The organism is Luteibacter sp. P1_D3 (assembly GCF_056406135.1).
This window is the reverse complement of sequence record NZ_JBFUAT010000020.1, coordinates 1-55,293: the sequence shown is the minus strand read 5'-3', so window position 1 is coordinate 55,293 and position 55,293 is coordinate 1. Positions and strand designations below refer to the sequence as shown.

At 65.2% G+C, this 55,293-nt stretch carries 56 protein-coding genes; 33 read left to right on the top strand and 23 right to left on the bottom strand.

All coding sequences use genetic code 11. The features are described from left to right. Window positions 1–53 precede the first annotated feature (53 nt). Window positions 54–830 carry a ferredoxin--NADP reductase gene (locus tag AC1DYM_RS13810; RefSeq protein WP_477339211.1) on the top strand — a complete coding sequence of 259 codons (777 nt, stop codon included), beginning with the start codon at window positions 54–56 and terminating at the stop codon, window positions 828–830. Between the two features lie 45 nt (window positions 831–875). On the opposite strand, the gene AC1DYM_RS13805 is transcribed toward AC1DYM_RS13810, so the two are convergent. Continuing rightward, on the bottom strand, window positions 876–1,538 hold the full coding sequence (locus AC1DYM_RS13805) for an RIO1 family regulatory kinase/ATPase domain-containing protein (protein ID WP_477339209.1): 663 nt from the start codon (window positions 1,536–1,538) through the stop codon (window positions 876–878). 83 nt (window positions 1,539–1,621) lie between these two features. On the opposite strand from AC1DYM_RS13805, the gene AC1DYM_RS13800 reads away from it, so the two are divergent. The 3 genes from AC1DYM_RS13800 (at window position 1,622) to AC1DYM_RS13790 (ending at window position 4,719) form a co-directional block, all read left to right on the top strand. After that, window positions 1,622–2,392: an RsiV family protein gene (locus AC1DYM_RS13800; protein WP_477339207.1), complete on the top strand. Its 771-nt coding sequence runs from the start codon at window positions 1,622–1,624 to the stop codon at window positions 2,390–2,392. Next, window positions 2,392–2,874, top strand: coding sequence for a DUF456 domain-containing protein (locus tag AC1DYM_RS13795; RefSeq protein WP_477339205.1), 483 nt, complete (start codon window positions 2,392–2,394; stop codon window positions 2,872–2,874). Before AC1DYM_RS13800 ends, AC1DYM_RS13795 begins: the two co-directional genes overlap by 1 nt. A gap of 72 nt (window positions 2,875–2,946) precedes the next feature. Continuing rightward, window positions 2,947–4,719: a DUF885 domain-containing protein gene (locus tag AC1DYM_RS13790; protein ID WP_477339203.1), complete on the top strand. Its 1,773-nt coding sequence runs from the start codon at window positions 2,947–2,949 to the stop codon at window positions 4,717–4,719. A 131-nt stretch (window positions 4,720–4,850) separates the two neighbouring features. On the opposite strand, the gene trhA is transcribed toward AC1DYM_RS13790, so the two are convergent. Then, complete coding sequence (gene trhA / locus AC1DYM_RS13785; RefSeq protein ID WP_477339201.1) at window positions 4,851–5,525, bottom strand: PAQR family membrane homeostasis protein TrhA; 675 nt, start codon at window positions 5,523–5,525, stop codon at window positions 4,851–4,853. Between the two features lie 123 nt (window positions 5,526–5,648). Here trhA and AC1DYM_RS13780 point away from each other — a divergent pair, with 123 nt between their 5' ends. Both AC1DYM_RS13780 and AC1DYM_RS13775 read left to right on the top strand, forming a co-directional pair. Further along, window positions 5,649–6,476, top strand: coding sequence for a universal stress protein (locus AC1DYM_RS13780; protein WP_477339199.1), 828 nt, complete (start codon window positions 5,649–5,651; stop codon window positions 6,474–6,476). Window positions 6,477–6,643: 167 nt separating this feature from the next. After that, window positions 6,644–7,303, top strand: a complete 660-nt coding sequence (locus AC1DYM_RS13775; protein WP_477339198.1) for an energy transducer TonB — start codon at window positions 6,644–6,646, stop codon at window positions 7,301–7,303. A 53-nt stretch (window positions 7,304–7,356) separates the two neighbouring features. On the opposite strand, the gene AC1DYM_RS13770 is transcribed toward AC1DYM_RS13775, so the two are convergent. Next, entirely contained in the window at window positions 7,357–7,650 is a 294-nt protein-coding gene (locus AC1DYM_RS13770) for a hypothetical protein (RefSeq protein ID WP_477339196.1), read from the bottom strand. Between the two features lie 166 nt (window positions 7,651–7,816). Between AC1DYM_RS13770 and AC1DYM_RS13765 the strand changes: the two genes are divergently transcribed. After that, window positions 7,817–8,395, top strand: a complete 579-nt coding sequence (locus AC1DYM_RS13765; protein WP_046967301.1) for a cysteine dioxygenase — start codon at window positions 7,817–7,819, stop codon at window positions 8,393–8,395. Window positions 8,396–8,441: 46 nt separating this feature from the next. Further along, window positions 8,442–9,836 (top strand): FAD/NAD(P)-binding protein, encoded by a 1,395-nt coding sequence (locus tag AC1DYM_RS13760; protein ID WP_477339194.1) that lies wholly within the window; start codon window positions 8,442–8,444, stop codon window positions 9,834–9,836. A 24-nt stretch (window positions 9,837–9,860) separates the two neighbouring features. On the opposite strand, the gene AC1DYM_RS13755 is transcribed toward AC1DYM_RS13760, so the two are convergent. Both AC1DYM_RS13755 and AC1DYM_RS13750 read right to left on the bottom strand, forming a co-directional pair. Further along, window positions 9,861–10,877 (bottom strand): zinc-binding alcohol dehydrogenase family protein, encoded by a 1,017-nt coding sequence (locus AC1DYM_RS13755; protein WP_477339192.1) that lies wholly within the window; start codon window positions 10,875–10,877, stop codon window positions 9,861–9,863. Between the two features lie 16 nt (window positions 10,878–10,893). Beyond that, window positions 10,894–12,081, bottom strand: coding sequence for an MFS transporter (locus AC1DYM_RS13750; RefSeq protein ID WP_477339190.1), 1,188 nt, complete (start codon window positions 12,079–12,081; stop codon window positions 10,894–10,896). 128 nt (window positions 12,082–12,209) lie between these two features. Between AC1DYM_RS13750 and cls the strand changes: the two genes are divergently transcribed. Then, window positions 12,210–13,619 (top strand): cardiolipin synthase, encoded by a 1,410-nt coding sequence (gene cls / locus AC1DYM_RS13745; RefSeq protein ID WP_477339188.1) that lies wholly within the window; start codon window positions 12,210–12,212, stop codon window positions 13,617–13,619. A 176-nt stretch (window positions 13,620–13,795) separates the two neighbouring features. Continuing rightward, window positions 13,796–14,563, top strand: a complete 768-nt coding sequence (locus AC1DYM_RS13740) for a carboxylesterase family protein (RefSeq protein WP_477339186.1) — start codon at window positions 13,796–13,798, stop codon at window positions 14,561–14,563. Window positions 14,564–14,617: 54 nt separating this feature from the next. Here the strand turns inward: AC1DYM_RS13740 and AC1DYM_RS13735 are convergent, their stop codons facing one another. The 5 genes from AC1DYM_RS13735 to AC1DYM_RS13715 form a co-directional block, all read right to left on the bottom strand. Next, window positions 14,618–15,013, bottom strand: a complete 396-nt coding sequence (locus AC1DYM_RS13735) for a hypothetical protein (RefSeq protein ID WP_071924933.1) — start codon at window positions 15,011–15,013, stop codon at window positions 14,618–14,620. 30 nt (window positions 15,014–15,043) lie between these two features. After that, window positions 15,044–16,276: an MFS transporter gene (locus AC1DYM_RS13730; protein WP_477339184.1), complete on the bottom strand. Its 1,233-nt coding sequence runs from the start codon at window positions 16,274–16,276 to the stop codon at window positions 15,044–15,046. A 210-nt stretch (window positions 16,277–16,486) separates the two neighbouring features. Beyond that, entirely contained in the window at window positions 16,487–17,503 is a 1,017-nt protein-coding gene (locus AC1DYM_RS13725) for a Gfo/Idh/MocA family oxidoreductase (RefSeq protein WP_477339182.1), read from the bottom strand. Between the two features lie 15 nt (window positions 17,504–17,518). Then, a complete protein-coding gene (gene iolG, locus AC1DYM_RS13720; protein ID WP_477339180.1) occupies window positions 17,519–18,511 on the bottom strand; it encodes an inositol 2-dehydrogenase in 993 nt (330 codons plus the stop codon). Further along, entirely contained in the window at window positions 18,504–19,370 is an 867-nt protein-coding gene (locus tag AC1DYM_RS13715; RefSeq protein WP_477339178.1) for a MurR/RpiR family transcriptional regulator, read from the bottom strand. The genes iolG and AC1DYM_RS13715 overlap by 8 nt, the downstream gene beginning before the upstream one ends. 199 nt (window positions 19,371–19,569) lie before the next feature. Here AC1DYM_RS13715 and AC1DYM_RS13710 point away from each other — a divergent pair, with 199 nt between their 5' ends. The 9 genes from AC1DYM_RS13710 to AC1DYM_RS13670 all read left to right on the top strand — a co-directional run bounded on the left by AC1DYM_RS13710 (window position 19,570) and on the right by AC1DYM_RS13670 (window position 31,137). Beyond that, window positions 19,570–20,613 carry a sugar ABC transporter substrate-binding protein gene (locus tag AC1DYM_RS13710; RefSeq protein WP_046968645.1) on the top strand — a complete coding sequence of 348 codons (1,044 nt, stop codon included), beginning with the start codon at window positions 19,570–19,572 and terminating at the stop codon, window positions 20,611–20,613. A gap of 23 nt (window positions 20,614–20,636) precedes the next feature. After that, window positions 20,637–21,770, top strand: coding sequence for an ABC transporter permease (locus tag AC1DYM_RS13705; RefSeq protein WP_477339176.1), 1,134 nt, complete (start codon window positions 20,637–20,639; stop codon window positions 21,768–21,770). 10 nt (window positions 21,771–21,780) lie between these two features. Beyond that, window positions 21,781–22,572 carry an ATP-binding cassette domain-containing protein gene (locus tag AC1DYM_RS13700; RefSeq protein ID WP_046968643.1) on the top strand — a complete coding sequence of 264 codons (792 nt, stop codon included), beginning with the start codon at window positions 21,781–21,783 and terminating at the stop codon, window positions 22,570–22,572. A gap of 13 nt (window positions 22,573–22,585) precedes the next feature. Then, on the top strand, window positions 22,586–24,556 hold the full coding sequence (locus tag AC1DYM_RS13695; protein ID WP_477339173.1) for a bifunctional 5-dehydro-2-deoxygluconokinase/5-dehydro-2-deoxyphosphogluconate aldolase: 1,971 nt from the start codon (window positions 22,586–22,588) through the stop codon (window positions 24,554–24,556). After that, window positions 24,553–26,436 (top strand): 3D-(3,5/4)-trihydroxycyclohexane-1,2-dione acylhydrolase (decyclizing), encoded by a 1,884-nt coding sequence (iolD, locus tag AC1DYM_RS13690; protein WP_477339172.1) that lies wholly within the window; start codon window positions 24,553–24,555, stop codon window positions 26,434–26,436. The genes AC1DYM_RS13695 and iolD overlap by 4 nt, the downstream gene beginning before the upstream one ends. Beyond that, entirely contained in the window at window positions 26,433–27,341 is a 909-nt protein-coding gene (gene iolE / locus AC1DYM_RS13685) for a myo-inosose-2 dehydratase (protein WP_477339170.1), read from the top strand. The genes iolD and iolE overlap by 4 nt, the downstream gene beginning before the upstream one ends. Continuing rightward, window positions 27,338–28,135, top strand: a complete 798-nt coding sequence (gene iolB / locus AC1DYM_RS13680; protein ID WP_477339168.1) for a 5-deoxy-glucuronate isomerase — start codon at window positions 27,338–27,340, stop codon at window positions 28,133–28,135. The genes iolE and iolB overlap by 4 nt, the downstream gene beginning before the upstream one ends. 26 nt (window positions 28,136–28,161) lie before the next feature. After that, window positions 28,162–29,685, top strand: coding sequence for a CoA-acylating methylmalonate-semialdehyde dehydrogenase (locus AC1DYM_RS13675; RefSeq protein ID WP_477339166.1), 1,524 nt, complete (start codon window positions 28,162–28,164; stop codon window positions 29,683–29,685). Window positions 29,686–29,802: 117 nt separating this feature from the next. Continuing rightward, window positions 29,803–31,137 (top strand): carbohydrate porin, encoded by a 1,335-nt coding sequence (locus AC1DYM_RS13670; RefSeq protein ID WP_046980652.1) that lies wholly within the window; start codon window positions 29,803–29,805, stop codon window positions 31,135–31,137. A gap of 124 nt (window positions 31,138–31,261) precedes the next feature. Here AC1DYM_RS13670 and AC1DYM_RS13665 read toward each other — a convergent pair whose 3' ends face one another. Next, window positions 31,262–31,459 carry a CPXCG motif-containing cysteine-rich protein gene (locus AC1DYM_RS13665; RefSeq protein ID WP_046980651.1) on the bottom strand — a complete coding sequence of 66 codons (198 nt, stop codon included), beginning with the start codon at window positions 31,457–31,459 and terminating at the stop codon, window positions 31,262–31,264. 89 nt (window positions 31,460–31,548) lie between these two features. Between AC1DYM_RS13665 and AC1DYM_RS13660 the strand changes: the two genes are divergently transcribed. The 4 genes from AC1DYM_RS13660 (at window position 31,549) to msrB (ending at window position 34,452) form a co-directional block, all read left to right on the top strand. Further along, window positions 31,549–32,268, top strand: coding sequence for an HAD family hydrolase (locus AC1DYM_RS13660; protein ID WP_477339163.1), 720 nt, complete (start codon window positions 31,549–31,551; stop codon window positions 32,266–32,268). Between the two features lie 198 nt (window positions 32,269–32,466). Continuing rightward, complete coding sequence (locus AC1DYM_RS13655) at window positions 32,467–33,414, top strand: YihY/virulence factor BrkB family protein (protein WP_477339161.1); 948 nt, start codon at window positions 32,467–32,469, stop codon at window positions 33,412–33,414. Further along, a complete protein-coding gene (locus AC1DYM_RS13650; RefSeq protein WP_046969718.1) occupies window positions 33,411–33,758 on the top strand; it encodes a glycine zipper 2TM domain-containing protein in 348 nt (115 codons plus the stop codon). Before AC1DYM_RS13655 ends, AC1DYM_RS13650 begins: the two co-directional genes overlap by 4 nt. Before the next feature lie 97 nt (window positions 33,759–33,855). Then, a complete protein-coding gene (gene msrB, locus AC1DYM_RS13645) occupies window positions 33,856–34,452 on the top strand; it encodes a peptide-methionine (R)-S-oxide reductase MsrB (protein WP_477339159.1) in 597 nt (198 codons plus the stop codon). Window positions 34,453–34,556: 104 nt separating this feature from the next. On the opposite strand, the gene AC1DYM_RS13640 is transcribed toward msrB, so the two are convergent. Continuing rightward, window positions 34,557–36,896, bottom strand: a complete 2,340-nt coding sequence (locus tag AC1DYM_RS13640; protein ID WP_477339157.1) for a S9 family peptidase — start codon at window positions 36,894–36,896, stop codon at window positions 34,557–34,559. Between the two features lie 120 nt (window positions 36,897–37,016). Further along, a complete protein-coding gene (locus tag AC1DYM_RS13635) occupies window positions 37,017–37,832 on the bottom strand; it encodes an SDR family NAD(P)-dependent oxidoreductase (protein WP_477339155.1) in 816 nt (271 codons plus the stop codon). Between the two features lie 170 nt (window positions 37,833–38,002). Here AC1DYM_RS13635 and AC1DYM_RS13630 point away from each other — a divergent pair, with 170 nt between their 5' ends. Further along, window positions 38,003–38,461, top strand: a complete 459-nt coding sequence (locus tag AC1DYM_RS13630) for a PA2169 family four-helix-bundle protein (RefSeq protein ID WP_046980384.1) — start codon at window positions 38,003–38,005, stop codon at window positions 38,459–38,461. A gap of 96 nt (window positions 38,462–38,557) precedes the next feature. Here AC1DYM_RS13630 and AC1DYM_RS13625 read toward each other — a convergent pair whose 3' ends face one another. From AC1DYM_RS13625 to AC1DYM_RS13605, 5 genes are all read right to left on the bottom strand, one after another. Further along, window positions 38,558–39,091: a hypothetical protein gene (locus AC1DYM_RS13625; RefSeq protein WP_477339153.1), complete on the bottom strand. Its 534-nt coding sequence runs from the start codon at window positions 39,089–39,091 to the stop codon at window positions 38,558–38,560. Between the two features lie 60 nt (window positions 39,092–39,151). Further along, complete coding sequence (locus AC1DYM_RS13620) at window positions 39,152–39,925, bottom strand: YdcF family protein (protein WP_477339151.1); 774 nt, start codon at window positions 39,923–39,925, stop codon at window positions 39,152–39,154. A gap of 134 nt (window positions 39,926–40,059) precedes the next feature. Further along, window positions 40,060–40,458, bottom strand: a complete 399-nt coding sequence (locus AC1DYM_RS13615; RefSeq protein WP_477339149.1) for a response regulator transcription factor — start codon at window positions 40,456–40,458, stop codon at window positions 40,060–40,062. 78 nt (window positions 40,459–40,536) lie between these two features. After that, window positions 40,537–41,157: a response regulator transcription factor gene (locus AC1DYM_RS13610; protein ID WP_477339147.1), complete on the bottom strand. Its 621-nt coding sequence runs from the start codon at window positions 41,155–41,157 to the stop codon at window positions 40,537–40,539. A gap of 17 nt (window positions 41,158–41,174) precedes the next feature. After that, window positions 41,175–43,118 (bottom strand): PAS domain-containing sensor histidine kinase, encoded by a 1,944-nt coding sequence (locus AC1DYM_RS13605; protein ID WP_477339146.1) that lies wholly within the window; start codon window positions 43,116–43,118, stop codon window positions 41,175–41,177. A gap of 254 nt (window positions 43,119–43,372) precedes the next feature. Between AC1DYM_RS13605 and AC1DYM_RS13600 the strand changes: the two genes are divergently transcribed. Further along, window positions 43,373–43,969: a helix-turn-helix transcriptional regulator gene (locus tag AC1DYM_RS13600; RefSeq protein ID WP_477339144.1), complete on the top strand. Its 597-nt coding sequence runs from the start codon at window positions 43,373–43,375 to the stop codon at window positions 43,967–43,969. 3 nt (window positions 43,970–43,972) lie between these two features. Here the strand turns inward: AC1DYM_RS13600 and wrbA are convergent, their stop codons facing one another. Next, window positions 43,973–44,572, bottom strand: a complete 600-nt coding sequence (wrbA, locus tag AC1DYM_RS13595; protein ID WP_477339142.1) for an NAD(P)H:quinone oxidoreductase — start codon at window positions 44,570–44,572, stop codon at window positions 43,973–43,975. Window positions 44,573–44,675: 103 nt separating this feature from the next. On the opposite strand from wrbA, the gene AC1DYM_RS13590 reads away from it, so the two are divergent. From AC1DYM_RS13590 to AC1DYM_RS13580, 3 genes are all read left to right on the top strand, one after another. After that, window positions 44,676–44,948, top strand: a complete 273-nt coding sequence (locus tag AC1DYM_RS13590) for a hypothetical protein (RefSeq protein WP_477339140.1) — start codon at window positions 44,676–44,678, stop codon at window positions 44,946–44,948. A gap of 138 nt (window positions 44,949–45,086) precedes the next feature. Further along, window positions 45,087–46,112: a hypothetical protein gene (locus tag AC1DYM_RS13585; protein ID WP_477339138.1), complete on the top strand. Its 1,026-nt coding sequence runs from the start codon at window positions 45,087–45,089 to the stop codon at window positions 46,110–46,112. Window positions 46,113–46,155: 43 nt separating this feature from the next. After that, window positions 46,156–46,329, top strand: a complete 174-nt coding sequence (locus AC1DYM_RS13580) for a hypothetical protein (RefSeq protein ID WP_477339136.1) — start codon at window positions 46,156–46,158, stop codon at window positions 46,327–46,329. Here the strand turns inward: AC1DYM_RS13580 and AC1DYM_RS13575 are convergent, their stop codons facing one another. Further along, entirely contained in the window at window positions 46,330–47,895 is a 1,566-nt protein-coding gene (locus AC1DYM_RS13575) for an alpha-amylase family glycosyl hydrolase (RefSeq protein ID WP_477339134.1), read from the bottom strand. Between the two features lie 117 nt (window positions 47,896–48,012). On the opposite strand from AC1DYM_RS13575, the gene AC1DYM_RS13570 reads away from it, so the two are divergent. From AC1DYM_RS13570 to AC1DYM_RS13560, 3 genes are all read left to right on the top strand, one after another. After that, the gene (locus AC1DYM_RS13570; protein ID WP_477339132.1) at window positions 48,013–49,668 is read left to right on the top strand and encodes an alpha-amylase family protein; all 1,656 of its coding nucleotides are present in this window, start codon (window positions 48,013–48,015) and stop codon (window positions 49,666–49,668) included. Window positions 49,669–49,760: 92 nt separating this feature from the next. Further along, window positions 49,761–50,528 (top strand): helix-turn-helix transcriptional regulator, encoded by a 768-nt coding sequence (locus AC1DYM_RS13565; protein WP_477339131.1) that lies wholly within the window; start codon window positions 49,761–49,763, stop codon window positions 50,526–50,528. A gap of 132 nt (window positions 50,529–50,660) precedes the next feature. Next, window positions 50,661–51,113 carry a MarR family winged helix-turn-helix transcriptional regulator gene (locus tag AC1DYM_RS13560; RefSeq protein ID WP_477339129.1) on the top strand — a complete coding sequence of 151 codons (453 nt, stop codon included), beginning with the start codon at window positions 50,661–50,663 and terminating at the stop codon, window positions 51,111–51,113. On the opposite strand, the gene rhtC is transcribed toward AC1DYM_RS13560, so the two are convergent. After that, window positions 51,110–51,739 carry a threonine export protein RhtC gene (gene rhtC, locus AC1DYM_RS13555; protein ID WP_477339127.1) on the bottom strand — a complete coding sequence of 210 codons (630 nt, stop codon included), beginning with the start codon at window positions 51,737–51,739 and terminating at the stop codon, window positions 51,110–51,112. The two genes, AC1DYM_RS13560 and rhtC, sit on opposite strands and share 4 nt — an antisense overlap. A gap of 147 nt (window positions 51,740–51,886) precedes the next feature. Between rhtC and AC1DYM_RS13550 the strand changes: the two genes are divergently transcribed. Together AC1DYM_RS13550 and AC1DYM_RS13545 are read left to right on the top strand one after the other, a co-directional pair. Next, window positions 51,887–53,191: a NupC/NupG family nucleoside CNT transporter gene (locus AC1DYM_RS13550; protein ID WP_477339125.1), complete on the top strand. Its 1,305-nt coding sequence runs from the start codon at window positions 51,887–51,889 to the stop codon at window positions 53,189–53,191. Between the two features lie 3 nt (window positions 53,192–53,194). Next, window positions 53,195–54,043, top strand: coding sequence for a PfkB family carbohydrate kinase (locus AC1DYM_RS13545; protein ID WP_477339123.1), 849 nt, complete (start codon window positions 53,195–53,197; stop codon window positions 54,041–54,043). A 1-nt stretch (window position 54,044) separates the two neighbouring features. Here AC1DYM_RS13545 and AC1DYM_RS13540 read toward each other — a convergent pair whose 3' ends face one another. Together AC1DYM_RS13540 and AC1DYM_RS13535 are read right to left on the bottom strand one after the other, a co-directional pair. After that, on the bottom strand, window positions 54,045–54,824 hold the full coding sequence (locus tag AC1DYM_RS13540; protein ID WP_477339121.1) for a glutaminyl-peptide cyclotransferase: 780 nt from the start codon (window positions 54,822–54,824) through the stop codon (window positions 54,045–54,047). Window positions 54,825–55,053: 229 nt separating this feature from the next. Continuing rightward, on the bottom strand, window positions 55,054–55,293 hold a 240-nt coding region (locus AC1DYM_RS13535; protein WP_477339119.1), incomplete at its 5' end, for a hypothetical protein.

Below are 55,293 nucleotides of genomic sequence, written 5' to 3'. Positions count from 1 at the left end.
TCCCCGCATGGCGCGGTAGCTCCGTCACTACGACTTCGAGGTTCGAACAGACCATGGTGGCATTGGCGACCGAGCACGTCATCGACGTGCACCACTGGAACGACACGCTTTTCAGTTTCCGCACCACGCGCGATCCCGGTTTCCGCTTTGAAAGCGGGCACTTCGTGATGATCGGCCTGGAAGTGGAAGGCCGCCCGCTGATGCGGGCGTATTCGATCGCCAGCGCTCACTACGAGGAACACCTGGAGTTCTTCAGCATCAAGGTGCAGGACGGCCCGTTGACCTCGCGCCTGCAACACCTGAAGCCCGGCGACCCGATCATCGTCAGCCGCAAGCCCACCGGCACCCTGGTACTGAACGACCTCAAGCCGGGCAAGCGCCTGTACCTGCTCGGCACGGGCACCGGACTGGCACCGTTCCTGTCGATCATCCGCGACCCGGAAACCTACGAGCGTTTCGACACCATCGTCCTCGCACACGGCGTTCGCCACGTAAACGACCTGGCTTACTCCGAGTACATCGAGAACGTGCTGCCCGAGCACGAGTACCTGGGCGACCTGGTGCGGGAAAAGCTGCGCTACTACCCCACGGTCACGCGCGAAGAGTTCCGCAACCGCGGCCGCATCACGGACGCCATCGCCGATGGCGAGATGGCCCGCACGCTCGGCCTGCCGCAGATCAACCCGGCGGAAGACCGGGTGATGCTGTGCGGCAGCCCGTCGATGCTGGACGATATCTGCGTGCTGCTGGATGGCGAAGGGTTTCAGGCATCGCCGCGCACGCGCGAGCCCGGGGATTACGTGATCGAGCGGGCGTTTGTGGAGAAGTAGGTTCCGAAGAGCATCGCCGATGAATCGGCTCCTACAAGGAGCGATTCAACGGCGGATGCGGCCCTGGCCTTCGTTGTCCCAGTAGCCGAAGACTCGCCGCGCGATGAGCTTGTAGAGGCGTTTTCCGGTAGCACGCCACAGCCGCGAATGCGGCGCTGGCGCTGACAGGATGGCTCGCTGCCGAGCCGACAGCCGGTCCGGCGCATACGTGCGCTTGTGCTTGAGCAGGTGGCGAAGGTCTTCACGGGCCAGCAGGCGGAACAGGTTGCCGCGGCGTCCGCGGGTCCACGCGATCTGAAAGTCCACCAGACCCGGCGAGCCATCTTCACGCACCAGCCAGTTCGGCTCCTTGGCCAGGTCGTTATGCACGATGCCACGTCGGTGCAGCCTGGCAAGCAGACGCAGCGCCTCACGGTAGTACGCGGGATCCAGCGGCCGGCCGACCTGCATCGGCTCGCCCGCCATGTAGCTGCGTTCGAGCACGCGACCGTTCCACGCCAGCAGGCGCGGTACGCCGTCGATGCCCTCCAGGCGACCAAGCGCACGCGCTTCGCGAGCGGCCGCGCGGCGGGCAAAGGCGCGCGCCCACCAGCGTGCCGCCGCGATATCGCGACGAATCAGCAGCTGGCCTCCGCGCTCGACACGCTCGATGCGACCGAGCTCGTCGGCTTTGAGGAGGGTGACGGTTTCCGTCGTCGCGTCGTGCACGCTATTCCTTCGGTTCGTTGACGCTCCCTGCGCCATGGAAAGGCTACGCTAAGATGCGAGCCTTGCAGGGAGGAATTGCCGACATGCTGGTGCGACACATCCTGTCGCTGGTCTTTGCCACGGCCGGCCTTGCAGCTTGCCGCGGCGGAACAGACCGGACGAACGGCGGGGACTCGCCGCCGCCCGCACGGGCGAGCGTCGACAAGGATACCGAATCCGGCCAGGCGGGCCTGTATACGATGGAATTGTCCCTGCCCGACCTGCCGGCGAGGGCCGAGCCGTTGCGCGCGACCATCGAGCGCTACGTCGATCGACAGAAGCGTGCCTTCATGGACAGCCTGGACGCGCCCGGCGCGCGTGAACGCGCCCGGGAGCTGCCTTGGGACCTCAACCTGGATATCGCGGTCGCCTCGCGGACCGACCGCTTCATCAACGTGCAGGTCGACGGCTCCGCCTTCACCGGTGCCACCCATCCGGCGCCCATCGTCGACAGCTTCACCTACGATCTCGAAACCCATCGCGTCATCGGTATTCGCGAGCTGTTCGCCGATCCGCGTGCCGCGGAAAGGGCCTTCGCCGCCGAGGCACGGCGCCAACTCCTCACGGCGCTGGACGATCAGGACGAACCCCTCGCCTCGGACAGCGAGCAGATTGCCGCCGGCACCGAGCCAGGCAAGGACCACTTCCATGTGTTCAGCCTGCTCACGGGCCCGGACAACAAGGTCCATGGCCTGACCTTCATCTTTCCGCCCTACCAGGTGGCTTCGTACGCCGCCGGTCCACAGGCGGTGGATGTGCCTAGCGACGCTTTCTCTCCGTACCTGAAGCCGGAGTATCGCGGGGCCTTTCGTTGATGGACCTGTTTCTCTACGTTCTCGCCGCCGCCCTGATCATCGGTGGGGTCGCGGGCGCCATCCTGCCGGTGCTGCCCGGCGTCCCGATGATATTCGGCGGGATCTGGCTGGCTGCCGCCGTGGACGAGTATCGGCACCTCGGCTGGGGCTGGCTGGTGGTGATCGGTGCCATCGCGGTGCTTGGCGTGGCCGTGGATTTCATCGCCGGATCGCTTGGTGCGAAAAAGATCGGTGCCAGTCCGCGGGCGCTGTGGGGAGCCGGCATCGGCACCACCATCGGCATGTTCTTCGGCCTTCCGGGCCTGCTGATCGGTCCCTTCGCGGGCGCCGTGGTCGGCGAGTTGTGGTCCGGCAAAAGCATTCTGCGCTCCGCCCATGTCGGTGTGAGCACGTGGTTCGGCATGCTGCTCGGTGTCGTGGCCAAGGTGGTGCTGTCGTTCCTCATGATCGGCCTGGCGGGGCTCGCCCTCCTCTTCAGCTGACCGGCCATCCGGCACATTGGCGGGCCACGGCCCCAGCGGCTAGTCTCCACGGACCATCACGGGGAGACACCCATGTTTCGACGACTGACCCTCGCCGCCGCGGTCACACTGACCATCGGCGCTGTGCATGCGCAGGACATCAAGCCTGCCGACTGGATCGCCCGCAGCAATGCCGATGCCCAGCCGCTGCTCGATATCACCGCGCGCTTCAGCCCCGAATCGGCAACCGATATCGGCGTGAAGGGCTACGACGAAAAAACCGCCGACCTCGGCCCTGACGTGGACAAGCGTCAGCGCGAAGCGCTCGTGACCTTGCGCGCGAAGTACGTGCAGCGCCTGGCCGAGGAGAAGGATCCGAACGTCCACCAGGACCTGCAGATCCTCATCAAACAGATCGACGGCAACATCAAGGGCATCGACCTCAACGACAAATACCTGCTGCCCTGGTACGACGCCGGGCAAATCGTCTTCAGCGGCGAATTCTCCCTGCTCAACGAACAGAGCACCCCCGAGCAGAACCAGGCCGCCTTGGGTCGCCTGAAGTGCTACGTCGGCATCACGCCGGGCTGCACGGCGCTGGTCGACCAGGCGCGTGCCCGCACCAACGAAAAGCTCGGCGACAAGGCCCTGCTCGGTCCGGTCAAGGCCGACGTGGAACAGAAGCTCGGCAACACACAGCGTTACGTGGATGGCATCCGCAAACTGTTCGTCGAGAAGAAAGTCGCCGGCAGCGACGATGCCATGGCGAAGCTCGACAAGCAGCTGAAGGATTACAACGCCTGGGTAAAGAAGACGGTGCTACCGCGCTCGCGAACCGACTTCCGCCTTCCCGAGCCGCTGTACGCTTACAACCTGGAGCAAGTCGGACTCGACATCACGCCGCGTGACCTGATCGGCCGCGCCGAGCTCGAATTCGCGGAGACGACCTATGCGTTGCAGGCGCTCGCGCCCGTCGTCGCGAAAGCCGAGGGCCTGCCCGACGGCGACTACCGCGACGTTCTCAAGGCACTGAAGAAGAAGCAACTGGCCAAGGACAAGGTCGAACCCACCTACCACGACGTACTGCTGAAGATCGAAGACACCATCCGCAAGCAGCGCATCGTCGAACTGCCGAAGCGGCAGATGGCCATGCGCCTCGCCTCCGAAGCGGAGAACGCACGCACGCCCGCGCCCCACATGGATCCGCCCCCCTTCGTTGGCAACACGGGGCAGCGCGGCACGTTCGTGCTCACCACGGGCAACCCGCCATCGAGCGGTCAGGCGACGCAGGCGTACGACGACTTCACCTTTGAAGCGGCGGCGTGGACGCTGACCGCGCATGAGGGCCGGCCAGGCCATGAATTGCAGTTCGCGGCGATGGTCGAGCAGGGCGTGTCGCTCACGCGCAGCCTGTTCGCCTTCAACAGCGTCAACGTGGAAGGCTGGGCGCTCTATTCCGAAATGGAAATGATGCCGTACGAGCCACCGGCGGGTCAGTTCATCGCACTGCAGTTCCGCCTGCTGCGTGCCGCGCGCGCCTTCCTCGATCCGATGCTCAACCTCGGCCTGATCGATCGCGACCGCGCCCACGACATCCTCGTCAACGACGTCGGCCTCTCTGAGGCGATGGCGCGCCAGGAACTGGACCGCTACACACTCAACAGCCCTGGTCAGGCCACGGCCTATTTCTACGGCTACACGCGCATCCTGCAACTACGGGCGGAAACGCAGGTACGCCTGGGCAAGACGTTCGACCGCAAGGCATTCAACGATTTCCTGATCGCCCAGGGCCTCCTGCCACCCGACCTGCTGGCCGAAGCCGTGCGCACACGCTTTGTTCCAGAGCAGGAAAAAAAGAAAGGCTAGGTAGATAAATGTAGGAGCCGATTCATCGGCGAACAGGCAAATGTAGGAGCCGATTCATCGGCGAAAAGCCAACGGAGCGGGATAGCCGCCAAGCCCATCGCCGACAAATCGGCTCCTACCAAAGCCGGCGTTTATCCGTGCCCCGGCGCGTCCGGGATCACATAAAGCAACACCGCCAGGAAGTGCAGCACGCTGCCCGCGAGCACGAACACGTGCCAGATCGCGTGGTGATAAGGCAGCTTGCGCGCCAGGTAGAAAGGCACCCCGAGCATGTAAGCCATGCCGCCGCCGAAAAGCAGCACCAGGCCTCCCGTCTCCACGTGCTCTCGCAACGGTTCGATCGCGATCACCGCGACCCAGCCCATCAACACGTACATCAGCACGGCCGCTTTGCGGTAGCGCTTGAGAATGCCGAGTTCGGCGAGGCTGCCGATGATCGCAAGGCTCCAGATCGTCGTGAACAAGCCCCAGCCCCACGCGCCTGGCAGGGCGAGCAGCGTGAACGGCGTATAGGTGCCGGCAATGAGCAGGAAGATCGCGATGTGATCGAACGTGCGCAGCACACGCTTGGCCATCACGCCGGGAATCGAGTGATACAGCGTCGATGCCGTGTACAGCAGGATCAGCGTACCGCCGAACACCGAACTGGCGACCACGGCACGCGGGCCGCCATACATGGCCGAGAACGCCACCAGGATGGCCAACCCGGCAATGCTCAGCACGAGGCCGATGGCGTGGATCACGCTGCTGGCGACTTCCTCGGCGAAGGGATAGCTCGGTTGGAGGCTTTCGGTGGCCATGGGCATTTCCGGACGACGCAAAGAACCGAGGGTAACCGATGCCACCCGTTGTTGCGAAACACTCGCAATTGGGCCCGTCACGCGGTCGCGGTCATTGACCTGCACGCACCCCGCGTTGTTCCATGGGCCATGACTCTCGAACTGCTCGTGCACATCGGTCGTCTTCCCCCGCAGGGCGCGGGCCTGCGTGCCGCCCTGGCCATCGCCACGCGTATCGATGCGAGGCTGGACGGGATGCACGTGGTCGACCTGCCCGCTGCGGCGTTCACCGTGCCCGAAGCGGTCCCGATGCAGCTGGACGCCGTCCGCCAACGTTCCACGGACGCCAAGGCCGTCGGCGCGGACTGGTCGCAGTTGCTCGAATCGCGGGGCCTCAAGGGCAACTGGCGCGTGGGCAACGGCGACACCGTCACCCTTCTCTGCCATGCGTCCGCCGGATACGACATGCTGGTGATGGAGCGCTCGTCCACCATGCGTGGCGATGCCCCGGTCGGCTTCGGCGTCGTATCGCGCACCGTGTTCGGCGCCAGCCGCGGCGTGCTCGTGGTCCCCGAGGCGGCGCCGGTGGAGACCCTGGGCGAACATGTGCTGGTCGCGTGGAGCGGCAGCCGCGAGTCCGCCCTCGCCGTGCGCTCCTCTCTACCGCTGCTGCGCAAGGCAGCGCGGGTCACCGTCATCGATGGCAGCCGCGATGAAGACCTCGATACCTGCGCCCTGCCCGACACCGACATCTGCGGCTGGCTCGACACCCACGGGGTGAAGGCCGATGTGCGGCGACTGGATGCGGCGGCTCAGCCGTCACCCGGACCGGCCTTGCTCGAGCTGGCTCATCAGGAGAAGGCCGACCTGATCGTCATGGGTGCCTGGGGGCGTTCGCGGTTGTCGGAGATGGTGCTTGGAGGAACGACGCGCTTCCTTTTCATGCAGTCCGATGTGCCTATGCTGGTGGCGCACTGAGGCCCACATCCGTCAGCGGTAACCCAATAGCCATCTAAACGGCCGGCTTGCAACTTCCTGCGAACCCTGCCTACTCTGCAACCGGACCTGAACACGATCCCCGCCGGTCCCCACCGGCCGTGTTCCCGACCGCGCATCACCTTCCCCCATGTTGCAGGAGGTGGCTCATGTCGTTCGCTCGTCCGCAGTCCCTGGCCGGGGTTCACCCGGATACCGTTCGCATCGTCGCCATGAGTGCGGCCATCGCGTTGAACGCCGCTGCGCTCATCGCCGTGATGCGCCCCATGGTCGCCCACATGGTGGATGCGCCCCGATCTACCCAGCCGTTCGTGCTCCAGTTCGTCGAACCCCCTCCTCCCGTGAAGCCGCCACCGCCGATCGAGCTTCAACGGATTCCGACCAAGGCACCGCCGACCACCGTGGTGCAGAAGCACGTCGAAGCGCCACCGGTGGTGACGCCGCCCATGGCGACCGACGAGGGGACGGCGCCGATGGTTCCACCGGCTCCGGTCAGCGTATCGCCGCCGACGGAACAGGCCGGGCCCGTCGAGGCCACGCTCGCCTACGTCGCAGCGCCTGCACCAAAGTATCCAGTGCAAGCGATTCGCGGCCACATGCAGGGCACGGTGACCTTACGTGTTCTGGTGGACGAGACCGGCAAGCCCCTGGATGTGGTCATCGAGTCCAGTAGCGGTCACGAGCTTCTCGACCGGGCCGCACGCGACCAGGTGCTGGCCAAATGGCGTTTCCAGCCGGCGCAAGCCAACGGTCATGCGGTGCAGGCCTGGGCCCGTATCCCGGTGAACTTCGATCTAAGAAGTATCTGAAGCGTATCTGAGACCGTGCGACGAACGCCCCGGCAAGGGCCGGGGCGTTCCGATCAGCGATGCGTGGCGGGCATGACGACCACGTCGGGGCGGCGGGACGACCGCGCGATGGCCCAGACGATGAAGGCAAGGAAGGCCACCGGCAGCAGCACCGGCAACAGGGCCAGGGCGACGACGGGGGCGACGACCAGCATGACGACGCCGCCGATCACGGCACCGAGGATGCTGCCAACCAGGCTGAAAACACCGCCGATGATGCCAAACACCAGCTTCAGCACCGCGCCGATAAGCGCGAAGACCAGCCAGAAACCAACGGCAAGGACGACGAGCGAGGTGAGGACGATCATGGCTTTACTCTCCGTGGGACGACAGCCGCCAGGGGGCGGTTCCGACAGTTCGATGCAGCCTGCGCCCTAAAAGTTTAAACCCGTCTCGACCGTCCCGGGTTACGAGGCTTTAACGGGCCCCATGCTCCACTTCCCGCCAGTTGATTTATGTGGACGGCCTCGGGCCATGGGTAAGCGTTCTTCCATCATCAAGACCTTGCGGGACATCGCGCTCGATCATTCGGACGTGGCGCAGCCCGACCTCGCCTCCATGGGGCGGGAGATCGGCCGCGTGTTGCACGGCCGCCACGCGGATGTCATCGAGGCACTGGGGCCATTGCGCGAGCGTCGTCGCGGCTTCGAACGCTGGATGGTCGCCGAACGGGCGCGCCCGGGTGTGAGCATCCTCGTCATGGCGTGGCCGCCGGGCTACGCCACGCCAGTGCACGATCATGGCGGCCTGTGGGGCCTCGAAGCCATGATCGCCGGTGCACTGGAAGTGGAATCCTTCGACAAAGACGACACCGACCATTCGCTACGCAGCACCGGCCGCACCTGGCTCGGCCCCGGCGACGCGACGTGGTTCGAAGCTGCGGAAGCGCACGCTCATCGCTGCCGCAATTTGTCGCGCCATGACACCGCGCTCACGCTTCACGTGTACGGTGGCGATCTGGCACAGTACCTCGCGTATGAGCAGCCCGGTCCTTCGGGACACTGGATCGCACGACCGAGGCAATCGATTATTGCGGGACGCCTGACGGCCTGACGGTCTAACGGCCCTCCACCCCAACGCAAGGGCGAAGGACCAAAGCATGTTTCATAAAGTCGCCATCATCGGCGGTGGCGCAGCAGCGGCGACGCTGGTGAGCGAATTGCTGGAGCGTCGTACGCCCCGGCCGTTGCACCTGAACTGGTATGCCGGCGCCGCAAGCGCCGGGCGTGGTGTTGCCTACGGCACGCCATCGGAGCGCCACCTGCTCAACGTTCGCGCCGCATCCATGGGCATGTTCGTCAGCAAGCCCGGCGGCTTCCTGGAATACGCGCAAGCGTTGGACCCGGCCGTCAAAGGTTCGGACTTCCTGCCCCGTCGCCTGTACGGCGACTTCCTGCAGTCCCGCGTGGAGCAGGCCGTCAAGAACGCCGGCTCGTTCGGCCACGACGTGAACGTCATTCCGTTCATGGCCGAGTCGCTGGTGCCTTCGAGCGAAGGCGTCACCATCGGCTACGGCGACGACGTCGCGCACGCGGAAGCGGCGGTGCTGGCCATCGGTTCCCTGCCTCCGCGCCCGCTCCCCGGCGTGGAAGACGCGGCCATCGCCAGCGGCCGCTACGTCACCGAACCCTGGCCGTACCTGGTGTCCGCGCCGATCGACGAGCGCCCCCTGCGCGTGCTGGTCATCGGTCTGGGCCTCACCGCCGTCGACGTGGTACTCGAACTGTCGGCGCGCTGGCCGAACGCGACATTCACCGCCCTGTCCCGTCACGGCAAACTGCCCGAGCCCCACCTGGCTGCCGCCTCGGCGCCGGGCGGTGATGACGCCGATCTGGTCGAGTCGATGCGCGACGATCCCAACGTGCGCGTGTGGATGCGCGCCCTGCGCGACGCCGCGTCGCAGGCGGACGACTGGCGCACGCTGGTCGATGGCCTGCGCCCACACACGCAATCGCTCTGGGCCGATCTCCCCGTGGCCGAGCGTGCACGCTTCCTGCGTCATGCCCGCTGGGCGTGGGAACGCGCGCGTCATCGCATGCCGCCGCAGGTCGCCGCCTCGATTGCCGCACTCGAACGCGCCGGGCGCCTCACGCGTGGGCGGGGACGCATGCGTGGTGTATCGCTTTCTCACGAGGGAGCGCTCGACGTCAGGCGCGGAGTCGCGGGCGGGGGCGAAGCCGTCGAATCCTACGATGTCGTGATCCAGACGGTCGGTCTGAATACAGACACGCTGCGCACGGAGCATCGCCTCGTGCGTCAGCTGGTGATCGACGGTCTCGTCAAGCCGGATCCGCTCGGCCTCGGCTTCGCCGCCCTGCCCGACGGCCATCTGCTCGACGGCAACGGACGGGCCCGCTCGAATCTTTTTGCGATCGGCAGCCTGCTTCGCGGTGCGTTGTGGGAGTCCACGGCCATCCCGGAAATTCGCAAACAGGCCCAGAGCGTAGCGAACATGCTCATGGCCGAAAGCGCCGAACGAGCGCACTCGCGCTAGTCGGCGCCACCGGCGGGTGGTTTCTCAGGCAAAGCCCTCGAGAACCACCTTGCCGATCGTCCGGCCACTCTCGAGCAGGCCATGCGCCTTGCGCAGGTTGGCCGCGTTGATCGGGCCGACGTTCTCGCGCATCGTGGTCCTCACCACCCCTGCATCCACCAGGTTCGCCGCCTCGTCGAGGATGCGGCCCTGCTCGGCCATGTCGTCGGTGTGGAAGAGGGAGCGCGTGTACATGAGCTCCCAGTGCAGCGACAGGCTCTTCCGCTTCATCAGGCGGATATCGATCGGTTCGGCGGGATCATCGATCAGGCCAAGCTTGCCGTGCGGCTTCAGCAGCTCGACCAGCGCCGGGTAGTGGTCCTCGGTACGTGTCAGGCTGAGCACGTAGTCGACACCATCCGGCGCGACCGCGCGCACTTCGTCGACCAGCGGCTTCGTGTGGTCGACCACGTGATGCGCGCCCATCGCCTCGACCCACGCACGCGTTTCCGGGCGCGAAGCGCTGCCGATCACGGTGAGGCCCGTGAGCCGGCGCGCCAGCTGCACGGCAATCGAGCCGACACCACCCGCGGCGCCGATCACCAGCAAGGTGGCCGGACGGCCCTGCGTGCCATGGGGAATGCCCATCCGCTCAAACATCAGTTCCCACGCGGTCACCGTCGTCAGCGGCAGCGCCGCGGCTTCGGCCATGCTCAACGTGGACGGCTTACGCCCGACGAGGCGCTCGTCGACGACATGGAACTCGCTGTTGGCACCCGGGCGGTCGAGCGCGCCCGCGTACCACACTGTGTCGCCGGGCTTGAAGCGACGCACCTCGGGGCCCACCGCGACCACCGTGCCCGCCACATCCCAGCCGAGCACCTTGTCGGCGCCTTCCGGATCGGTGTTACGGCGAATCTTGGTGTCGACCGGATTCACCGAGATGGCTTCGACCTTCACCAGCAGGTCGCGACCCTGCGCCTCGGGCGTGGGCAGTTCGATGTCGAGCAGGCTCTGCGGATCGTTCGCGGCAAGCGGGGTGCGGTAGGCAACGGCTTTCATGCAAATCTCCAGGAAGTCAGGCGCCTTCGGCCACCGCTGTCATGGGACGGCGACGCTCGAGCGCAACACTGGCCATCGTAGCAAGGAGGCCCGCCACGGTGACGGCCGCACCGGTCAGGCTCACCGTCGGCATGGAATAACCTGCGGCGAGGACCGCGCCACCCAGCCATGCACCACCGGCGTTGCCGAGGTTGAAGGCAGCGATGTTCAAGGTGGACGCCAGGTTCGGCGCGTCGCCGGCCACATGCACCACGCGGGACTGCAACGGTGCGATCGTGGCGAAGGCCGCAATGCCCCAGAGGAACACGGTGACGATGGAGGCGACGGTCGAATGCATCGTCCAGGCGAAGGCGACCAGCAAGACGGTGAGGACGACGAGGATGCCCATCAACGACGGCATCAGCTTCCAGTCGGCCAGGCGACCACCCAGCATGTTGCCGATCGTCGTACCGAGGCCGAACAGCACCAGCACCGCGCCGGTCCAGTGCGGGCTGACATGCGACTGCTCCTGCAGGATCGGCGCGATATAGGTGAACACGGTGAACACGCCACCAAAGCCCAGCACCGTCATGCCCAGCGCGATCAGCGCCTGCGGCTCGCGCAGCACGCGCAATTCGCGGCGCATGTCGGGCGCCTTGAGGTCGGGCAGCGAAGGCACGAAGCGGACCACACCGAGCGCGGCGATCACACCCAGCGCAGTGACAGCCCAGAACGTGGAGCGCCAGCCGGCCCACTGGCCGAGGAAGGTGCCGAACGGCACGCCGAGGACGTTCGCCAGCGTCAGGCCGGCAAACATCAGGGCGATGGCGCGAGCGCGCTGGTTGGCCGGCACGAGATGGGCGGCGACTACCGCGCCGATGCCGAAGAACGAGCCGTGACAGAAGGCGGCGACCACGCGTGCCACCATCAGCACGTTGTAGTTCGGCGCGATGGCACACAAGGCATTGCCGAGGATGAACAGGCCCATCAGCAGGAGCAGCGCATGCTTGCGCTCCATCTTCGCCGTGAGTGCGGCGAGCAAGGGGGCGCCGARGGCCACGCCCAGGGCATAGCCCGAGACCAGCATGCCGGCGGAGGGGATGCTCACCTTGAGGTCGGTGGCGACTTCCGGCAGCAGGCCCATGATCACGAACTCGGTGGTACCGATCGCGAACGCGGCGACTGCCAGTGCCAGCAAGGGCAGGCGGGACGGAGAGGGATTCATGGGTTAGGCTCGTTGGAAAGCGATAACGTGGATTGTCCGCCCCAGGCCCTTATGCACATACACCCGCACGCGACAAAGACTCTTGCCGCAGGATTGAAGATCGAGGCGGGTAGCCCATGATCGGGTCAATGATCGCGATCGCCGCGCTGATGCTGCACGTGGCGGGCATCTTCGCCGCCATGCACGCCGTCATGCATACGCGCACCGCGCAGGGCGCCTTCGCCTGGGTGCTTGGGCTGGTCCTGCTGCCCTACGTGACCCTGGTCCCCTACTTTTTCCTCGGCTCCAGCCACTTCGGTGGCTACGTCGACCTGCACCGCCAGCGGCAGGCCCGCTTCTTCATGCTCCACGAAGAGACCGAGCACCCGGCCCGGCCAGGCATCCTTCCCGTCACCGCAGCCGTGAACGACGCGCGCTACGAAGCCATCGGCCGCATGCTCAAGACGGCCATGCACGGCGGCAACGGCCTGGCCTTGCACATCGACGGCGAGGACGCGTTCAAGGCGATGTTCGCCGCGATCGCGCGCGCCGAGCACTATGTCCTGGTCCAGTTCTTCATCATCCACGACGACGTGCTCGGCCGGCGCCTGCGCGACGCCCTGCTCGAGCGGGCCGCGGCCGGTGTCCAGGTCTGCCTACTGTATGACGGCATCGGCAGCCACGATCTTCCCGCGAGCTACATCGAGGCGTTGCGTTCCGGCGGCGTGAATGCGCACCCCTTCGCGACGCGCCGTTGGCGGAACCGCCTCCAGCTGAACTTCCGCAATCACCGCAAGGTCCTCGTGGTCGACGGCGTGCGCGGTTTCGTCGGCGGACTCAACGCCGGCGACGAATACCTCGGCGCCATGCCGCCGCTGTCGCCGTGGCGCGACACGCACATGGAAATCGAAGGACCCGCCGTGGCCGACCTGCAACGCGTGTTCGCCGAGGACTGGTACTGGGTCACCGGTGAACGACCGCCGTCGTCGCCGCCACCGGAACGCTGCGGCCGCGCCAACACGATGATCGTCGCCACGGGCCCGGCGGACCGTCAGGAAAGCTGCTCGCTGTTCTTCACCCAGGCCATCCATGCGGCGACAAAGCGCGTGTGGATCACCACGCCTTACTTCGTGCCCGACCAGGCCGTGTTCGGCGCACTGCGCCTGGCCGTCTTCCGCGGCGTGGACGTACGCATCCTCATTCCCAGCCGCCCGGACCACCGCACCGTTTTCATGGCGTCCACGCTTTACGCGCACGAAGCCACGCTGGCCGGCATCCGCATGTTCCGTTACCAGCCCGGCTTCATCCACCAGAAAGTCATGCTGATCGATGACGACACCGCCGTCGTCGGCAGCATGAACATGGATAACCGCAGCTTCCGCCTGAACTTCGAGATCACGGCGCTGAACGTGGACACGACCTTCGCCGATCAGGTCGAGGCCATGCTGGTCCACGACTTCGCCCAGTCCGAAGAGGTCAACCAGAACGACTACGATCGCCTGACCTACCTGCAACGCGTCGCGCTGCACGTCGCCCGCCTCTTCGACCCCGTTATATAACCTCGCCACCTCCGCCCGCCGGGCTTCGGCTTTTCGTAGGAGCCGATTCATCGGCGAAGCTCTCGCTTTCTGTGGGAGCCGCTTCAGCGGCGATGGGATACTCGCGATAACCTGCCCGCTGCCGCGGGATCGCCGATGAATCGGCTCCTACAGAAAATCAACTCAGGAACCTCAGCATGCTGCGCGCCCTCGCCTTTCTCGCCGCCATGACCGCCATCAGTACCGTCTCCGCCGCACCCGCCCAGTTCGTCGAACGCAGTGTCGACCTCCACGGCAAGACCTACCGCTATCAGGTCTTCGTCCCGGCCGAGGTCGAAGGCAAGCATCCCGCCGTCGTCCTGTTCCTCCACGGCAGCGGCGAGCGTGGCAACGACAACCAGGCGCAGCTGTCCCAAGGGCTGCCGCCCTGGCTGAAGCAGCACACGGATTTCCCCGCCGTCGTGGTGATTCCGCAAGCGCCTAACGACACTGAGTGGACCGACAAGGCCGATGCCGACATGGCGCTGGCGGCGCTCGAAAAGAGCGTGAAGGAATTCCACGGCGACCGTAAGCACTTGTACCTCACCGGCTTGTCGATGGGCGGTTTCGGTTCGTGGCAGATCGCCGCCGACCATCCGGGCATGTTTGCGGCCGCCGCCATCATCTGCGGCGGCGTCGAAGCCCTGCCGGACGACGGGCGCAATCTCTTTGTCCATGGCGTGCCCAAGGGCGAGGATGCCTACGCGTGGACGGCGAAGAAGATCGGCACGCTACCGGTGTGGATCTTCCACGGTGGCGACGACCACGTGGTGCCGACCGAGCAGTCGCGCCGGATGAACGCCGCACTGCTCGCGCGCAAGGCCGAGGTGAAATACACCGAGTTTCCCGGGGTGAATCACGGCTCGTGGGAGAAGGCGTATGCCACGCCCGACCTGTGGGAGTGGATGTTCTCGCACAAGAGCTGACGCTCCGACCGGTGGGAGCCGATGAATCGGCTCCTACGACAGCAGGGTGATGCCTCAGGGTGAGCGCATGCCGGCGAGGAGGCGCTTCAGGCCGCCGGAGAACAACACCCAGCCGATGCAGGCACCGATCAGCGCGCCGACGATGTCGAAGAACACGCGCAGGCCAATGGCGTCGGGGTCGTGCACGGCGGCGAGTTTCAGCTGCAGCAGCGTCAGCGACTGCAGCGGCGCCATGGTGAAGTAGAGCAGGTCCCACAGATCCTGGCCGCCGCCAATCGCCACGCTGAGGATGAAGGCGATGGAGATTTCCTTGCCATCGCTCCAGCCGTTGCTCTTGCCCGCCAGGAAATGCAGCAGCGCGTAGACGACGATGCCGACCAGCAGCGCGATGCCGCCCGATTCCAGGGCACCGATGATGCCAAAGCCCATCCAGCTACGGTCGTACGGCATGAAGAGCACTCGTGAGGGATCAGACGGGCATTATGCCCGTGCATTGGCCCGCTGATCGCGCGGCGGGGCATCGCGCCCGAAACGCAGGTACAGCGACACCGACAGGATCGCCGCCGCCAGCGCCGCGAAACCCGCCGCCAGGAAGATGGCGGGATAGTCGTACAAGCCTGCGATCCAGCCGCCAACCGGACCGGTCAGGCCCAGGGCGACATCGAGGAAGACTGAATAGGCACCGAGCGCCGCGCCGCGATTGTGCGTGCTGACCCGGCCGACGGCTTCGACACCCAGCGCGGGAAAGACCAGGGCGAAGCCCGATCCGGTCAGCGCGGCACCGGCAAGTGCGGCGTGGGGAGTCGTGCCCAGCCAGAGCAGGATCAGCCCCAGGCACTCGACCACGAACGAGACGATGGCGACGCGATAGCCGCCGAAACGGTCGATCGCGTTGCCGAAGATCAGGCGAATGCCGATAAAGCAGCCGCCGAACACCGAGAGGGAAAGCGCCGCATCCGACCAGTCGCGGCTCGCGTAATAAAGGGCCACGAAGGTCGACAACGAACCGAAACCGATCGAGCCCAGCGCCAGCCCCGCGCCATAGGGCATGACGCGCGTCAGCACGCTCTTGAACGGCAGACGCTCGCCATGACTCGGCGCGATGCGCGCCTTCATCAGCGCAAAGGGCAGCGCCACGAGTCCAAGAGCGAAGGTGAGGATACCCAGCGAAATGAGGCCATGATCACGCGCCAAGGTCACCCCCAGCGGCGCGCCGACGGCGATGCCGCCGTAAGTGGCGATGCCGTTCCAGGAGATCACCCGCGCCGTATGCTCGCCGCCTATGCCGCCAATACCCCAGGTGATCGCCCCGGTGCTGACCCAGCTTTCGGCAAATCCGAGGCCGAGGCGGCTCAACAGGATCAGGGTGAGCGACAGCCCCGGGATCTTCGGCACGATGGCGCCGAGGGCGAGGAAGAGACCGGAAATCGCCAACACCACCAAGCCGGCGACGACGGTTCGTTTCGGCCCCATCGCGTCTGCCATGCGCCCGGCATGAGGTCGACTGAGCAGGGTCGCAAGATACTGCGCGCTCACGGCCAGACCGGCGATGATCGTGGAATAACCCAGGTCGAGGTGTGCAAAGCCCGGCAGCACGGCAAGGGGAATGCCGATGCACAGGTAGCAGACGAAGGAAAAGACGACCGAGGAAAGGATGCGCGCGGTCACGGCGAAGCGCCGGCCGCGGGTAGGAACGAGGGGAGGGAGAGACATGGCCGGAGGATTATACCTTGGCGTTGTTGCGGTGCGTCATCGGGGGTTTATGAAGGGATTTTCATGAGGGTTTCATGAGGGGTGCCGCTAGCACCCATCGCCGATGAATCGGCTCCTACCGGAGCAGGTTGCGTCAGCCTGGTAGGAGCCGATTCATCGGCGATGCTCTTGGACCTCAGCCGCTCATAGGACCTCAGCCGCTCATAGGCCTCAGTCCAACAGAACCGGCTGCCCGCTCTGCAACGACTCCCGCAACGCCACGGCGATCCGCGTCGCCTCGACCGCGTCATCCATCGTCAGGTCGAACGGAGTGTCATCGAGCACGGCATCCACGAAGTGCTTCGCCTGGGTCACGAAGGCCGGCGCAAATCGCTCGTAGAACGACGGCACCACCGTGTTCCGCACGCCATGGGCATCGGCGATTTCCACGCGATCCGCACGCGGATTGCGGCCGACGCTCACACGCCCCGCCGTACCCGTGACATCGGTGTGCGTGTCGTGCCCATGGGCCTGCGTGCGCGAGGCATAGAACATCGCCATGCGCCCACCTTCGAACTCGACGATCGCGATCCCGTTATCCACATCGCCCATGGCTTCCAGTGGTGGATACATCGCTACCGTACCCGTCGAATAGACCTTCTTCGCTTTCGGACGGCCGAGCAGCCAGCGCGCCAGGTCCACGTCGTGCACGCTGCAATCGAGGAAAATCCCGCCGCTGGTCGGCGCGAACTTCAGGAAGGCACCGCTGGGGTCGGCGAGGTCGGTCGTCTGCGAATAGACCAGGAACGGACGGCCGATGCCGCCCGCCTCGATGTGCTGGAACGCATGCCGATAGCTTTCGTCGAAACGCCGGACGAAACCGACCATCGCGCGCTTGCCGGCTTTCGCCGCATGCGCGGCGGCACGACGGCAATCCTCCAGCTCCAGCGAGAGCGGCTTCTCGCAGAACACGTGCTTGCCCGCATCGAGCGCCTGCTCGATCTGCGACGCATGCAACGAGGTCGGCGTGACCAGGAAGATGGCGTCGAGCGAGGGGTCGGCGAGCATCTCCGCGTAGTCGGTGTAGATGGTCGACACGCCGAGCGTGTCCCGCGCCCAGGCGCGCTCGCTCTCGACGGGACTGCAAACCGCCGCCAGCTCCGCACGCGGGATGGCGCGGGCGWGGTTCTCGGCGTAGCGCTGGCCGAGCCGGCCGAGGCCGGCGAGGCCGATACGAAGGGAAGTCATGGAAGGCGCTCCGGGTCAGATGTTCACGGCCACGGCCTGGCCTTCACGCCAGGAACGTGCCGCGGCTTCGGCCAGCTCCAGCGCCTTGATGCCATCGGCGATGGTCGTGCGTACGGGCGTACCCGCCGCCAGGGCATCGAAGAAGTGGGCGATTTCCGCGGCATAAGCCTCGCGGTAGCGCTCGAGGAAGAAGTGCTCCGGGAGATCGTGGGCGATGTTCTTCGACGTGTGCGACACCACCTGGGTCGGCGACACGTTGCCGGCCTGAAGCATGCCCTTGCTGCCGAGCACCTCGAAGCGCTGGTCGTAACCGTAAGCGGCACGGCGCGACGTATTGATCTGGCAGAGCCGGCCACTTTTCGTGCGAATGGTGACAGCCGTGGTGTCGATATCGCCCGCCGCTTCGATCGCCGGATCGGTCAGGCAGCTGCCGGTGGCGTGCACGCTGACGGCTTCGTCGTCGAGGATCCAGCGGAAGATGTCGAAGTCGTGGATCAGCATGTCCTTGAAGATGCCGCCCGAGCTCTTGATGTAGCTCACCGGCGGCGCACCCGGATCACGACTGGTGACGATGAGCAGTTCCGGCGTACCGATCTCGCCCTCGACCAGGCGCTTCTTCAACGCCGAGAAGGTCGGATCGAAACGACGCTGGAACGCGATCATGCAGACCACGCCGGCTTTTTCCACGGCGGCCTGGCACGAGCGCGCGCGCTCCACGTCGAGGTCGACCGGCTTCTCGCAGAAAATCGCCTTGCCTGCAGCGGCGGCGCGATGGATCAGGTCGGCATGCGTGTCCGTGCTGGAGCCGATGACGACGGCACCGACGGCCGGATCGTTCAGGGCCTCATCGACCGTGGCGACCTTCGCGCCATGCTTGTCGGCAAGTTCCTGCGCCGAGGGCGCGTGCACGTCCACCACATAGCGCAGGCGCGCCTCCGGGTGGCGGGCGACGTTGCCCGCGTGAATCTTGCCGATGCGACCGGCACCGAAAACGGCAACTTCAATCATCGTATTCTCCTCGGGGAAGTGTTTCTTCAACTGTGAGTTCGAGCCGGTAGGCCAGCGCGACGAACAACGCCTGGCACAGGCACATGGTGCTGGTAAGGCCACGGAACGCGAAGGCGCTCCCTTCCTTCACCTTGAGCAAAACATCCGAATGGCGGGCGAGCGGGCCGAGATCGCTCTCGGTGATAGCCAGCACACTAGCCTTGTGCTGTTGCGCCACGCGCATCGCGTAAAGCGTTTCCTTGCCAAACGGCGGAAAACTGATGGCGATGAGTGCATCGCCCTTGCCCATGCTGCGCAACTGCTCGCGGAACATGCCACCCAGGCCACTGACCAGGTGCACGCGCTTCTGCGTGTGCTGCAGTGCATAGGCGATATACGTGGCGATGGCGAACGAGCGCCGCACGCCCATCACGTAGATGTTCTCGGCGGTGGCAAGCATGTCCACGGCCTTCTGGAAACGCGTTTCGTCGAGTTGCTCGGCAAGCTCGTCCAGGCCGGCCCGGCTGGCGTCGATGAAGCGCGAGGCGATCTCCACGGCCGGCATCGCCGACGCGCGGTTCTTGATCACGCTGCGGATGCGCTGCTGGTAGCTACGCGAAGGCGACGCCTGCGCGGTGAACGCGTCGCGGAACACCGACTGCATCTCGGTGAAGCCGGAATAGCCGAAGCGCTGGGCGAAGCGGACCACCGCCGACGCATGCACGCCGCAGCCTTCGGCAATCTCACCGACGCGCTGGACCATGATCGAACTGCGATGTTCCTCAAGGTACCGGGYCACCCCCTGTAGCTGGCGTGGGAGGGCCTCGAACTCCTCGGCGATGCGCTGCATGAGGGCATCGGCTTCGCTTCGTTTGGCCATCGGGCGCTCCAGTGGGGACCGGCCGCATTGAAGCACGCGATGGAATGAATTTTCCATTTATTTTTTTGCTGCAATGCAAATTGCAACGCTGGAACGGCGGGTCCATGCTCGGTCCGCTTTCGGCAAAAAAGCGGCCCGTACGGCCGCGTCGCGTTCGACACCCGTCCGGCCGGTAGACCCGGTCTCCTGTGGAGGCACTATGCGATCCAAACTGATTCAAGCCACCCTGGCTGCAGCCCTTGCCCTCGGCCTCGGCCTCGCCGCCCCCGCCTCCCAGGCGGCCCCCGGCGACCGTTATGTCCTGGTTACCCACGCCGCGGATTCGGATTCCTGGTGGAACACCATCAAGAACTCGATCAAGCAGGCCGGCGAAGATTTCGGCGTCGATGTCGACTATCGCGGTTCCGGTAACGGCGACCTGAGCGAAATGGCCCGCCAGCTGGAATCGGCCGCCGCCCGGAACTACCAGGGCGTCGCCTTCGATATCGCCAGCTTCGCGGTACTCAAGGCCCCCGCCGCCAAGGTCTCGGCCAAGGGCATCCCCATCGTCACGATCAACTCGGGGACGCCGGACGAGAGCAAGAAGCTCGGCGCGATCCTGCACGTGGGCCAGGGTGAGTACGACGCCGGCAAGGCCGCCGGTGACCGGGCCAAGGCCGCGGGCGTCACCAGCTTCGTCTGCGTCAACCACTACGCGACCAACAACGCCTCGTTCGAACGCTGCCAGGGCTTTGCCGACGCTATTGGTGTGAAGGACTGGCGCAAGACCTCCATGATCGACACCGGCATGGACCCGACCGTGGTCGCCAGCAAGGTCAGCGCCTATCTGCGCAGCAACCCGAAGACCCAGGCCATCCTGGCCCTCGGCCCGAATGCCGCCGAGCCGACCATCAAGGTGGTCAACGACATGCACCTGGCCGGCAAGATCAACTTCGGCACCTTCGACCTCTCGCCCGCGATCATCGCCGGCATCAAGTCCGGAACCATCCAGTACGCGATCGACCAGCAGCCCTACCTGCAGGGCTACATGGGCATCGCCGCGCTGGTGATCGCGCATGACCAGAAGACCAACGACCCGGCAAAGATCATCGCCGCGCTGAAGGCCAACCCGAAGTTCCAGGCCCGCCTGACGCAATACGACCTGCACCCGGTCTATACCGCCACGGGCGTCAGCTCCGGTCCCGCGTTCGTCACCAAGGACAACGTGGCGACGGTCGAAAAATACGCCGGCACGTACCGCTGAGCGACAGGTAAGGACCAAGAGCCATGAGTGCCATCAACCAGAGCGTTACCAACATGACTGATACGAAACCCACGGACGAACGCGTACGCAAGCTGTCACCGTGGCGCATCCTGCTCGACCGGCCCGAGCTCGGGTCCATCGCGGGCACGGTGCTCGTCTTCGCCTTCTTCGGCGTTTTCGCCGGCGGCTCGGGCATGTTCGCGCTCGATGGCATCATCAACTGGGCCCAGGTGGCCGGCTACCTCGGCATCATCGCCGTGGGTGCCTGCCTCCTCATGATTGCCGGCGAATTCGATCTGTCGATGGGTTCGATGATCGGTTTCGCCGGCGTCATGGTCGCCATCCCACCCATGTACCTCGGTTGGCCCCTGTGGGCCGCGGTGATCTTCGCCTTCGTCGGTTCCATGGCGCTGGGCGCGCTCAACGGGTATCTGGTGGTTCGCACCAAACTGCCCTCGTTCATCGTGACGCTGGCTTTCATGTTCATCCTGCGTGGCCTCACGCTGGTGCTTTCCACCAGCTTCGCCAACAGCACCATCGTCAGCGGCATCGGCGACAAGTTCACCGACGATCCGGTGATCTCCGCCCTGTTCCAGGGCACGACCTTCCACTGGCTGTTCAACGGCCTGGCCAGCATGGACCTGATCACCAAGCTGCCCAGCGGCGAGCCGGTGGTCGGTGGCCTGCCCAAGGTGCTGGTCTGGTGGATCGTCATGGCCCTCGCCGCCGGCTTCGTGCTTGCACGCACCCGCTTCGGCAACTGGATCTATACCGTCGGCGGCGATTCCAACGCCGCGAAGAATGTCGGTGTACCGGTGCGTCGCGTGAAGATCTCGCTGTTCGTCCTCACCGCGTTCTGTGCCTGCCTGTTCGGCGTGCTCCAGGTCGCCGATGTGGGTTCCGCCGCCGCCGACCGCGGCCTGCAGAAGGAATTCGAGGCAATCATCGCCGTGGTCATCGGCGGCACCCTGCTCACCGGCGGCTTCGGTTCGGTCATCGGTGCCTGCTTCGGCGCGCTGATCTTCGGCGTCGTACAGATCGGCATCTCGTACACCAATATCGACTCCGACTGGTACCGCGTCTTCCTCGGCGGCATGTTGCTGCTGGCGGTGCTGTTCAACCATTACATCCGCAGCCGCGCTGCGGCGACGAAGTAGGAGCGCCACCATGGCCGACGATTACATCCTCGAACTCGACGACGTCAGCAAGTTCTTCGGTACCGTCATTGCGCTGCAGGGCGTCACCCTGCGCCTCAAGCGCGGCGAAGTGCATTGCCTGCTCGGCGATAACGGCGCGGGCAAGTCCACGCTGATCAAGACCCTGGCCGGCGTACACCAGCCGAGCTCGGGCTCCTACCGCGTCGACGGCGAGGCCGTGCACTTCAACTCGCCGCGCGAAGCCCTCGACCGCGGCATCGCCACGGTCTATCAGGACCTCGCGCTGGTGCCGTTGATGAGCGTGGCACGCAACTTCTTCGCCGGTCGCGAACCGCGCAAGAAGTTATTCGGTGTCATTCCCGTCATCGACATGAACTATGCCAACGAGACCGCCCGCGACAAGCTGAGCGAGATGGGCATCCGTGTGCGCGATGCCAGCCAGCCGGTGGGCACGATGTCCGGCGGCGAGCGCCAGTGCCTCGCCATCGCGCGCGCGATCCACTTCGGCGCCAAGGTGCTGATCCTCGACGAGCCCACCGCCGCCCTCGGCGTCAAGCAGTCGTGCAACGTGCTCAAGCTCATTCACCAGGCGCGCGAGCGCGGCATCTCGGTGATCTTCATCACCCATAACGTGCACCACGCCTACCCGATCGCCGACAGCTTCACGCTGCTCAACCGCGGCCAGTCCATGGGCACCTTCTCCAAGAAGGACATCACCAAGGAAGCCGTGCTCGACATGATGGCCGGCGGCACGGAGATCCAGAGCCTGGTCGACGAACTGGAAGGCCGCAACGCGGCCTGATCACGGAACCCTTATGCGAAGCCCCCTGCCCCGTTCCTCCTCCCGCCCCATCGACGTCGCCTGCCTCGGCCGGCTCGCCGTGGACCTCTACGCCCAGCAGATCGGCGCCCGTCTCGAAGACGTGACCAGCTTCGCCAAGTACCTTGGCGGCTCCTCGGCCAACGTCGCCTTCGGCACGGCCCGCCTGGGCATGCACTCGGCCATGCTCGCTCGCGTCGGCGACGACCACATGGGTCGCTTCCTCACCGAGACGCTGGCCGCTGAAGGCAGCGACATCAGCCAGATCCGGATCGATCACGAGCGCCTCACTGCACTGGCGATCCTCGGTATCAAGGATCGCGAAACCTTCCCGCTGCTGTTCTATCGCGAAAACTGCGCCGATATGGCACTGACCGCGGACGACATCGACGAAGCCTTCATCGGCACGTGTCGCGCACTCGCCATCACCGGCACGCACTTCTCCGAGCCCGGCGTTCACGCCGCGAGCTCGCGGGCGATCGAGCTGGCACGCAAGCACGACGTACGCACCGTGCTCGATATCGATTACCGCCCGGTGCTCTGGGGCTTGACCGGTCGTGGCGAAGGCGAGCAGCGCTTCGTCGCCGCCGATCACGTCACCCGCCATCTGCAGGCGATCCTTCCGGGTTTCGACCTTATCGTCGGTACCGAAGAAGAGTTCCACATCGCCGGTGGCAGCGAAGACCTCATGGCCGCCCTGCGCGCCGTGCGCGGGATCACCGCGGCGACCCTGGTGGTCAAGCGCGGCGCCATCGGCTGCAGCGTCATCGAAGGTGTCATTCCCGCCACGATCGACGAAGCGCCCACGTATCGCGGCAGTCGCGTGGAAGTGCTCAACGTGCTCGGCGCTGGCGACGCCTTCCTTTCCGGCTTCCTCACCGGTTGGCTGAGCGGCGAGACCATCGAACGCGCCTGCGCCTTCGCCAACGCCTGCGGCGCCATCGTCGTCTCGCGCCACGGTTGCGCGCCGGCCATGCCGAGTCGTGCCGAGCTGGATGCCTTCCTCGCCCGTGAGGGCGGTATTCCGCGTCCGGACCTCGACAAGGAGCTTTCCCACCTGCACCGCACCTCGGTGCCACGCAAGCCGTGGGACGACCTGTATGTCTTCGCCTTCGATCACCGCACGCCGTTCTTCGAACTCAGCCGTGAGGTCGGCGGCGACGAAGCGAGGATTCCGCACCTGAAGGAGTTGCTCGTCGAGGCGGTCGCCGCCACCGAGCGTGCCGGCCAGTTGCATGGCCACATCGGCCTGCTCGCCGACGATCGTTATGGCCAGGACGCACTCAATGCGGCCAGCGGCCGTGGCTGGTGGATCGGCCGGCCGGTGGAAGTCCCGGGCTCCAACCCGCTGGAGTTCGAACGCGGCCGCTCCATCGGTACCCAGCTGGTCAGCTGGCCGAAGGAGCACGTCATCARGTGCCTGGTCGCCTTCGACCCGGATGCCGACCCCATGCATCGCGTGGAGCAGGAGACCCAGCTGCTCGCGCTCTATGACGCCGCCAAGGTCAGCGGCCATGAATTGCTGCTCGAGGTCATCCCGCCGGGCTGCAAGGACGCCGCGCATCGCGACGACCAGGTCCTGCGTTCGATGAAGCRCATCTACAACCTCGGCATCCGTCCGGACTGGTGGAAGCTCTGCCCGCCGCGCCGCGACGCCTGGGCGGCGATCGACGCGCTGATCCATGAGCGGGATCCTTACTGCCGCGGGGTGCTCCTGCTCGGCCTCAATGCGCCGGTGGAGACGCTCGCGACCGGCTTTACCGACGCCCTGGAGAGCTCGACGGTGCGCGGCTTCGCCGTCGGCCGGACACTCTTCATCGAGCCGGCGTCCGCCTGGCTGGCTGGCAAGATCGACGACGCCACCCTGGTCGCGCAGGCGCGCGCCGCCTTCGAACGGATGATCGCGCTATGGCGCGATGGACGGCGCACGCCGGACCAGCGGATGAAGGAAGGCGCGGCCGCATGAGCGCAACCATCCGTCTTACCGCCGCCCAGGCGTTGATCCGTTACCTTGCCGCCCTGCGCGGCCGCGACGCGGATTCCGACGAGTCCGCACCGTTGTTCGGCGGCGTCTTCGCCATTTTCGGCCACGGTAACGTGGCCGGCATCGGCGAAGCGCTGTACGAATCGCGCCACGTACTGCCGACCTACCGCGCGCATAACGAGCAGGCGATGGCGCATGCCGCGATCGCCTATGCGAAGACGAACATGCGACGCCGCATGATGGCCGTGACGACCTCGATCGGCCCCGGTGCGACCAACCTGGTGACCGCCGCCGCGCTCGCTCATGTGAACCGCCTGCCAGTGCTGTTGTTGCCGGGCGACATCTTCGTGTCACGCGCGCCGGACCCCGTGCTCCAGCAGCTCGAGGACTTCTCGGACGGCACGGTGTCGGTCAACGACACGCTGCGTCCGGTCTCGCGTTACTTCGACCGCATCGTGCGTCCCGAGCAGCTGCTGGTCGCCCTGCCCCGGGCGATTCGTGCGTTGACCGATCCCGCGCTTTGCGGGCCGGTCACGCTGGCCCTCCCGCAGGACGTGCAGGCCGAAGCCTGGGATTTCCCGATCGCCTTCTTCGAGCCGCGTGAGATCGTTTTCCGCGCGCCGCAGCCGACCGACGACGAACTGATGTACGCGCTCGACGCCATCGAAGCGTCGGAACGCCCGGTGATCATCGCCGGCGGTGGCGTGCTCTACGCCAAGGCCTCGCATGCGCTGCTCGATTTCGCCGACAAGCACGGCGTGCCGGTGTGCGAGACCCAGGCTGGCAAGGGCGCCCTGCCCTGGAACCATCCGCTGCACCTGGGTCCAGCGGGCGTCTCCGGTTCCTCGTCAGCCAACGCCCTGCTTCGCGATGCCGACCTGATCATCGCCGTGGGTACGCGGTTGCAGGACTTCACCACGGGCTCGAATGCCTTGTTCTCGCACGTGCCGATCCTCTCGGTGAACGTGAATGCGTTCGACGCCCTCAAGGGTGAAGGCCTGGAAGTGATCGGCGACGCACGGCAGGTGCTCGACGACCTCAGCTTCGGTCTCGAGGACTGGGCCGCACCCGATGGCTGGACCACGCGGGCACGCGATGCCGCCAGTGAATGGGTGCATGTGGTCTCACGCATCACCGAACAGCGCAGTGCACCGCCGGGCCGCTTGCCCTACGACGGTGAAGTCATCGGCGCGGTGCAGCGTTCGTCGTCGCAATCGACCATCAACGACATCGTGCTCTGCGCCGCCGGCACCCTGCCCGCCGAGTTGGAGAAGCTCTGGCGCACGGAAACGCCGGGCGGCTACCACATGGAGTATGGCTACTCGTGCATGGGTTACGAGATCGCCGGCGGCCTCGGCGCCAAGATGGCCTCGCCGGAGCGCGAAGTCATCGTCATGGTCGGCGACGGGAGCTACCTGATGATGAACTCGGAAATCGCCACCTCGGTGATGCTCGACGCCAAGCTCATCATCGTGCTGCTCGACAACCGCGGCTACGGCTGCATCAACCGCCTGCAGCAGGCCACGGGCAGTGCGCCGTTCAACAATATGTTCGACGACTGCGTCCAAGGCAGCCACGGCATGCCGATGATCGACTTCGCCGCGCACGCCCGTTCGCTGGGCGCGATCGCGGAGCACGTGGCCGATATCGCGGGCCTCGAAGCGGCCATGGAACGCGCACGCGACGCCGACCGTACCTATCTCATCAGCATCGATACCGACCACACACGCACGACCGAAGAAGGCGGCGTATGGTGGGAAGTGGCGGTGCCGGAAGTTTCCACGCGGGAAGCCGTGCGCGACGCGCGCGCGGGCTATGAATCCGCCACCGTGGGCCGCAAGGCCAGGAACACGCCAGCATGAAGAACGATCCCATCCGCATCGGCATCAACCCGATCTCCTGGAGCAACGACGACCTCCCGTCGCTCGGTGGCGAAACACCGCTTTCCACCGCGCTCAGCGAAGGCAAGGCGATCGGCTACGAGGGCTTCGAGCTCGGCAACAAGTTTCCGAAGGATCCCGCCGCGCTCCGTGACCTGATGGCCGGTTACGACCTCGACGTGGTGTCCGGCTGGTACAGCGGTCGCGTCGCCGGCCGTTCGGCGAAAGAGGAGATCGTCGCCGTCGAGACGCACCTGCGCCTGCTTGCCGAGAACGGCTGCAAGGTCATGGTTTACGGCGAAGTCGCCGACGCGATCCAGGGCGAACCGCATCCGCTGTACAAGCGCCCACGCTTTCGCAGCGCGGAGGCGTGGAAGCGCTACGGCGACAACCTCACCGAGTTCGCGAAGTTCACGCTCTCCCGCGGCGTGCGCCTTGCGTATCACCATCACATGGGCGCCTACGTGGAATCGCCCGACGATGTCGACCAACTCATGGCCAACACCGGCGACGACGTCGGCCTCCTCTTCGACAGCGGCCACACGTATTTCGGCGGCGGCGACCCGCTCACCGTGTTGAATAAGCACATCGACCGCATCTGCCACGTCCACTGCAAGGACGTGCGCCCGGGCGTGGTGCGCATGGCACGCAACCGTCACTGGACCTTCCTCGAGTCCGTGCTCAACGGCGCCTTCACCGTACCGGGCGACGGTTGCATCGACTTCGCCGGCATCATCGACCGTCTCAAGACCCACGGGTACAAGGGCTGGCTGGTGGTCGAGGCCGAGCAGGACCCGTCGGTCGCGCCCAGCTACGAATTTGCCGAAAAGGGTTACAACACGCTGCGCTCGCTGCTCGATGGCGTGCCGGTGCGGGAGGTCGCATGAGTCTGCTGGTCAAGGCCGCCGCCCAGGGCGAGGCCATCGTACGGGTCACCCCCGAGTCCGCTCACTGGAAACACGTGGGCTTCGAAGCGCGCCGTCTCGCCAAGGGCGAGACCACCACGATCACGCTCCCCGCCGATCGCGAAGGCTGCCTGGTGATACTCACCGGTAGCGTGGATGTCCTCGTTGCCGGACACGACTGGAAGGGCCTGGGTGGCCGCGAAAGCGTGTTCGAAGATCGCTCCACCCACGCCATCTACGCACCGCCGTCGTCCGTCTATAAGGTCACCGCGCAGACCGACGCGGAGCTCGCCATCGCCTCGGCACCGGCCAGCGGTCGCCTGGATGTCCGCCTGATCGAACCCGGCTCGATGAAGCGCTCGGTGCGTGGCACTGGCGCCAACACACGCTATGTATGCGACGTGCTGCCGGAGACCGAACAGGCGGAATCGCTGCTCGTCGTCGAAGTACTCACGCCTGCCGGACACTCATCCAGCTATCCGCCGCACAAGCACGACACCGATGCGCTGCCGGAAGAAAGCGTACTCGAAGAGACCTACTACCACCGCATCGACCCGCCGCAGGGCTTCGCGTTCCAGCGCGTGTACACCGACGATCGCGACATCGACGAGTCGATGGCCGTCGGTGACCACGATGTCGTGATGGTCCCTCGCGGCTACCACCCCGTGGTGATGCCTCACGGCTACCGCGGCTATTACCTCAATGTCATGGCCGGTCCCCGCCGCGAATGGCATTTCCGCAACGATCCCGCCCACGAATGGATGATCGCGCGCTGACGCGCCGCGATCGGAGTAACCACGTCATGTCCGCCCAGCCCTCCAGCAACACCCTCCCCCGCATCGGTCATTTCATCGCCGGCAAGCCGTACACCGGCACGCCGTCGGGCTCGTCGCCGGTTTACGATCCGGCTCGCGGCGTCGTCGCCTCGGAAGTCGATCTCGCCTCCGTCGCCGACGTCGATCACGCCGTACGCGCGGCGCATGCCGCCTTTCCCGCCTGGTCGCAGCTGCCGCCGCTGAAGCGCGCACGCGTGATGTTCAAGCTGAAGGAGCTGATCGAGCGCGACATGGATCGCCTCTCGCGCATCATCGTTGCCGAGCACGGCAAGGTGCTTTCCGATGCGAAGGGCGAAGTGGTGCGTGGCCTCGAAGTGGTCGAATACGCCTGCGGCATTCCGGAACTGCTCAAGGGCGAGTACACCGAGCAGATCGCCAACGGTATCGATGCGTGGACGATGCGCCAGGCCATCGGCGTCTGCGTCGGCATCACGCCGTTCAACTTCCCCGCCATGGTGCCCATGTGGATGTTCCCCATGGCGATCGCCTGCGGCAACACCTTCGTGCTGAAGCCCTCCGAACGCGATCCCTCGCTCGCGCTCGAATTGGCCAAGCTGCTGAAGGAAGCCGGCCTTCCCGACGGTGTGTTCAACGTGGTCAACGGTGACAAGACCGCGGTCGATGCGCTTCTCGATCACGAACTCGTGCGCGCCGTGAGCTTCGTCGGCTCCACGCCGATCGCCGAATACATCTACGCGCGCGGTACGTCACAGGGCAAGCGTGTGCAGGCACTTGGCGGCGCGAAGAACCATATGGTGATCATGCCGGACGCGGATCTGGACAAGACCGCCGACGCGCTGATCGGGGCCGGCTACGGTGCCGCCGGCGAACGCTGCATGGCCATCTCGGTCGCCGTGGCCGTCGGTGAAGCCACGGCAGACGCACTGGTCGCGAAACTCGCCCCACGCGTGAAGGCACTGCGCATCGGCAACGGCCTGGACGATAGCGTCGAGATGGGACCGGTGGTCACCGGTGTCCACAAGGACCGTATCACCGGCTACATCGACGATGGCGTGGCCTCCGGCGCCGAGCTCGTCGTCGATGGTCGCGGCTACCAGGTCGCCGGTTGCGAACAGGGCTTCTTCATCGGCGGCACGCTGTTCGATCGCGTCACCCCGGCCATGCGTATTTATAAGGAAGAGATCTTCGGACCCGTTCTCTGCGTGGTGCGCGTACCCGATTTCGCCAGCGCATTGAAGCTTGTCGACGAACATGAATATGGTAATGGCACCGCGATCTTCACGCGGGATGGACAGATAGCGCGAGAATTTGCGCATCGCGTTCAGGTGGGAATGATTGGCGTGAATGTTCCCATCCCCGTGCCGATGGCCTTCCATAGCTTCGGTGGATGGAAAAAGAGCCTCATGGGCGATCACCACGCCCACGGCCCTGAATCCGTGCGTTTCTACACAAAACAGAAAGCCGTTACACAGCGTTGGCTGAACCACGATGAAAGCGCTGGCGCAGAATTCGCAATGCCTACGCATTAGTAAGACAAAAACACTAGAATGCGGCGGTTGATCGCACGGGGAGTATTGTGCGTTGCAACTTAAATAATCAAAAGCCATAAACGAAAAAGCTTAAATTTTTTTCAGGGAGAAGGGTAAATGCTCAATAAATTTTCTAAGCGCCCCCTCGCCGGTCTGATGCTCGCTTGCCTCGGTCTCGGCGCTACCGCCGCTCACGCTGACGACACGATGAAGTCCGACTTCAGCGACATGTCGACCAGCAAATACCTCTTCGGCGACTGGGGCGGCAATCGCTCGCGTCTCGCCGATGAAGGCGTCACCTTCGATCTGGGCTACGGCTCGGAACTCGCGCACAACTACTCCGGTGGTGACCGCGAGATCACCCGCTACACCGACCAGTGGAAGCTCGGCGCCTCTTTCGATCTCCAGAAGCTCTGGGGTTGGCAGGGTGCGAAGTTCACCGTCGTCGTGACCGATCGTAACGGCCGCAACCTCGGTGCCGACGCGAACATCGGCAACAACCAGCTCATCCAGGAAGTCTACGGCCGCGGCCAGACCTGGCATCTGACGATCTTCGCCCTCGAGCAGAAGTTCCTGGACGATCGCCTCACCTTGAAGCTGGGTCGTCTGCCGGTAGGCGAAGACGTCAACCAGTTCTCGTGCGACTTCCAGAACCTGACGTTCTGCGGTGCCCAGCCGGGTAACATCGTGGGCGACTACTGGATCAACTGGCCGACCAGCCAGTGGGCCGCTGTCGTGAAGTACGCGACCACGGAGAACACCTGGGTGCAGATCGCTGGCTACCAGGTGAACCCGAAGTACGCCGACGATTCGTACGCTTCGCACAACGGTCTCGTGCCTGGCTTCCCGAGCGGCACCACCGGCGCGCTGATCCCGCTGGAGTTCGGCTGGAAGCCGACCGTCAACGGTCTGCCGGGTTCGTACCGCGCAGGCGTCTGGTACAACACCTCGAAGGGTAACGATCTCTACCTCGACGTGAACCACCAGCCGATCGCCCTCACCGGCAACACGGCCCTGCAGCACGACGGCCGCAAGGGTGCGTGGATCACGTTCTCGCAGCAGGTCACGGGTACGGCAGGCGGCGAAGGTGCGACGGTGTTCCTGAACATCACGTCCGCCGACCACGCTACCTCGGCCACGAACAACCAGTTCGCGCTCGGCATGGAGTACAAGGGCATCTTCGGTCGCCCGAACGACTTCATCGGCGCCGCCTTCGGTGGTTCGTACGCCAGTGGTTACGCCGCGAAGAACCAGCGCCTGATCAACGAACTCACGGGTTCGGACGTCATCGTCAACCGTGGTTACGAGCGTGTCTCTGAAGTGTTCTACAGCTGGTCGCCGATTCCCTCGATCGCGATCCGCCCGAACCTCCAGTACATCCAGGATCCGGGTGGCAGCAGCCAGCGCAACAACGCGTTCGTCCTTGGTCTGAAGACGAGCGTCGCGTTCTAATAAGAAAGTATCGACTTTTTTTGATCGAAGGCCTGGGGAAACCCAGGCCTTTTTTTTGGTTGCCCGGATGAATCCGGGCAGTGTCCTCATTCGCCGATGAATCGGCTCCTACAGGGAGCCTCGTTCAACCATCATTCTCCGCGGACGCCGTCAGGTCGAATGAATCGTCCCCTTCGTCGACGATCAGCCGCATCACGATCGGCCGGCAGCACACCTGGCAATCCTCGATATACGTCTGGCTGCCACCCGAGGTATCGACGGCAACCTCGATGGTCTCGCCGCAGTAGGGGCAGGCGATGTCGGTGAATTCGTAGCCGGGCATGTCAGTTAGAGCTCTGAGTAGGAGCCGATTCATCGGCGATGGGTGCTCGCGCTATCCTACCCCACCGCTTGAACACGGATCTTGTACCCATGATCGACCTGGTCGGCTTCGACGGTGACGACACGCTCTGGCACAGCCAGGAGTTCTACGACCGGGCGCAGGACGTTTTCGAGGCCATCCTCGGACGCTACATCGATCTGGAGCGTGATGGCCTGCGCGACGCCCTGCTCAACACCGAACGCGCCAACATCAAGCTCTTCGGCTACGGCGCCAAGGGCATGACGCTGTCGATGATCGAATCGGCCATCGAACTGACCGAGGGCCGTGTCGAGGCCCAGGACATCCACCGCATCGTGCGCCTGGGTAAGGACGTCCTCGCCCATCCGGTGGAGTTGCTGCCGGGCATCCGCGAAGCCGTCGAGGCTGTCGCACGCGAGCATCGCGTGGTGCTGATCACCAAGGGCGACCTCTTCCATCAGGAATACAAGGTCGCCCGCTGCGGCCTCGCCGACGTGTTCCACCGCATCGAGATCGTCTCGGAGAAGGATCCCGCCGCGTACGCCCGGTTGTTCCGCGAGTTCGACGTCACGCCCGACCGTTTCGCCATGGTCGGCAATTCGCTGCGCTCCGACATCGCACCCGTGGTGGAACTCGGCGGTTGGGGCGTGTACATGCCCTACCACAGCACCTGGTCGTACGAGACGGACACCGATTTCGCCGTGAACGAGCGGGTGATCGAGGTGAAGGGCGCTGAGGGCATCCCGGCTGCCATCGACCGCATGCACACACTGGGCTCCCGCCCCTTGTAGGAGCCGATTCATCTGTGGGAGCCGATTTATCGGCGATAGGGTGCTTGCCGAACCTTGGCCCGCTGCCGCGGGATCGCCGCTGAAGCGGCTCCCACAATCGCCGATGAATCGGCTCCTACCTTGGAAAGCGTTGCTCCACGCCAGCTTCGCGCGCGGCCGGCGATCCTGCCGTTGCCAGAGAACCAGGGAGATCGACTCGTGCATTCAAGGCTCAAACTGGGCATCACCGTCGTCCGCACCACCGCCCAGGGCTTCAGCGACGACGAGCTGATGACCCGTGCCGCTGCCCTGGCCTTCTACTCGGCCTTGTCGTTCGCACCGCTGCTGGTCCTGCTGCTCTGGGTGGTGGCCTCGCTCCGCCCTGAATGGCAGGCGCAGCTGATAGATAGCCTCAACGGCCTGGTCGGCGAGCGGGCCTCAGAAGCCGTGCGCCTGGTCATCGAGAACGCGAAGCAAAAGCCCAGCGTCGGCAGCATGGCGGGGGTGATCGGCCTGGGCGTGACCCTGATCGGTGCCTCGGCCGTCTTCGCCCAGCTCCAGGGCGCCCTGAATCGTGTCTGGAGCCTGCAGCCACGCCCGGGCAAGGCCACCCACGCGATCCTGGGCTGGCTGCGCGCCCGCCTCCATGCGCTCGGCCTGCTGCTCTCGCTGGCCTTCCTGCTCGTCATCTCGTTCTCGGCCAGCGCCATGATCGCCGTCTTCGTCCGGGGCGGCACCACCGGCTGGAACATCCTCGAGATGGTGATCTCGTTCGGGGTGTTCGTGCTGATCTTCGGCGCCATCTACAAGGTGCTGCCGGACGCCGTGATCGAGTGGCGCGACGCCATGATCGGCGCCAGCCTCACTGCCCTGCTCTTCGCTATCGGCAAGTTCGCCATCGGCATCTACCTGGAACGCAGCAATGTCGGCGGCCCGTATGGCCCGGCCGGGGGCGTCGTGGTGTTGCTGGTCTGGGTCTACTACTCGGCGCTCATCCTGCTGCTCGGCGCCGAGTTGACCGAGGCCGTTGCCGAGGCCCGAGGGACGCCAATTAAACCGCGGCCATACGCGATGTCGACCAAATACCCGGACAGGCCGCCTGTTGACCCACCCGTCACGGCGGCGGCGGTATCCCTGAAGGCCACCGAAAAGGAGGACCTGCCATGAAGACCCATCTGCTCGCCGCTGCGGCGTTCGTACTTGCCACCGGCGCTGCCGTGACGGCCCCGACGGCTCAGGCCCAGTCGCACCGCAGTCAGCACCAAGTGTGCCGCGATGTCGAGACCAAGCAGATCAACTCTAGCGACGACCATCGGGTGGCCGGCACGGCCATTGGCGCGGTCGCTGGCGGTCTGCTCGGCAACCAGGTCGGCCATGGCAAGGGCAAGACGGTCGCCACCGTAGGCGGCGCGGTCGCCGGCGGCGTGGTCGGCAACCAGGTCCAGAAAGCCCACCAGAACAACAACGCCACCTATGAGACGCACCGCGAGTGCCACTGGGTCGACGATTGATCGATGAACGACTGAGGCCGCTGTAAGGCTTCCCCCGAAACCCCGGTCTCTGATGGAAGGGCGCGATCTCGCGCCCTTCCCTGCTTACGGAGGCTCCATGCGCAGCACCGATCCCGACCGCCGCCGCTTCCTGGGTGTCTTCGCCGCGACCGCGGTCGCGTCGATCTCCCTGCCCTTCATCCTCCGCGGCATACGGCCCGCCATGGCCGCCGACGCCCCGAAGCCGGTCAAGACCGGCAACGTCACCCTGGATGAGTTCGGCGCCAATAAGAAGCTGATTGATACCCGCTCCCTGCCTCGCGTGGTCATGACCGAGGAACAGTGGAAAGAGAAGCTCAGCACGCAGTCCTATTACGTCACGCGCGAGGCGGGCACCGAGGCGCCGTACAGCGGCGGCGAGGTTTACAAGACCCACGCCAGCGGACTGTACCGCTGCATTTGCTGCGATACCGCGCTGTACGACTCGGCAACGAAATTCGAATCGGGCACAGGATGGCCGAGCTTCTACCAGGCGATTTCAAAGCGGAACGTCGCGGAGGTCGTGGATCGCAGCCTGATCGAAGAACGCACGGAAGTGCGTTGCGCGCGCTGCGATGCGCACCTGGGTCACGTCTTCGATGACGGTCCTGACCCGACCGGATTGCGGTACTGCATGAACGCTGTGGCGATGCGGTTCGTTGCGTACGCTGCGTAGTCGCTAGCACCCATCGCCGATGAATCGGCTCCTACCGTTCTCGGGCGAAAAAAAGGCCCCGCTTCGCAGCGGGGCCTTTGTATTTCAACAACCGACAGGATCGATCAACCGCCCGGCGGCGTCATCGGCGTGAGCTGGTATTCCTTCGGCGGGGTGCCGCCGGCGAGGTTGCGTACGAAGTAATCCCAGCGGCGACGCGTCATGTACGTGGTCGCTGCGCCGTAGCCGTGGTGGGCGTTCGGGATCAGCACCAGGTCGAAGTCCTTGTTCGCCTTGATCAGCGCGTCGACGACGAGCAGGGACTCGTACGGCGGCACGTTATCGTCGAAGGTGCCGTGGGCGATCATCAGGTGGCCCTTGAGGCCGTCGGCCCACTTCTGGTTGGCCTGGTCGTCGTAGTTGGACTTGCCGTCCTTGTCCGTGACCAGCAGGCCCTGCCACTTCTCGGCCCAGTCGTCTTCGTAGTTGCGGTTGTCGTGGTTGCCCGACTCCGAGATACCGACCTTGAACGTGTCCGCGTAGCGGAACATCGCCGTCGCCGTGGCGTTGCCGCCGCCGGAGTGACCCCAGATACCGACCTTGTCGGCGTCGAGCCAGCTGTACTTCTTCGTCAGCTCCTTCACGGCCGCGACCTGGTCGGGCAGCGTGTTGTCGCCGATGTTCTGGAAGTAGGCATCGTGGAACGCCTTGGAGCGAAGCGGCGTGCCCATGCCATCGACCGCGATCACCACGAAGCCCAGCTCGGCCAGCGCCTGGTTGTCACCGTGCGACGGGATGAAGCTGCGCGTACGCACCGAGCCGACCTGCGGACCCGGATAGATGTAGACGATGAGCGGGTACTTCTTCGACGGATCGAACGTCGTCGGCTTGAACATCTGGCCGTAGAGGTCGGTCTTGCCGTCACGCGCCTTCACCGTGAACGCGGTAGGCGGGATCCAGCCCGTCGCCTTCAGACGGGAGATGTCGGCCTTCGCGATTTCCTTCACCGTCGCGCCGGTATCGGCACGACGAACGACGGAAACCGGTGGCGTATCGATGGTCGAGTACGCGTCGAAGAAATACGTGCCGTCCTTCGACATCGAGACCGTATGGTCCATCTTCTCCGGGGTAAGCAGGGTCAGGCCCTTGCCGTCGAAGCCGACCTTGTAGAACGACTGGTAATACGGATCGACGCCCTTCTCGCGACCGACGCCGCGGAACCAGATCGTCTTGGTCTTCGCATCGATATGCAGCACCTGGGTGACGTTCCAGTCGCCGCTGGTGATCTGGTGCTCGAGCTTGCCGGTCTTCAGGCTATACATGTAGAGATGGCCCCAGTTGCTCCGCTCGGAGAACCAGATCACCTCGTCGGTCTCGGGCACGTACTGCCAGTTGACCATCTCGTTGCCGCTTTCGAAGTACGTCTTCGCTTTCTCGCCGAAGACTTCGCGCACGTCACCCGTTTCCGGGTTCGCCACGCGGAACCATTCCTGCTTGTGATCGCGCGAGGTCGAGACGAAGGCGATGCTCTTGCCATCGGCGGACCAGCGCACGTCGTCCCACAGGCCCGGGCTGCACGACACGTCGTCGCAGATCGTCGAGCGATGCTGGTCGGCCGGCATCTTGAAACGCACGGTCTTCTTCGTCGGCACGTCGATGACGACGCGCTCGATCATGGTCACGTCCTTGTCGCCCGGCAGCGGGTACTTCCAGGTCTCGACCTTGGGGTGACCGACATTCGTGCTGACCAGGGTCATTTCACCGGTCTTGCGCTGGTCCTGCTGGAACGTGGCGAACTTCGACGAATCCGGCGACCAGACGCCGATGGCCTCGTCGGTGTGCTTCCAGCCGGCGTTGTCGGTGGCGTAGCCATAGTCCTGGACGCCGTTGGTGGTCAGCTGCGTTTCCGCCCCCGTGGCCACGTCGCGCACCCAGAGGTTCCAGTCGCGGACGAAGGCTTCGGACTTGCCGTCCGGCGAAGCGAGACCCGGCTCTTCGCCGTAAGCCTTGCCGTTGGCGTCTTTCTTCGCGGCGGCCAGCTCGCACTTGCTCGCCGCGCTGTCGCAGAGGTAATGCTTGCCGTGAGAGGTGAGGTCCAGGCTGCCGTCCGGGCGGACGACAAAGGCGGTCACCGGCAGCTTGGCCGCATCGACCTTCTTGCCCGTCGCGGTCGCCAGCGCCGTGGCGACCTTGTCGCGATCGAAGGCGCGCGTGGCCTGGCCGGTCGAGGCGTCGACCGTGATGAACTGGTCGCCGTCCTTGTCGTGGTCGCGATACCAGAAATGGGAATCGTCGATCCAGGTGACCTTTGCGACCGAATGGTCCACCAGGGGCGCCGTGTTGGTGACCAGGAACGAGTCCGCGCGGCGGTAATCGTCGGTGGTGACGGTCTGGGCCGAGGCGTTAGCCCCGATCAGGCCGAGGAGGACAGCGCCGGAAAGCGCCGCATTGCGTGAAATCGACATCGATGGTCCCCGTGACGGCAGGGCGGCGCGGAAAGCGCCGCAAACCGGACGAGGCTAGCCCCCGGCGCGTCCCGGGGCCTATGCCAGAGGTCACGGGTGGGGCCTCCAGGCCCCTCAGGCTCAGCCGGCATGGGGGCCGGAGCGGTAGCGCTTGCCCTGGCGCTCGATCATCTTGAGCGCCAGGCCATCCGGCAGGAGCTTGAACATGGCCTTGATCGCCTGGTTCACCCGGCCATTCACATACACCGCCTTGCCGGCCTCCACCGCATCCATGCCCTGCCTTGCCACGGTGGGCGCGTCCATCCACATGAAGCCGGGCATCTTCGAGACGAGATCGCGCGAGCCGGTGACGTCGTGGAATTCGGAGTAGGTGAAACCTGGGCACACGGCCGTCGTGTGTACGCCGCTGGCCTTGCCCTCCAGCGCCAGCGATTGCGAGAACTTGATCAGGTAGGCCTTTGACGCCGCGTAGAGCGTGTGACCGGCCGAGCCCGGCACGTGGCCGGCCAGCGAGGCGACGTTGACGATGCGACCGTAGCCACGCGCCTTCATGCCGGGAATCAGGCGATAAGCCAGCTCGGTGGGCGCCGTCATCAACACCTGGATGAACGCGGCATGCGTGGCCCAGGGCTGCTCTTCGAGGTACCCGGTGACACCGTAGCCAGCGTTATTGATCAACACGTCGATCGCCAGTCCCTGTGCTTCGAGTGCGCCGACAAGGGCTTCGGGACCGTCGGAGCGTGAAAGATCGAGCGGCGCGACGATGGCTTCGATGCCATGGCGATCGCGCAGCTCCGTCGCGAGCGCCTCGAGACGGTCCGCGCGGCGCGCGGTGAGAACGAGGTCGTGGCCACGGCGGGCCAGTTCGCGGGCGAACGCTTCGCCGATGCCGGCGGAAGCGCCCGTGACGAGGGCGCGACGACGATTCGATGCCATGAACGGTATTCCGTGTGTGTCGTGAACGTCGAGTATGCACCGCGCGAGCATGAACGGTATCCGCGTGTGTTGATGTGCGCGACGCTTATTTCACGAATCCGTGTACCCCTGCGCAGCGAAGCTTGGCGTCCCCGAACGACTCAACGCGAGTCACCCAAGGAGCCACCACCATGACCAGCACCGACCACGACATCAAGGTTCTCAACGGCCTCATCGAGACCACGATCGACAGCGCCGAAGGCTATGGCGAAGCGGCGAAGGACGCTGACAACACCCGCTATGCTGCATCGTTCCAGAGCCGTGCTGCCGAGCGTCGCCAGGTCGCCCAGCGCCTGCAGCAGCAGGTCAGCTCGCTCGGCGGCACGCCGGAAGACGACGGCACCGTTCTCGCCAAGGCGCACCGCATGTTCGTCGAGCTGCGCGCCAAGATGAGCTCGAAGGACGATACGGCCATCGTCGACGAAGTCGAGCGTGGCGAAGACCACATCAAGGCGAAGTACGAAGACGCCCTCAAGGACACCGACGTCACCGCCGGCACGCGCTCGCTGATCAACGAGGCTTACGTCTCGGTGAAGAGCGGCCACGACCAGATGCGCGATCTCAAGCACGCGCTGCACGGTACGCACTAAAACGCCGTGGCGGCCCTTCGGGGCCGCTTTGGCTCCCTAGCGCAAAAGAAAAGGCGAGACTGGAAAGTCTCGCCTTTTCTTTTGCAAAGATCCCGCTTAGTTGCCGGGCGCGTCTTCGTTCATCAGAGCGTTGATCTGCGACTTGTGCGATTCGTAGAAGGCCACGTTCTTCTGGTTCACCTTCGACTGGTCCACGTAGGCCGCCATCTGCGGATTGTTCTTCGCTTCCGAGGCGATCGCCGCATTGGTCACGGCCAGGTTGGCCAGCAGGAACTCACGCGGCGTGAAACCGTATTTCTTGATCAGCGGCTCGATGCGCGGATCGGCGGCGGTGATCTGCGCGGCGAGGTCGTCGAGCGAATGGATCTTCGAGAAATCGGTCTTGGCGTCCTTCGGCTTGATGCCGTCCTTTTTCGCTTCCTGCGACACCTTGACGATGCGGTTGAAGACGTCGTCGTTGAGGTTGTAGTTCTGGATGGCCTGCTTGTCCGCGGCAGGAATCTGCGAGGCCGGGTTGGCGGCCGGTGCGGACTGGTCCGCTGGGGCGGCCTGCTGGGCGAACACGGCGGCCGGGGCGACGGCAGCGGTAGCGGTAGCGAGCAGTGCGGCAAGGATGTAACGAGACTTCACGGGCATCTCCTGGGGTTCGCTGTCCGTGTTGGACGGTGAGGCAGCATAAAGCGCCAATTGTTACGTATGTGTCTGCGCGGTCACGCTTTCTTCAGGAATCTTCGGTACATTCCAGCCCATGGCGTTATAGAAGTGGTACCGGGCGATGCCCACGTATTCGTGAATGGCGAAGTCCGCATACGAGAGATTGTCCGAGCCCGGCAACCAGTCGTAGCGCGCGGTGACGTAATCGCCGCGCACCGGTTCGCCGTGGATGGCGAAGTGCGCGAAGTACAGGACCGCCCGCTTCAGGTGCACCGCGGACGACACCAGCACCACCTTGTCGGCGCCGTAGCTCATCAGCAAGGGCTTGGTGAACTGCGCATTCTGGAAGGTGTTCATGCTCTGCGCTTCGAGGAGCATGTCCGCGCGCGGCACACCGAGCCGATCCAGCGAAATCGCGTACACATCCGCCTCGGCCTGCTTGAGCTTCATGGCATCGCCACCGCTCACTTCCACCTTGCAGTCGCCGCCCGTGGCCTTACACGAACGATAGAGTTCGGCGGCGCGCAGGATGCGCCCGTTGGCGTACAAGCTGGGTTCGATCGCTCCCGCGCCGCTGCGCACGGTGCCCGCACCGAGCAGGATGATGACGTTGCGCTGGCCCCAGTGTGCGACGTCCGGTGCGAAGCCGGACTGCAGATTACCCAGCAGCATGCCGGTGAGCGGACCGCACCCGGCGAAGAACAGCCAGGCGATGGCGATAACGAGCCACGCCGAGCCGGCCCGTGGTCGACGGGTCCAGAGCAGCACGAGGGCGACGAGAACCAGAAGGAGGAACAGGATGAGTGTCATGCCGCGGAGCGTAACCGCCGGACACCGCTTTGTGTAGGAGCCGATGCATCGGCGAATGGGTGCTTGCCATGACCTGGCCCGCTACCGCGGGATCGCCGATGAATCGGCTCCTACAAAGGCAGGACAAGGCAGCCCTAGTTGTGGGAGCGGGACAGGGCTCGCTCCAGGCACGTCACCAGGGTATCCCCCTGGAACGGTTTGCCGAGGTAGCAGAAGGCGCCGGCGGCCATGACGCTCTCGCGCACGGCATCGTCGAGGAAACCGGAGACGAAGACGATGGGATAGGTGCGCCCGCGCTCGATCAGGCGGCGCTGAAGATCGGTGCCGTCGATACCTGGCATGTGGACATCGGTGACGAGGCAATCGATCCCCTCGTCGCTACCGGGGCGGAGGAAGTCTTCAGCGGAAGCAAAGCCTCGCACCTCATGTCCCAGCGATCGCACGAGGCTGGCGGTCGCCTGCCGGACCGCTTCGTCGTCGTCAACGATCGCCACAATCCTGTTCGCGGCCAAGCTGTCGTCCTCATCCAGCACTATCGTGCCGGCCTACAGTGCGCCCCCTGCCCCGCGATGGGAATCATAMGGAGGTGTGCGGTCGGTGACCCCTTGGGGTCACGGATGGGCGGCGAGGGCCTCGGCCTGGCGGACCAGCTCAGCGAGCGAACGGGCCGCCATCTTGCGCATGACGTTGCCGCGATGGATCTTCACGGTGATCTCGGACAGGCCCAACAGGCCGCCCACCTGCTTGTTCATCAACCCGGCCGTGACGTGGTGCATGACCTCGCGCTCCCGCGGGGTGAGCGAGGCATAGGCCAGGCGCAGCGCACCGATCGCGTCGGCATCGCGCCGCCCGACCGCGTCACGCTCGATCGCCATGCTCACCGCGTCGAGCATGTCCTGGTCGCGGAACGGTTTGGACAGGAAGTCGAGCGCGCCCGCCTTCATGGCCCGCACCGACATGGGAATGTCACCGTGCCCGGTCATGAAGACGATCGGCAGGGGGTTGTCCATCGCCGCCAGCTGGGCCTGGAAATCCAGCCCGTTGACCCCGGGCAGGCGCACGTCCAGGACGAGGCAACCGGGTGCATTGGCATTGTCGCGGGCCAGGAAATCGGCGGCGCTGCCAAAGGCGGCCACATTGAGGCCCACCGAACGAAACAGGGAGTCGAGGGCTTCGCGAACGGCGGCATCGTCGTCGACGATGCAGACGACGGGTGCCAAAGGCGGAGTCATCGGGGGAGGCATCCGGGTCACGCGCCAGCCTCCTCGGCTACCGTGACCGGCAGCGTAAAGTGAAAAGTCGCCCCGCTTTCGGGGCGGTTCGTCGCCCAAAGGCGCCCGCCATGAGATTCCACGGTGGAGCGGCAAATGGCAAGACCCATGCCCATGCCGCCGCCCCGTGTCGTCACGAAGGCGTCGAACAGATGGACGGCGATGTCCTCGGGGATGCCGGTACCACTGTCTTCGACCTCGACCAGGATGCCCTCTTCGCCATCGGGCCTGGCGCGTAGAACGAGCGTGCGCGATCCGGGCACGCAGGACATCGCGCGAATCGCATTGGCCATCAGGTTCAGCACCACCTGCTGCAATTGCACGCGATCGCCGCGGGGCGAGGGCGCTTCGGGGGCGATGTCGACACTCAGCATGATGTGATGCTGGGCCAGCTCGCCTTCGAGCAGCAGCGCGCATTCGGCAACCAGGGCCGCCAGGTCGAAGCGGACGTGCTGCCTTGGTTCCTTGCTGGCCAGACTGCGCACGCGGTGGACCACCTCGCTCGCCCGTCGCGCATCGCGCACCACGCGCTCGATCGCGTCGCAGGCCTCATGCAGGTCCGGCACCGGGCGGCGCAGCCAGCGCAGGCTGGCTTCGCCGTGGGTCACGATGGCGGCCAGCGGCTGGTTCACTTCGTGGGCGATCGACGCGCTCATCTCGCCCAGTGCCGTGATGCGGGCAGCTTGGGCCAGCTCCGACTGGACGGCCATCAGGGCGCGTTCGGCACGCTTGCGGTCGGTGATGTCGACCACGCTGACTAGGACGCGGTCGAAGCGTGTCGGCCCGAGCGGCATGTTCAGCGCGAACAGCACGGTGAGCCGCTCGCCCTTGAGGTTGGTGAGATGGGTCTCGCCCTCCGCCACGCCGCCGCCCTGCGCGATGGTCAGGATCACCCGGCTGAAGGTGGTGTCCGTGGCAGGCAGGAAACGATCCAGCGGGCCGATCAGGTCCTCGCGGGCGCGGGCACCCAGCATGCGCACGGTGGCGTCGTTGACGTCGGTGACCAGGGCCAGGGCACAGCATTCGCGGACGAAGGCGGGGTGGGCCTGAAGGTAAGCGGCCAGGTCGGTCACGCCCTCCTCGCGCAAGATGGCGATACGGGCCATGACAAGGGTCCAGTCTTCCTCCCAGAAGGAAAAACGGGCCTTCTCGAACATGCTGCGGTACCGGCGCTCGCTCTCGCCGAGGGCCGCATCGGCGGCGCGGCGTGCCGTCACGTCGGTGCCGGCCTCGAGGATCACCCGCGCCTTGCCGCGATCGTCACGCAACAGCGCGCAACGGGCGGCAACGATCACGAGGCGACCATCGCGGTGACGCTGGGACACCTCGCCTTCCCAGCGCCCGGTGCTGAACAGCGCGGCGTCCACGCAGGTGTGATGACCGGGCAGCGCGGTGCCGAGCAGGTCCGTGGCGCGATGCCCCATGGCTTCGCTCGCCGTCCAGCCGTAGAGCTGCTCGGCGCCGGTGTTCCACAGAACGATGACATCGTCCATGTCGCGCACGAAAATCGAGTCGTGCGTGAGTTCGATCAGGCGGGCCTGGCCGGCGATGGTCGCCATGCGATCACGCGCACGCAGCGACAGGACCGCGGTGATCGCGATCGCGGAGAGGCTGACCAGGCAGCGCAGCATGGCCGCGTCCAGTTCCGGCCACCCGTGGCCCAGGACGAAGGACACGATGGTCAGGCCCATGCAACCGAAGGCGGCACCACCGATGGCGCGGCGGCTGCCGCTGGCCGCCACCAGCAGCACCACGACCAGGTACACCACGGCCACGGCGCCCTGAAGCGCGGTGAAGGTATCGACCAGGAAAACGGCGAGCGAAAGCAGGCCTCCCGCGGCCATCAGCAGGCCAGCCACGGCCCGGCGTGGCCCGATGAAGGAGCCGCCGGCAGTGGCTTGCAAGGGTCGGTAAGGTGGCATCGCTTTGACTCGGCCCGTTCGTCTTGTGCAGATTCGGCCTGAAGCGTGTCCGAATGACGTCAGACCGTCTTGCACGCCGGTGATGGTTTTTGACCGTTACGGCACGACAGCTACAAGATATTCGCAGAACAGCAGGTTTAACCCTTTGGTATGAGCTTTACAGTCCCTTTGTAGAATTCAGTACACCCCCGCATCGCGGCTAGGCTGCAACCGTGGGCAGACCGCCCACGCCCGTTGCCGTGGAGCTCACGCTGATGCGATACGAAACCCATACGTTCGCCGGGACCGGTGGTGCACGCACCGCCGAGGCCATGCATGCCCTTGCGCCCTTCGCCATCGAAGCCCCCGCCGCCGAGCAGGAACCGACCGTCGCCCGCCTGCTCGAGCAGGCCCTGACCGCGGTCGAGACCGACCTGGCCACCACCCGCGCGTGTGTCGCCCGGGTCGCCGCCCTGCTGGACCGCGAAGAAAGTCACACGGAAACCGCTGCGTCGGCGCGTCGCCGCGTCGGTGCCGGCCTCGCTCCGTGGCAGGCACGCCGGGTCGCCAGCCATGTCGAGGAAAACCTTGGCTTCGCGATCACCATCGACCACCTGGCCACGATCGCCGGGCTGTCCAGCAGCTATTTCTGTCGCGCCTTCAAGGACACGTTCGGCGATCCGCCGCATGCGTACATCATGCGTCGCCGCGTCGAGCGGGCGCAGACCCTGATGCTGCAGACCCGCGAACCGCTCAGCCAGATCGCCCTCGCCTGCGGCCTCTCGGACCAGGCCCATCTGTGCAACCTGTTCCGCCGCCTGGTCGGACAGAGCCCGAGCCATTGGCGGCGTTCGCAGTGGCAGGAAGCGTAATCGCTAACCGAACAGCTTCGTGGCGACCTCGGCAATGTGCTTGCCCTGGAAGCGCGCGCCAGCGAGTTCGTTTTCGCTGACCTGGCGGGAACCGTCGCTCGCGGCGATGGTCGTAGCTCCGTAAGGCGAACCACCGGTCACTTCGTCCAGTTTCATCTGACCCTGGAAACTGTAGGGCAGGCCTACCGGGATCAGACCCAGATGGAACAGGTTGGTAATGATCGAGAACAGGGTCGTTTCCTGACCACCGTGCTGCGTCGCCGTCGACGCGAAGGCGCCGCCGACCTTGCCGTTGAGCGCGCCACGTGCCCACAGCGGGCCGGTCTGGTCGAGGAAGCTGGCCATCTGCGAGGTCATGCGGCCGTAGCGGGTACCGGTGCCGATAATGATCGCGTCGTAGGATTCCAGTTCGTCGACGCGCGCGATCGGAGCAGCCTGATCGAGTTTGTAATGTGAGCTTTTTGCAACATCGTCGGGAACGGTTTCGGGCACGCGCTTGATGTCGACATGCGCACCGGCGTCGCGCGCACCTTCAGCCACGGCGTTGGCCATTTTTTCGATGTGGCCATAAGCCGAGTAGTAGAGAACGAGGACTTTTGCCATTGGGATAGCTCCTGCACGAAAGCATCGGGAAGGGATAGATAGGCACGCTGGTCGTCGAGAGCGCGTGTGAGCGATGGTTCGGCGCCGCAACGAGGTTATGGGTATGTCGTACGCACAGATTGTCGATATCCGTTCCGCCGCCGATAGTCCGGCGCGGAAATCCCACGCCTGGCAGGTGCTGCGCGAGGCCGCGCGCGTCGAACCGGACGAAGCCCGCCGCATCGCCTGGTACCGGGACGATCCCATCGAGCACCTGGACCTGCAGACCGCCGAAGTCCTGGTCGAGTCCGGCCGCTACGAGGAAGTGCTGGCCTTCCTGCGCGGCGTGAAAGTAGACCTAGGCCTGGAGGTCGCCGCCGGCTTCGTCGCGTTCTGAGCCCGCCCCGCTCTCGGTAGGAGCCGATTCATCGGCGATAGGGTGCTCGCCAAAACCTGTCCCTCTGCCGCGGGTTCGCCGATAAATCGGCTCCTACCAGTTAGAGTGAGGTCCAATCAGGGAAGCCGGGAACCCGACGTGTCGATCGAAGAAGCGCTCAACGCCGAACGCAACGAACGCCTCACCGCCGAGCGTGCCTACGAGCTTTACTGGGCCGATCTGCTCAACCCGACACCCCGGTTCACCTGCATCGGCCACGATTGCACCGCGCCGCTCATCTGCGCCTGCCTCGACAAACCCGAGCAAAACCTTCGCATCCGGCCCTATTTCCGCTCGCGCCGCATCGAAGACCATGCGGCGACCTGCGAGATCGCCCACGGCAAGGGCGAGACGAAAGCGGAAAAGCGGCCGGACGTCTTCGAAGCCGAACGGCCTGCCGATCACTTCCGCTCGCTACCGGCGGGGTCGAAGCCCGACGCTGCGGCCCCCGATGCCTTGTGGGAGCCGCTTCAGCGGCGATCCCGCGGCAGCGGGCCAGGTTTTGGCGAGCACCCTATCGCCGATGAATCGGCTCCTACGAGGGCTGGGTCCGGTGCCGATGCCCGTGCTGGCATGGGGACCGCGCCAGGGGCCGGGCTGCGGGCGCGATCGAGGCACTACTACCGTCTCTCGTCGTTGGTGCAGAAGTTTCTCGAGCATCGTCGTGACAAGGACCTGGCCGAGGCGCTCGTGGAGATCGGCGGGGAAACCAGCACCTACGAAGCGCTATTCCGCAATGTCTATCGGCAAAAAGCCGCCGACCAGCTCAACACGCGGGCCATCTGGTGGGGCACGGCGTCCCTCCGGGCGACGAAGGAAGGCGGTTATTACCTGCGGTTCTCGCGCCCTTTCCGCCATGACGACATCGAACTGAAGCCGACGATCACGCTCACCGCGAAAGAGATCGACGCCTATCCCGTGCGCAAGCTGTTGCGCGCACGCCTCGACAAGATCATCGCGGAAGCGGACGGCTACTGTGTCGTCTTCGTCTGGGCCAAGCCCTGGATGCCGAAGGATGCCGAGAAGCCCTTCGTGCGTTTCTACGTCAACAACCTCGACCATATCGACGTCCGTGGGCCGGAGATCCTCGAGGAACTGAAGAACACATCGCGCATCGGCGATTGAGCCTTGACCGCGCCGACACATCCCGAGCACGAGCATTCTCCCCATGCCCCGTAAACGCCGCCGCCTACCCTTCGTTCGCCATCCCCGCGATGCGTCCCACGAATACGACGATGCCAGCTACGACGGCGGCGCGACCGGTGGCCCTTACCTGCGTCACATCGTGACGGGCGTGGTGATCCTGATCGTCGTAATCGCTATCCTTCGCTGGATACTCTGATCAGGCCCGATAGATCCGCGCCTCTCCCGCGCGAAGCAGCGCCAGTGAGTGGCCGACCACCGTCGACAGCACCAGCGTTCCCGGGCAAGGCACGGGCAGCTTGTGCTCGGTATCGGTGAAGTTGAGCGCGACGACGTAACGCTCGTCGCCGTCGCTGCGCTCGTACACCATCACCGCGTCATCGACGGCCAGGAGCCGGAAGCGGCCGACACTGAGGGCGCGACTGTCACGACGCAGGCGAAGCAGCGTCTTGTAGAGCGTCAGCAGGGACGCATGATCTTCCGCCTCGCTGGCGACATTGCAGGTGGCAAGGTGATCGCCGATCGGCAACCACGGGATACCACGCGTGAACCCGGCGCCTTCGCGAGGAAACCAGCGCATCGGCGTGCGCTGCGGATCGCGACCGAGACCCTTGCCGGGCTCGTTGAGCTCGAAGGGATCACGCACCTGACCCGCGGCGATCGCACCATCGTGCATGCCGATCTCGTCGCCGTAATACATCGTCGGCGTGCCGCGCAGGGTCAGCAACAGCACGGCGGCAACCCGGGCCTGCAGGCCACCCACCCGCGAGGCGATGCGCGGTTTGTCGTGATTGCCCAGCACCCAGTTGGGCCAGCCACCCTGCGGCAACGCCGCCTCGTAGCGTTCGATCAGGCTGGCGATGTAACGCGCCTCCCAGGGCGCACCGATCAGCAGGAAATTGAATGGCAGGTTCGCCCCGTCGAGGTGCTCCCCGTAATAAGCGACGATCCGCTCCAGTGGCAGGTAAAGCTCGCCGATCAACACGCGCTCGGGGAACTCGTCGATCACCTCGCGCATGGCGGTAACGACGCCGAGCACCTCCGGCAAGTCGGCCGTGTGGACGGGCAGGAAGCGATTCGCCTCGGAGTCGATGCCGTCGCGGTAGGCCGGATTGACCGGGTTGTTGCGAAACTGCGCGTCCTTCATGACGTGGTAGAGCACGTCCACGCGGAAACCATCCACACCGCGACGGAGCCAGAAGCGCATGGCGTCGTACATCGCTTCGCGGACGACGGGATTGCGCCAGTTGAGGTCGGGCTGCTTGTCGAGGAAGAGGTGCAGGTAGTACTGGCCCGTTACCGGGTCGAAGGCCCAGGCGCTACCACCGAAATTGGATAGCCAGTTGTTCGGCGGACCACCACCCGGTGCGGGATCGCGCCATAGATACCAGTCGCGGAAAGCGCTGTCGCGCGAGCGCCGGCTTTCGCGAAACCAGGGATGTTGGTCCGAGGTGTGGTTCGGCACGAAGTCGAGGATGATCTTCAAGCCGAGGGCATGGGCATCGGCGATCAGCCCGTCCATGCTCTCGATGTCGCCGAACAAGGGATCGATACCCCGGTAGTCGCTGACGTCGTAGCCGAAATCGGCCATCGGCGAGGGAAAGACCGGCGAGATCCACAACGCGCGGATGCCCAGCTCGGCCAGGTAGCCGAGTTTGGCGCGGATGCCTTCGAGATCCCCGATGCCGTCACCGTTGGCGTCGGCGAAAGAGCGGGGGTAGATCTGGTAGATGACGCCGTCTTGCCACCACAGCGGTTGTGTCATGCCCGTACCTTTCGAACCTGTGCGCGTCCCGGTACAGAAGCAGGGCAGATGTGTAGGGAACGCCTTCACGCGCTACCTCGTAGGCTCTTGCTCCACCCTCGTGCACCGGCTGCCGTCATGATCAACGACCTCTGGTACAAGAACGCGATCATCTACTGCCTGTCCGTCGGCAGTTTCCAGGACTCCAACGGCGACGGCATCGGCGATTTCCAGGGACTCGGTCGCCGGCTCGACTACCTGCAGGGCCTGGGTGTGACCGCGGTCTGGCTCATGCCCTTCCAGACCTCGCCCTGCAAGGACGGCGGCTACGACATCAGCGACTACTACAACGTGGATCCCCGCTACGGCACGCTTGGCGACTTCGTCGAGTTCACCCACGCAGCACATCAACGTGGCATGCGCGTGCTGATCGACCTGGTGGTGAACCACACCTCGGACCAGCACCCCTGGTTCCGCGAAGCCTGTCGCGATCCCAGCTCGAAGTACCGCGACTGGTACGTGTGGTCGAAGACGCGGCCAGCCAATGCAAACGAAGGCATGGTGTTTCCCGGCGTGCAGAAAAGCACCTGGAATTACCAGAAAAAGGCCAAGGCCTGGTACTTCCACCGGTTCTACGATTTCCAGCCCGATCTCGACACCTCCAATCCGTATGTGCAGGCCGAGATCCTCAAGATCATGGGCTTCTGGACACAGTTGGGTGTCTCCGGCTTCCGCATGGACGCCGTGCCCTTCGTCATCTCGACCAAGGGTGCCGATGTCAAGAAGCCGAAGGAACAGTTCGACATGCTGCGCTCATTCCGCGAGTTGCTGCAGTGGCGACAAGGCGACGCGATCATCCTGGGCGAAGCGAACGTCCTGCCGAAGGACGACCTGGAGTACTTCGGTGACGACGGTGACCGGCTCCAGATGATGTTCAACTTCCAGGTGAACCAGAATCTCTTCTATGCCCTGGCCGCGGCCGACGTACGTCCTCTGGTCGGCGCGCTGGAGAAGACCAAGCCGCGACCGGCCACCGCGCAGTGGGCGATGTTCCTGCGCAACCACGACGAGCTCGATCTGGGCCGGTTGACCCCGCGCCAGCGCGAACGGGTCTTTGCCGAATTTGGTCCCGACAAGGACATGCAGCTCTACGACCGCGGCATCCGCCGGCGCCTTGCGCCCATGCTGCGCAACGATCGTCGCCGCCTCGAGCTGGCCTACAGCCTCATGCTGACACTGCCGGGGACGCCGGTGATCCGCTACGGCGACGAGATCGGCATGGGGGACGACCTCTCCTTGCCCGAGCGCGAGTGCGCACGCACGCCCATGCAGTGGTCCACCGAGCGCCTGGCCGGGTTCACCGACGCGAAGCGCGCCGTCAGCAAGGTCATCGCGGAGGGCCCCTTCGGCTTTGCCCACGTCAACGTGGCCGAGCAACGTCGTGATCCCGGCTCCCTCCTCAACTGGATGGAACGGGTCATCCGCATGCGCAAGGAAATCCTCGAGGTCTCCTGGGGCGACTTCGAGGTGCTGCCACTCGACGACAACGCCATCCTGATGCTGCGCTACACCTGGCGGGGGAACTCGGTCCTCTTCTTGCACAATCTTTCCGATGCGCCGTGCGAGGCGGTCTTCACGCTGGCCGGGAAACTGGTCAACCTTTTGTCGGACGATCACAGCGAGCCGGAAGGCCGGAGCACGCACCGGATCCTGCTGGAGCCGTATGGCTACCGCTGGTTCCGCGAGGGTGGCCTGGGCTACATCCTCACGCGGAAAGAAGTCGACGGGGTGTGACACAAACGTGACATACCCCATTAGGGGGTAGGCGCCGATCCTTGCGTGCGCAATGCTTCGATCCACATCCGATTTCCCATGAGGATCGGCCCATGTATCGCGCCGAAGCAGCCTGTATCGCCACGTCAACGCATACGGCCACGGTCATCGTCGACCTGGCGCAGCGTTCTGCCGCCCTGGATCGCGGTGACGGACCGAAAGGACGACATAGCCTGCTCCAGGAGCTGCGCCAGCGCGACGAAGTCACCGAGATCCTGCTCGATGCCGTCGACGGACTCGAGGACGAACTACTCCTGGTCTACCGGGCCACGCGCGCGGCGGACGAAGGCACGGGAGCGATCCTGTTCCGGCGCCAGCATCCGGCCGGGAGCGGAGCCGCTCATCCGCCGGCCGTGCATACCCTGGCCCAGGTGCTCTTCGACACGCTACGCACCGAGGTGCCGAATACCCCGTTGCTCGCCCATGTCGCGCTTGCCCTCCGCGCCATCCTGCCGTGTACCTCGGGCCGCGACGATCCCGGCGCCCCGCGCGGTGGACTTGCCGGCTGGCAGGAACGTCGTGCGATCGCCTATATGGAAGAGCGGCTCGACCAGTCGTTCCCGGTCTCCGACGTGGCCGACGCCTGCGGCCTCTCGGTCAACCACTTCTCGCGGGCGTTCCGCCGCAGCATCGGCAAGCCGCCGCACCGCTGGCTGCTCGACCGACGCATCCAGCGCGCCCAGGACATGCTTCGCATCAACCACCTCTCACTGGCGGATATCGCGCTGGCCTGCGGCTTTGCCGAGCAGAGCCACTTCACCCGGGTATTCACCCGCACGGTCGGCATGCCGCCCGGGGCGTGGCGTCGTTCCGCCGACTGAATTCCACAAACGCGGGCCGGAAACGCCAAACGATTGTGCTTTCAGTCAATCCATCATTCCATCCGCTGCGTATCCTTGACCCGACATCACGCGGCAGGAAATCCCCCGTATGACCGCGGCACCGGCAGGCTCATGAGCGGCGACGACGAAGACAACAGTGGCACTGCGCTCGACCTTGGCCGCGACCTCATGCTGGCCGGCTCGCGATTGCGCGATGCGGTCGGCCGCCGCGCCCAGCGCGAGTTCGGCATCACGGCCCTGCAGAGCGACATGCTCCTGCTGCTGGCCACGCGCGGCAGCATGATTTCCACCGAACTGGCCTCCGCCTGCGGCGTCAACGCCAGCACGGTGACGCATGCGGTGGATGCCGGCATCGAGCGAGGACTGATGCGCCGCGTGCGCAACGAGGCGGATCGCCGCCTGGTCGACATCGGCCTGACCGTGGCCGGCAAGCGCATGGCCGAGCGCGTTCGCGCCCTGGTCGCCGACCTCGCACGCAGCGCACTCGAAGGCCTGGGCACACCGGACCTGGCTGTCCTCGCGGAAAGCCTCGCCCAGGTGACGAAGAACCTCGAGAAAGACTAGGCCGCGCGGCGGCCGAAGATCAGGTACAGACCGAACAGCGAGAAGATCGCCCCTGCCCCGCCATCGATCCAACGGCTGGCCCGGACATAGCCGCGGCGCATGGCCGGCAAGGCGAAGATGCCTGCCACCACGGCGAACCAGAGCATCGCCTCCACGGTGATCATCGCCCACAGGCCCCAGCGCGCGCCCGCAGTCATCTCGTCGCCGACGAAGGCCGAGAAGATGGACGCGAAGTAGATCGCCGCCTTCGGATTGGCCAGGTTGGTCGCCAGGCCGCGGACTAGCGCCTTCCAGGGGCTGGAGCCACGAACATCCACCGTCGGCGCCTCGGCGTCCGGCTTGGCTCGCCAGGCCGCGCGGAGCATCTGGAAACCCATCCAGCAAAGGTAAGCCCCGCCGAGGATGGCGATGCCGCGCTCCAGCCAGGCCAGTCGTTGCAGGAGCACATGCAGGCCGAGCAAGGCCAGGGCGGCCCAGACCGCCACGCCCAGCCCGATGCCGACGACACCGGCCAGGGCCTCGCGCCGCGAACGGCTGGCGGCCAGCTGGGAAACGAAGAAGAAATCGGGCCCCGGCGTGATCAGGGCGACGATATGGACGAGGGCGATGGTCAGGAAGAGGCTCATGGCCCAAGCGTAGCCCAGGCCCGTCGCAACGCCAATTTCGCGGGCGACCTTGCCCGATAAGTCCACCTCCCGTAACCTCCCGTCTTTGCTGAAATTCTCATAAAGCGGTCACGGGGCTACCCCCGGCCTTCATAGGGGTACGTCACGATGCTGGGTCTGCTGGGCCACGTAGGTTTTGGCCTGTTCGGTTTGGCGATGCTTCTCGCCATCGCCTTCTGTTTCTCGAACAACAAGCGTGTGGTCGACTGGAAACTCGTCGCCACCGGTATCGCCCTGCAGATCGGCTTCGCGGCGGTCGTGCTCAAGGTGCCCCTGGGCCGTGACGTCTTCGACGCCATCGCCACCGGCTTCGTGCACCTGCTCGACTACGTCGACGTCGGCTCGCGCTTCATCTTCGGCAGCCTGCTCGACAGCTCCAAGTTCGGCGTGATCTTCGCCGTGAAGGTGCTGCCGACCATCGTGTTCTTCGCCGCCCTCACCGGCGTGCTGTACCACATCGGCGTGATGCAGCAGATCGTCAAGGGCATGGCCTGGGTCATCACCAAGGTGATGCGCGTCTCCGGCGCGGAGACCACCAGCGTCTGCGCCAGCGTATTCATCGGCCAGACCGAAGCACCGCTGACCATCAAGCCCTACATCGAGCGCATGACCCAGGCCGAGCTCATGACCGTCATGATCGGCGGCATGGCGCACATCGCCGGCTCCGTGATGGCCGCCTATGTCGCGATGCTCGGCGGCGACGATCCGGCGCAGCGCATGTTCTATGCGAAGCACCTGCTGACCGCATCCGTCATGGCCGCGCCGGCCACCATGGTGCTGGCCAAGATCCTCGTACCCGAAACGCAGGAGCCGCTGACCCGCGGCACCGTGAAGATCGACGTCGAGAAGACCACCGCCAACGTCATCGACGCCGCTGCCACGGGTGCGGGCGACGGCCTCAAGCTGGCCATGAACGTCGGCGCCATGCTGCTCGCCTTCATCGCGCTCATCGCGCTGGTGAACGGTCCGGTGCAGTGGCTCGGCACGCTCGGTGGCGATCACAGCCTCAATACCTGGCTGACGAACCTCAACGGCCACGAAGTGAAGCTCAGCCTCGAGACGATCTTCGGCTGGGTGCTCTCGCCCATCGCCTGGCTGATCGGCGTGCCCTGGCAGGATGCGACCCTGGTCGGCAGCTTCATCGGCGAGAAGGTGGTGATCAACGAATTCGTCGCCTATGCCGACCTCGCCAAGCACCTCGACCAGCTGCTGCCGCAGAGCCGTCTCATCGCGACGTATGCGCTGTGCGGCTTCGCCAACTTCTCGTCCATCGCGATCCAGATCGGCGGCATCGGCGGCCTCGCCCCGAACCGTCGCGGCGACCTCGCCCGCCTCGGCCTGCGCGCCGTGCTCGGCGGCTCCATCGCCACGTTCATGACGGCGACCATCGCCGGCGTGCTCGAGCAGTTCTGAGGAATGTCCGCCGTACGTCTTATCGTCATCGGCGGTTACAGCGAAGAAGAGCGCTGGCAGACGCCGCAGCTGCCGCGTAACGGCGAGCCCGCCTATGCCGATGCTTTCGAGCGTCGGCCCGGCGGGAAGGCCTTTCATCAGGCGGTGGCGGCCTCGCATGCGGGCGTCGCGGTCGGCCTGATTGCCGCCATTGGCGACGACGTGATCGATCCGTCCGGCCTGCCGCCGTTGGTCGATGCACGCTGGCAGGTGACGACCGGTGTACGTACGGGACGCACGGCGCTGATCGTCGATGCGAAGGGGCAGACGATTTCCGCGCTGTCCTCCGGTGCCAACGCCTTTCTCGAAGCGGACTTCGTCGCCGCGCAGTCGGATCTTTTCGACAGCGCCAAGGTGATGTTGATTTCTGCCGAAGCGAACATCGACACCGTCGCCGCCACGCTGGAGCTGGCCGGTGAGAAGCGCCTGCTGCGCATTCTCGATCCGGGCCCGTTGCCACCGGATCTGTCCGTGCGCGAGTTCGCGAGCACGGATGTCCTGTTGCTCAGCCTGCACGAGTTCGCGCGCTGCTGCGGACGCTTCCTCTCCATCGACGTCACCGCCAGCACGGTGACCGGCATGGACGACACCACGATCAACGCCCTCGCCCGCCGCCTCTGTGCCGGCACCGTCGTCGTCTCGCTCGACAAGACTTGCCTGGTCTCCCACGGCACCGATCGCCACGGCGACTCGGCGGACGTCTACCGCGCCGGCACCTGCGGCCTCGGCGACGCCTTCAAAGGCACCCTGGCCGCCAAACTCGTCGATGCCCCCTGCTTCCGCGATGCCCTCATGGACGCCTGCGAAGCCTAGTTCACTTCCCAACCCTGATCTCATAAACCGACCGCCACCGCTTCCCGGTCACAAACAACCGATCCCGCCCCGCGTCATAAGCGATCCCGTTGAGAACATCATTCTCCGGATCCCCCACCGTCTGCGCCTGCACCAACTTCGTCATGTCGATCCACCCCACGACATGTCCCGTCGCCGGATCGATCTCCGCAATCCGCGCCGTCTGCCAGACGTTCGCGTAAATCTTCCCCTTCACCCACTCCAGCTCATTGATCTGCTGCAACGGCTCGCCGTTCGCCGTGACCGGGATCGACCCGGTTTGTGCAAAGGTCTGCGGATCGAGAATGCGAATAACCGGCGTGCCATCGCTCATGTAGATGTGATTGGCATCGCGCGTCATCGCCCAGCCCTCGCCGGGATAGCGGATCTGGTCGATCAGCTTGAAGCTGGCCTTGTCGTAGATGAAGCCGACACCCTGCTGCCAGGACAGCTGCAGGATGCGCTGGCCTGACGCGATGATGCCCTCACCGAAGTAGCCGGCCGGTGTGTCGCGTCGCTGCACGATCTCGCCCGTCTCCAGCTTCACCTTGCGCACGCCGGCACCGACGAACTCACCGGTGCTCTCGTAAAGGTAGCCGTCTTCGTAGAAGAGGCCCTCGGTGAAAGCGGTGGGATCGTGGGGATAGGTGTGGACGACGCGGTAGGGGTGGACGGGGATGGTGTCGCCGTGGGCGCAGGCGGTGGGGGCGAGCGCGATGGTGAGGCAGGCCCACAGGATATTGCGGGCGACGCGATGGTTCATTGCGAAGGGTCCGGCGTTAGGTGGTGGGCAGTTTAGACGGATCGGGTTGCGGGCCATATCCCGATCATGAGGCTAGCACCCGATCGCCGATGAATCGGCTCCTACAGGGAGCGACCTTCCCGGCTCTTGCGGCGGAGCCGCCTGGACATGAGCTGCGCAGCAGCTACCCGCTTACGCATAAAAAAGCCGCCGGCCCGAAGGCCGGCGGCTAAACACTCATGACGACTTATCAGCCGTTCTTTTTCAACCAGGCATCGACGGCCGGCAGGCGTTGCGTGCGCACCATGTTGCGATAGCGGATGGTGGCCACGGCGGTTTCGGCATCACGACGCGAGGTCGGCGCGATGTTCTTTTCGGCGAAGGCCTGCAGCTTGTCGATCGTCGACAGCTCCAGCGAACCCATCGCAAGGCGCGGGTAGTAACGCGAGGACGAGGTCGAGTCGACGAAGCCGTCGACCTTGTCCTTGTG

Coding starts and splice junctions, on each gene's coding strand:
- iolB (WP_477339168.1), top strand. CDS start 27,338: ATGAGTCTGCTGGTCAAGGCCGCCGCCCAGGGCGAGGCCATCGTACGG.
- AC1DYM_RS13580 (WP_477339136.1), top strand. CDS start 46,156: ATGCCCCGTAAACGCCGCCGCCTACCCTTCGTTCGCCATCCCCGCGAT.
- AC1DYM_RS13635 (WP_477339155.1), bottom strand. CDS start 37,832: ATGGCATCGAATCGTCGTCGCGCCCTCGTCACGGGCGCTTCCGCCGGC.
- AC1DYM_RS13675 (WP_477339166.1), top strand. CDS start 28,162: ATGTCCGCCCAGCCCTCCAGCAACACCCTCCCCCGCATCGGTCATTTC.
- AC1DYM_RS13765 (WP_046967301.1), top strand. CDS start 7,817: ATGGGTAAGCGTTCTTCCATCATCAAGACCTTGCGGGACATCGCGCTC.
- AC1DYM_RS13610 (WP_477339147.1), bottom strand. CDS start 41,157: ATGACTCCGCCTTTGGCACCCGTCGTCTGCATCGTCGACGACGATGCC.
- msrB (WP_477339159.1), top strand. CDS start 33,856: ATGCGCAGCACCGATCCCGACCGCCGCCGCTTCCTGGGTGTCTTCGCC.
- AC1DYM_RS13730 (WP_477339184.1), bottom strand. CDS start 16,276: ATGTCTCTCCCTCCCCTCGTTCCTACCCGCGGCCGGCGCTTCGCCGTG.
- AC1DYM_RS13620 (WP_477339151.1), bottom strand. CDS start 39,925: ATGACACTCATCCTGTTCCTCCTTCTGGTTCTCGTCGCCCTCGTGCTG.
- AC1DYM_RS13550 (WP_477339125.1), top strand. CDS start 51,887: ATGCTGGGTCTGCTGGGCCACGTAGGTTTTGGCCTGTTCGGTTTGGCG.
- AC1DYM_RS13565 (WP_477339131.1), top strand. CDS start 49,761: ATGTATCGCGCCGAAGCAGCCTGTATCGCCACGTCAACGCATACGGCC.
- wrbA (WP_477339142.1), bottom strand. CDS start 44,572: ATGGCAAAAGTCCTCGTTCTCTACTACTCGGCTTATGGCCACATCGAA.
- iolE (WP_477339170.1), top strand. CDS start 26,433: ATGAAGAACGATCCCATCCGCATCGGCATCAACCCGATCTCCTGGAGC.
- AC1DYM_RS13670 (WP_046980652.1), top strand. CDS start 29,803: ATGCTCAATAAATTTTCTAAGCGCCCCCTCGCCGGTCTGATGCTCGCT.
- trhA (WP_477339201.1), bottom strand. CDS start 5,525: ATGCCCATGGCCACCGAAAGCCTCCAACCGAGCTATCCCTTCGCCGAG.
- AC1DYM_RS13705 (WP_477339176.1), top strand. CDS start 20,637: ATGAGTGCCATCAACCAGAGCGTTACCAACATGACTGATACGAAACCC.
- AC1DYM_RS13775 (WP_477339198.1), top strand. CDS start 6,644: ATGTCGTTCGCTCGTCCGCAGTCCCTGGCCGGGGTTCACCCGGATACC.
- cls (WP_477339188.1), top strand. CDS start 12,210: ATGATCGCGATCGCCGCGCTGATGCTGCACGTGGCGGGCATCTTCGCC.
- AC1DYM_RS13545 (WP_477339123.1), top strand. CDS start 53,195: ATGTCCGCCGTACGTCTTATCGTCATCGGCGGTTACAGCGAAGAAGAG.
- AC1DYM_RS13650 (WP_046969718.1), top strand. CDS start 33,411: ATGAAGACCCATCTGCTCGCCGCTGCGGCGTTCGTACTTGCCACCGGC.
- AC1DYM_RS13570 (WP_477339132.1), top strand. CDS start 48,013: ATGATCAACGACCTCTGGTACAAGAACGCGATCATCTACTGCCTGTCC.
- iolD (WP_477339172.1), top strand. CDS start 24,553: ATGAGCGCAACCATCCGTCTTACCGCCGCCCAGGCGTTGATCCGTTAC.
- AC1DYM_RS13700 (WP_046968643.1), top strand. CDS start 21,781: ATGGCCGACGATTACATCCTCGAACTCGACGACGTCAGCAAGTTCTTC.
- AC1DYM_RS13780 (WP_477339199.1), top strand. CDS start 5,649: ATGACTCTCGAACTGCTCGTGCACATCGGTCGTCTTCCCCCGCAGGGC.
- AC1DYM_RS13810 (WP_477339211.1), top strand. CDS start 54: ATGGTGGCATTGGCGACCGAGCACGTCATCGACGTGCACCACTGGAAC.
- AC1DYM_RS13575 (WP_477339134.1), bottom strand. CDS start 47,895: ATGACACAACCGCTGTGGTGGCAAGACGGCGTCATCTACCAGATCTAC.
- AC1DYM_RS13590 (WP_477339140.1), top strand. CDS start 44,676: ATGTCGTACGCACAGATTGTCGATATCCGTTCCGCCGCCGATAGTCCG.
- AC1DYM_RS13660 (WP_477339163.1), top strand. CDS start 31,549: ATGATCGACCTGGTCGGCTTCGACGGTGACGACACGCTCTGGCACAGC.
- AC1DYM_RS13665 (WP_046980651.1), bottom strand. CDS start 31,459: ATGCCCGGCTACGAATTCACCGACATCGCCTGCCCCTACTGCGGCGAG.
- AC1DYM_RS13605 (WP_477339146.1), bottom strand. CDS start 43,118: ATGCCACCTTACCGACCCTTGCAAGCCACTGCCGGCGGCTCCTTCATC.
- iolG (WP_477339180.1), bottom strand. CDS start 18,511: ATGATTGAAGTTGCCGTTTTCGGTGCCGGTCGCATCGGCAAGATTCAC.
- AC1DYM_RS13760 (WP_477339194.1), top strand. CDS start 8,442: ATGTTTCATAAAGTCGCCATCATCGGCGGTGGCGCAGCAGCGGCGACG.
- AC1DYM_RS13800 (WP_477339207.1), top strand. CDS start 1,622: ATGCTGGTGCGACACATCCTGTCGCTGGTCTTTGCCACGGCCGGCCTT.
- AC1DYM_RS13770 (WP_477339196.1), bottom strand. CDS start 7,650: ATGATCGTCCTCACCTCGCTCGTCGTCCTTGCCGTTGGTTTCTGGCTG.
- AC1DYM_RS13560 (WP_477339129.1), top strand. CDS start 50,661: ATGAGCGGCGACGACGAAGACAACAGTGGCACTGCGCTCGACCTTGGC.
- AC1DYM_RS13735 (WP_071924933.1), bottom strand. CDS start 15,013: ATGCCGTACGACCGTAGCTGGATGGGCTTTGGCATCATCGGTGCCCTG.
- AC1DYM_RS13630 (WP_046980384.1), top strand. CDS start 38,003: ATGACCAGCACCGACCACGACATCAAGGTTCTCAACGGCCTCATCGAG.
- AC1DYM_RS13600 (WP_477339144.1), top strand. CDS start 43,373: ATGCGATACGAAACCCATACGTTCGCCGGGACCGGTGGTGCACGCACC.
- rhtC (WP_477339127.1), bottom strand. CDS start 51,739: ATGAGCCTCTTCCTGACCATCGCCCTCGTCCATATCGTCGCCCTGATC.
- AC1DYM_RS13795 (WP_477339205.1), top strand. CDS start 2,392: ATGGACCTGTTTCTCTACGTTCTCGCCGCCGCCCTGATCATCGGTGGG.
- AC1DYM_RS13540 (WP_477339121.1), bottom strand. CDS start 54,824: ATGAACCATCGCGTCGCCCGCAATATCCTGTGGGCCTGCCTCACCATC.
- AC1DYM_RS13710 (WP_046968645.1), top strand. CDS start 19,570: ATGCGATCCAAACTGATTCAAGCCACCCTGGCTGCAGCCCTTGCCCTC.
- AC1DYM_RS13640 (WP_477339157.1), bottom strand. CDS start 36,896: ATGTCGATTTCACGCAATGCGGCGCTTTCCGGCGCTGTCCTCCTCGGC.
- AC1DYM_RS13790 (WP_477339203.1), top strand. CDS start 2,947: ATGTTTCGACGACTGACCCTCGCCGCCGCGGTCACACTGACCATCGGC.
- AC1DYM_RS13740 (WP_477339186.1), top strand. CDS start 13,796: ATGCTGCGCGCCCTCGCCTTTCTCGCCGCCATGACCGCCATCAGTACC.
- AC1DYM_RS13755 (WP_477339192.1), bottom strand. CDS start 10,877: ATGAAAGCCGTTGCCTACCGCACCCCGCTTGCCGCGAACGATCCGCAG.